The sequence below is a fragment of the Luteimonas rhizosphaerae genome, assembly GCF_002849595.1.
Taxonomy (GTDB): domain Bacteria; phylum Pseudomonadota; class Gammaproteobacteria; order Xanthomonadales; family Xanthomonadaceae; genus Luteimonas; species Luteimonas cellulosilyticus.
The window spans coordinates 54,820-110,877 of record NZ_NRQR01000020.1 but is presented as its reverse complement, the minus strand read 5'-3'; the positions used below and the strand labels follow the sequence as shown (position 1 = coordinate 110,877).

Annotated in this window: 52 protein-coding genes (1 of these 52 only partly in view); 32 read left to right on the top strand and 20 right to left on the bottom strand. The window is 70.6% G+C overall.

Annotation, left to right across the window (positions count from 1 at the left end):
• The first annotated feature begins 4 nt into the window (after positions 1-4).
• The gene (locus CJ022_RS10025) at positions 5-1,132 is read left to right on the top strand and encodes a Gfo/Idh/MocA family protein (RefSeq protein WP_101926509.1); all 1,128 of its coding nucleotides are present in this window, start codon (positions 5-7) and stop codon (positions 1,130-1,132) included.
• A gap of 105 nt (positions 1,133-1,237) precedes the next feature.
• Here the strand turns inward: CJ022_RS10025 and CJ022_RS10020 are convergent, their stop codons facing one another.
• Positions 1,238-1,858, bottom strand: a complete 621-nt coding sequence (locus tag CJ022_RS10020; protein WP_101926508.1) for a TetR/AcrR family transcriptional regulator — start codon at positions 1,856-1,858, stop codon at positions 1,238-1,240.
• A 109-nt stretch (positions 1,859-1,967) separates the two neighbouring features.
• On the opposite strand from CJ022_RS10020, the gene CJ022_RS10015 reads away from it, so the two are divergent.
• The 3 genes from CJ022_RS10015 (at position 1,968) to CJ022_RS10005 (ending at position 4,718) form a co-directional block, all read left to right on the top strand.
• Positions 1,968-3,002 carry an aldo/keto reductase gene (locus CJ022_RS10015; protein WP_101926507.1) on the top strand — a complete coding sequence of 345 codons (1,035 nt, stop codon included), beginning with the start codon at positions 1,968-1,970 and terminating at the stop codon, positions 3,000-3,002.
• Between the two features lie 113 nt (positions 3,003-3,115).
• Positions 3,116-3,724 carry a LysE family translocator gene (locus CJ022_RS10010; RefSeq protein ID WP_101926506.1) on the top strand — a complete coding sequence of 203 codons (609 nt, stop codon included), beginning with the start codon at positions 3,116-3,118 and terminating at the stop codon, positions 3,722-3,724.
• Positions 3,725-3,899: 175 nt separating this feature from the next.
• Entirely contained in the window at positions 3,900-4,718 is an 819-nt protein-coding gene (locus CJ022_RS10005; protein WP_101926505.1) for a DUF5694 domain-containing protein, read from the top strand.
• A 100-nt stretch (positions 4,719-4,818) separates the two neighbouring features.
• Here the strand turns inward: CJ022_RS10005 and CJ022_RS17530 are convergent, their stop codons facing one another.
• Positions 4,819-5,562: a nuclear transport factor 2 family protein gene (locus CJ022_RS17530; protein WP_233198689.1), complete on the bottom strand. Its 744-nt coding sequence runs from the start codon at positions 5,560-5,562 to the stop codon at positions 4,819-4,821.
• A gap of 216 nt (positions 5,563-5,778) precedes the next feature.
• On the bottom strand, positions 5,779-6,432 hold the full coding sequence (locus CJ022_RS09995) for a hydrolase (RefSeq protein ID WP_101926504.1): 654 nt from the start codon (positions 6,430-6,432) through the stop codon (positions 5,779-5,781).
• A 201-nt stretch (positions 6,433-6,633) separates the two neighbouring features.
• On the opposite strand from CJ022_RS09995, the gene CJ022_RS09990 reads away from it, so the two are divergent.
• Positions 6,634-7,518, top strand: coding sequence for a LysR family transcriptional regulator (locus CJ022_RS09990; RefSeq protein ID WP_101926503.1), 885 nt, complete (start codon positions 6,634-6,636; stop codon positions 7,516-7,518).
• A 120-nt stretch (positions 7,519-7,638) separates the two neighbouring features.
• Here CJ022_RS09990 and CJ022_RS09985 read toward each other — a convergent pair whose 3' ends face one another.
• Positions 7,639-8,610, bottom strand: coding sequence for a formate/nitrite transporter family protein (locus tag CJ022_RS09985; protein WP_233198688.1), 972 nt, complete (start codon positions 8,608-8,610; stop codon positions 7,639-7,641).
• Between the two features lie 521 nt (positions 8,611-9,131).
• Here CJ022_RS09985 and CJ022_RS09980 point away from each other — a divergent pair.
• The 6 genes from CJ022_RS09980 to CJ022_RS09955 all read left to right on the top strand — a co-directional run bounded on the left by CJ022_RS09980 (position 9,132) and on the right by CJ022_RS09955 (position 20,578).
• Entirely contained in the window at positions 9,132-12,278 is a 3,147-nt protein-coding gene (locus CJ022_RS09980) for a TonB-dependent receptor (RefSeq protein ID WP_101926502.1), read from the top strand.
• Between the two features lie 163 nt (positions 12,279-12,441).
• Positions 12,442-13,197 carry a SapC family protein gene (locus tag CJ022_RS09975; protein WP_101926501.1) on the top strand — a complete coding sequence of 252 codons (756 nt, stop codon included), beginning with the start codon at positions 12,442-12,444 and terminating at the stop codon, positions 13,195-13,197.
• Positions 13,198-13,219: 22 nt separating this feature from the next.
• Positions 13,220-14,221, top strand: a complete 1,002-nt coding sequence (locus CJ022_RS09970) for a cupin-like domain-containing protein (RefSeq protein WP_101926683.1) — start codon at positions 13,220-13,222, stop codon at positions 14,219-14,221.
• Between the two features lie 21 nt (positions 14,222-14,242).
• Positions 14,243-15,778 (top strand): tryptophan halogenase family protein, encoded by a 1,536-nt coding sequence (locus tag CJ022_RS09965; RefSeq protein WP_101926500.1) that lies wholly within the window; start codon positions 14,243-14,245, stop codon positions 15,776-15,778.
• 16 nt (positions 15,779-15,794) lie between these two features.
• A complete protein-coding gene (locus CJ022_RS09960; RefSeq protein ID WP_101926499.1) occupies positions 15,795-16,493 on the top strand; it encodes a DUF6445 family protein in 699 nt (232 codons plus the stop codon).
• 356 nt (positions 16,494-16,849) lie between these two features.
• Positions 16,850-20,578 carry an amino acid adenylation domain-containing protein gene (locus CJ022_RS09955; protein ID WP_101926498.1) on the top strand — a complete coding sequence of 1,243 codons (3,729 nt, stop codon included), beginning with the start codon at positions 16,850-16,852 and terminating at the stop codon, positions 20,576-20,578.
• Between the two features lie 25 nt (positions 20,579-20,603).
• Here the strand turns inward: CJ022_RS09955 and CJ022_RS09950 are convergent, their stop codons facing one another.
• Positions 20,604-21,530, bottom strand: coding sequence for a LysR family transcriptional regulator (locus tag CJ022_RS09950; protein ID WP_101926497.1), 927 nt, complete (start codon positions 21,528-21,530; stop codon positions 20,604-20,606).
• 96 nt (positions 21,531-21,626) lie between these two features.
• Here CJ022_RS09950 and CJ022_RS09945 point away from each other — a divergent pair, with 96 nt between their 5' ends.
• The 8 genes from CJ022_RS09945 (at position 21,627) to CJ022_RS09910 (ending at position 30,216) form a co-directional block, all read left to right on the top strand.
• A complete protein-coding gene (locus CJ022_RS09945; RefSeq protein ID WP_101926496.1) occupies positions 21,627-22,451 on the top strand; it encodes an SDR family oxidoreductase in 825 nt (274 codons plus the stop codon).
• On the top strand, positions 22,448-22,981 hold the full coding sequence (locus CJ022_RS09940; protein WP_101926495.1) for a lipocalin-like domain-containing protein: 534 nt from the start codon (positions 22,448-22,450) through the stop codon (positions 22,979-22,981). The genes CJ022_RS09945 and CJ022_RS09940 overlap by 4 nt, the downstream gene beginning before the upstream one ends.
• Before the next feature lie 140 nt (positions 22,982-23,121).
• Positions 23,122-23,751: a glutathione S-transferase family protein gene (locus CJ022_RS09935; protein ID WP_101926494.1), complete on the top strand. Its 630-nt coding sequence runs from the start codon at positions 23,122-23,124 to the stop codon at positions 23,749-23,751.
• Positions 23,752-24,115: 364 nt separating this feature from the next.
• Entirely contained in the window at positions 24,116-25,021 is a 906-nt protein-coding gene (locus CJ022_RS09930; protein WP_101926493.1) for a helix-turn-helix domain-containing protein, read from the top strand.
• Positions 25,022-25,186: 165 nt separating this feature from the next.
• The gene (locus CJ022_RS09925) at positions 25,187-25,804 is read left to right on the top strand and encodes a (2Fe-2S)-binding protein (protein WP_425490794.1); all 618 of its coding nucleotides are present in this window, start codon (positions 25,187-25,189) and stop codon (positions 25,802-25,804) included.
• Positions 25,804-26,793 carry an FAD binding domain-containing protein gene (locus CJ022_RS09920; RefSeq protein WP_101926491.1) on the top strand — a complete coding sequence of 330 codons (990 nt, stop codon included), beginning with the start codon at positions 25,804-25,806 and terminating at the stop codon, positions 26,791-26,793. Before CJ022_RS09925 ends, CJ022_RS09920 begins: the two co-directional genes overlap by 1 nt.
• 289 nt (positions 26,794-27,082) lie before the next feature.
• Positions 27,083-28,813: a xanthine dehydrogenase family protein molybdopterin-binding subunit gene (locus CJ022_RS09915; protein WP_255407567.1), complete on the top strand. Its 1,731-nt coding sequence runs from the start codon at positions 27,083-27,085 to the stop codon at positions 28,811-28,813.
• 98 nt (positions 28,814-28,911) lie between these two features.
• Positions 28,912-30,216, top strand: coding sequence for a PQQ-dependent sugar dehydrogenase (locus CJ022_RS09910; protein ID WP_101926490.1), 1,305 nt, complete (start codon positions 28,912-28,914; stop codon positions 30,214-30,216).
• Positions 30,217-30,268: 52 nt separating this feature from the next.
• Here CJ022_RS09910 and CJ022_RS09905 read toward each other — a convergent pair whose 3' ends face one another.
• Entirely contained in the window at positions 30,269-31,162 is an 894-nt protein-coding gene (locus CJ022_RS09905; protein ID WP_158238393.1) for a CHAD domain-containing protein, read from the bottom strand.
• Positions 31,163-31,489: 327 nt separating this feature from the next.
• Between CJ022_RS09905 and CJ022_RS09900 the strand changes: the two genes are divergently transcribed.
• Entirely contained in the window at positions 31,490-33,415 is a 1,926-nt protein-coding gene (locus tag CJ022_RS09900) for a putative bifunctional diguanylate cyclase/phosphodiesterase (protein ID WP_158238392.1), read from the top strand.
• Between the two features lie 109 nt (positions 33,416-33,524).
• Here CJ022_RS09900 and CJ022_RS09895 read toward each other — a convergent pair whose 3' ends face one another.
• Positions 33,525-34,385, bottom strand: coding sequence for a sensor domain-containing diguanylate cyclase (locus tag CJ022_RS09895; RefSeq protein ID WP_101926488.1), 861 nt, complete (start codon positions 34,383-34,385; stop codon positions 33,525-33,527).
• A 144-nt stretch (positions 34,386-34,529) separates the two neighbouring features.
• Complete coding sequence (locus CJ022_RS09890) at positions 34,530-36,326, bottom strand: glycerophosphodiester phosphodiesterase (RefSeq protein ID WP_101926487.1); 1,797 nt, start codon at positions 36,324-36,326, stop codon at positions 34,530-34,532.
• Positions 36,327-36,661: 335 nt separating this feature from the next.
• Here CJ022_RS09890 and CJ022_RS09885 point away from each other — a divergent pair, with 335 nt between their 5' ends.
• Positions 36,662-37,474, top strand: coding sequence for a DUF1206 domain-containing protein (locus CJ022_RS09885; RefSeq protein WP_101926486.1), 813 nt, complete (start codon positions 36,662-36,664; stop codon positions 37,472-37,474).
• Between the two features lie 48 nt (positions 37,475-37,522).
• Here CJ022_RS09885 and CJ022_RS09880 read toward each other — a convergent pair whose 3' ends face one another.
• Positions 37,523-38,353, bottom strand: a complete 831-nt coding sequence (locus CJ022_RS09880; RefSeq protein WP_101926485.1) for a CPBP family intramembrane glutamic endopeptidase — start codon at positions 38,351-38,353, stop codon at positions 37,523-37,525.
• 155 nt (positions 38,354-38,508) lie between these two features.
• On the opposite strand from CJ022_RS09880, the gene CJ022_RS09875 reads away from it, so the two are divergent.
• Positions 38,509-39,000 carry a hypothetical protein gene (locus tag CJ022_RS09875; protein ID WP_143703933.1) on the top strand — a complete coding sequence of 164 codons (492 nt, stop codon included), beginning with the start codon at positions 38,509-38,511 and terminating at the stop codon, positions 38,998-39,000.
• A 298-nt stretch (positions 39,001-39,298) separates the two neighbouring features.
• The gene (locus CJ022_RS09870; RefSeq protein WP_101926681.1) at positions 39,299-39,787 is read left to right on the top strand and encodes a lipocalin-like domain-containing protein; all 489 of its coding nucleotides are present in this window, start codon (positions 39,299-39,301) and stop codon (positions 39,785-39,787) included.
• Between the two features lie 23 nt (positions 39,788-39,810).
• Here the strand turns inward: CJ022_RS09870 and CJ022_RS09865 are convergent, their stop codons facing one another.
• The 3 genes from CJ022_RS09865 to CJ022_RS09855 form a co-directional block, all read right to left on the bottom strand.
• Positions 39,811-40,347 carry a DUF421 domain-containing protein gene (locus CJ022_RS09865; protein ID WP_101926483.1) on the bottom strand — a complete coding sequence of 179 codons (537 nt, stop codon included), beginning with the start codon at positions 40,345-40,347 and terminating at the stop codon, positions 39,811-39,813.
• Positions 40,348-40,531: 184 nt separating this feature from the next.
• The gene (locus CJ022_RS09860; protein ID WP_101926482.1) at positions 40,532-40,954 is read right to left on the bottom strand and encodes a hypothetical protein; all 423 of its coding nucleotides are present in this window, start codon (positions 40,952-40,954) and stop codon (positions 40,532-40,534) included.
• A 199-nt stretch (positions 40,955-41,153) separates the two neighbouring features.
• Positions 41,154-41,855, bottom strand: a complete 702-nt coding sequence (locus tag CJ022_RS09855) for a hypothetical protein (protein WP_101926481.1) — start codon at positions 41,853-41,855, stop codon at positions 41,154-41,156.
• A gap of 130 nt (positions 41,856-41,985) precedes the next feature.
• Between CJ022_RS09855 and CJ022_RS09850 the strand changes: the two genes are divergently transcribed.
• On the top strand, positions 41,986-42,456 hold the full coding sequence (locus CJ022_RS09850; RefSeq protein WP_101926480.1) for a YehS family protein: 471 nt from the start codon (positions 41,986-41,988) through the stop codon (positions 42,454-42,456).
• Positions 42,457-42,559: 103 nt separating this feature from the next.
• On the opposite strand, the gene CJ022_RS09845 is transcribed toward CJ022_RS09850, so the two are convergent.
• Positions 42,560-43,105, bottom strand: coding sequence for a tRNA (pseudouridine(54)-N(1))-methyltransferase TrmY (locus CJ022_RS09845; RefSeq protein ID WP_101926479.1), 546 nt, complete (start codon positions 43,103-43,105; stop codon positions 42,560-42,562).
• Positions 43,106-43,392: 287 nt separating this feature from the next.
• Here CJ022_RS09845 and CJ022_RS09840 point away from each other — a divergent pair, with 287 nt between their 5' ends.
• Positions 43,393-43,593 carry a hypothetical protein gene (locus tag CJ022_RS09840; protein WP_143703932.1) on the top strand — a complete coding sequence of 67 codons (201 nt, stop codon included), beginning with the start codon at positions 43,393-43,395 and terminating at the stop codon, positions 43,591-43,593.
• Between the two features lie 91 nt (positions 43,594-43,684).
• Here the strand turns inward: CJ022_RS09840 and CJ022_RS09835 are convergent, their stop codons facing one another.
• Together CJ022_RS09835 and CJ022_RS09830 are read right to left on the bottom strand one after the other, a co-directional pair.
• Positions 43,685-44,044, bottom strand: coding sequence for a nuclear transport factor 2 family protein (locus tag CJ022_RS09835; protein WP_101926477.1), 360 nt, complete (start codon positions 44,042-44,044; stop codon positions 43,685-43,687).
• Positions 44,045-44,254: 210 nt separating this feature from the next.
• On the bottom strand, positions 44,255-44,734 hold the full coding sequence (locus CJ022_RS09830; protein WP_101926476.1) for a VOC family protein: 480 nt from the start codon (positions 44,732-44,734) through the stop codon (positions 44,255-44,257).
• 378 nt (positions 44,735-45,112) lie between these two features.
• Between CJ022_RS09830 and CJ022_RS09825 the strand changes: the two genes are divergently transcribed.
• Together CJ022_RS09825 and CJ022_RS09820 are read left to right on the top strand one after the other, a co-directional pair.
• Positions 45,113-46,054 (top strand): ABC transporter ATP-binding protein, encoded by a 942-nt coding sequence (locus tag CJ022_RS09825; protein WP_199171488.1) that lies wholly within the window; start codon positions 45,113-45,115, stop codon positions 46,052-46,054.
• Complete coding sequence (locus tag CJ022_RS09820) at positions 46,051-46,812, top strand: ABC transporter permease (RefSeq protein WP_101926474.1); 762 nt, start codon at positions 46,051-46,053, stop codon at positions 46,810-46,812. The genes CJ022_RS09825 and CJ022_RS09820 overlap by 4 nt, the downstream gene beginning before the upstream one ends.
• Positions 46,813-46,871: 59 nt before the next feature.
• On the opposite strand, the gene CJ022_RS09815 is transcribed toward CJ022_RS09820, so the two are convergent.
• Positions 46,872-47,624 carry a hypothetical protein gene (locus tag CJ022_RS09815; RefSeq protein ID WP_101926473.1) on the bottom strand — a complete coding sequence of 251 codons (753 nt, stop codon included), beginning with the start codon at positions 47,622-47,624 and terminating at the stop codon, positions 46,872-46,874.
• A 187-nt stretch (positions 47,625-47,811) separates the two neighbouring features.
• On the opposite strand from CJ022_RS09815, the gene CJ022_RS16770 reads away from it, so the two are divergent.
• The 3 genes from CJ022_RS16770 to CJ022_RS09800 all read left to right on the top strand — a co-directional run bounded on the left by CJ022_RS16770 (position 47,812) and on the right by CJ022_RS09800 (position 50,682).
• Entirely contained in the window at positions 47,812-48,354 is a 543-nt protein-coding gene (locus tag CJ022_RS16770) for a hypothetical protein (RefSeq protein ID WP_143703931.1), read from the top strand.
• Between the two features lie 360 nt (positions 48,355-48,714).
• Positions 48,715-49,809: a hypothetical protein gene (locus CJ022_RS09805; protein WP_101926471.1), complete on the top strand. Its 1,095-nt coding sequence runs from the start codon at positions 48,715-48,717 to the stop codon at positions 49,807-49,809.
• Positions 49,810-49,932: 123 nt separating this feature from the next.
• Positions 49,933-50,682, top strand: coding sequence for a CPBP family intramembrane glutamic endopeptidase (locus tag CJ022_RS09800; protein WP_101926470.1), 750 nt, complete (start codon positions 49,933-49,935; stop codon positions 50,680-50,682).
• 60 nt (positions 50,683-50,742) lie between these two features.
• Here CJ022_RS09800 and CJ022_RS09795 read toward each other — a convergent pair whose 3' ends face one another.
• The 3 genes from CJ022_RS09795 to CJ022_RS09785 form a co-directional block, all read right to left on the bottom strand.
• Positions 50,743-51,567, bottom strand: coding sequence for a plasmid replication/partition related protein (locus CJ022_RS09795; protein ID WP_101926469.1), 825 nt, complete (start codon positions 51,565-51,567; stop codon positions 50,743-50,745).
• Positions 51,568-51,712: 145 nt separating this feature from the next.
• Complete coding sequence (locus CJ022_RS09790; RefSeq protein ID WP_101926468.1) at positions 51,713-51,871, bottom strand: DUF2256 domain-containing protein; 159 nt, start codon at positions 51,869-51,871, stop codon at positions 51,713-51,715.
• A gap of 28 nt (positions 51,872-51,899) precedes the next feature.
• On the bottom strand, positions 51,900-52,622 hold the full coding sequence (locus tag CJ022_RS09785) for an SDR family NAD(P)-dependent oxidoreductase (RefSeq protein ID WP_101926467.1): 723 nt from the start codon (positions 52,620-52,622) through the stop codon (positions 51,900-51,902).
• Positions 52,623-52,892: 270 nt separating this feature from the next.
• Between CJ022_RS09785 and CJ022_RS09780 the strand changes: the two genes are divergently transcribed.
• On the top strand, positions 52,893-54,185 hold the full coding sequence (locus tag CJ022_RS09780) for an acyltransferase family protein (RefSeq protein ID WP_158238391.1): 1,293 nt from the start codon (positions 52,893-52,895) through the stop codon (positions 54,183-54,185).
• A 129-nt stretch (positions 54,186-54,314) separates the two neighbouring features.
• On the top strand, positions 54,315-55,106 hold the full coding sequence (locus CJ022_RS09775; RefSeq protein WP_101926465.1) for an EAL domain-containing protein: 792 nt from the start codon (positions 54,315-54,317) through the stop codon (positions 55,104-55,106).
• Positions 55,107-55,109: 3 nt separating this feature from the next.
• Here CJ022_RS09775 and rlmF read toward each other — a convergent pair whose 3' ends face one another.
• Positions 55,110-56,058, bottom strand: the 3' portion of a protein-coding gene (gene rlmF / locus CJ022_RS09770) for a 23S rRNA (adenine(1618)-N(6))-methyltransferase RlmF (RefSeq protein WP_101926464.1). 59 nt of this gene lie beyond the right edge of the window; the window shows 949 of its 1,008 coding nt (coding positions 60-1,008); its start codon lies off the right edge, out of view; it ends in the stop codon at positions 55,110-55,112.

Below are 56,058 nucleotides of genomic sequence, written 5' to 3'. Positions count from 1 at the left end.
CGACATGGACCCGAACCGCTGGTCGAATGGCATTTCCCGCCGCCGCGTGCTGCAGTCCCTGGCGCTCGCCGGCGCGGCGGCGGTGCTGCCGCGAAGTTTCGCGGCCACGCCGCCCGCGCGTCGCCTCGGCGTCGCCCTCGTCGGTCTGGGCGGCTACAGCCGTGATCTGCTCGCACCCGCGCTGCAGCTGACCCGGCACTGCCGCCTCGCCGGTCTGGTCACCGGTTCGCCGCAGAAGGTGCCGGCGTGGCAGGAGACGTACGGCATCCCCGACGCCAACGTCTACAGCTACGACGACTTCCACCGTATCGCCGACAACCCCGACATCGACGTCGTCTACGTCGTCACGCCGAACCATCTGCACAAGCCGCTGACGCTGATCGCGGCCGATGCCGGCAAGCACGTCTGGTGCGAGAAGCCGATGGCGATGGACGCAGGCGAAGGCGAGGCGATGATCCAGGCCTGCCGTGACAACCGGGTGCAGCTCGCCATTGGCTACCGCATGCAGCACGAGCCGAACACGCGGCGCTTCATGGCGATGGCGCAGGCGCGTCCGTTCGGACGCATCGTGCAGGTGCGCGCCGATGCGGGCTGGTTCGGCTGGCGGCAGGGCGCCGACGAGGCGTGGCGGCTCGATCCTGCGCGCGGAGGCGGTGCGATGTACGACATGGGCGTCTACAGCGTGAACGCCGCGCGTTACAGCACCGGGCTCGAACCGGTCGCCGTGCGCGCCTGGGACGAGACCGCGCGTCGCGAGATCTTCCGTGGCGTCGACGAGACCACGCGCTTCACGCTCGAGTTTCCGGACGACATCGTCGCCGAATGCGTCACCAGTTTCGGCCGCAACCTCAATACCCTGCAGGTCGACTGCGAACGCGGTTGGTACCGGCTGTCGCCCTTCCAGTCCTACGACGGCAATGTCGGCCGCGCCAGCGACGGCACGCGGTTTCCGGCGCAGCTCGGCGAACGCCCGCGCATGCAGGCCGAGCAGATGGACCAGGATGCGCTCGCCATTCTCGAAGGCCGGCCGCCGCGCGCACCGGGCGAGGAAGGCCTGCGCGACATGCGCGTGCTCGATGCGGTGTTCGCCTCGGTGCGCAACGGGAACGAGCGGGTGCGCATCGCGGGGTAGCGACCGACGCTGCGGATCGCACCACCGGTCGCGAGCGGTGTCGCGCCCGACGGGAATCGTGGCGCCGGATTGCACGTTTCGGCGTCGACGCCGCCGCGCTGCAAGTCAGCCCGCGTGCGCCCGTCCCGTCGCGCCGACCCGCAGGCCATCGAACAGCAGCGCCACCATCCGGCGTGCCTCCGCGACATCGCCGTTGCTGGCCGGCGACGCGAGGCGCAGGGTGGCCAGCACCAGTTCGCGCGCGTCCATGCCGGCGCGGATCTCGCCGGCGGCGGCGGCGGCATCCAGCAGGCCCTGCAGCGCGGGCGCGAGCTGGCCGAGCACGTAGTGCGGCAGCGACTGGTAGGCCGGGTCGCCCGAGTGCAGGGCCGGACCCAGTCCGCGCTTGGTCGCGGCGAGATCGACGAGACGCTGCACCCAGGCGGCGAGCGCGTCGCCGGGCGCTTGCGCCTTGTCGGCACGCGTCGCTGCGGCCACGCAGCTGTCGACCTCGCGGTTGATCAGCGCGCGGATCAGATCGGAGCGCTGCGGAAAGTGTCGATAGAGCGTGCCGACGCCGACGCCGGCTTCGGCCGCGATCATCCGCATCGGCGCGTCCACGCCTTGGTTCGCGAACACGGTCAACGCCGCCTGGAAGAGCGCGTCCACGTTGCGACGTGCGTCGGCCCGCAGCGGTCGCTGCAGGGCGTCCGCGGGGTCGGGCGGATTGCCGCGTTGTTTCACCATGCCACCTTCCAAGTTGATAAGCGGAACGTTGTTCCGTATAAATGGACGAACGTTCCGGTTGTGCAGTGTGCACGGTCCGGGGCGCCTTCGCCCATTTCAGGAGCTCCGCATGAAATATCGACCGCTCGGTGGCACCGGCCTCCAGGTCAGCCCGTATTGCCTGGGCACGATGATGTTCGGCCGGCTGGCCAATGCCGATCAGGACGACTGCGTGCGCATCGTGCACAAGGCCCTCGATGCCGGCATCAACTTCGTCGACACGGCCGACGCCTACAGCCAGGGCGACTCGGAAGTGATCGTCGGCAAGGCGCTGCAGGGCAGGCGCGACGGCGTCGTGCTCGCGACCAAGGCGGCGCTGCCGATGGGGGAGGACCCGAACATGCGCGGCCATTCGCGGCGCTGGATCACGCGCGCTGTGGAGGATTCGCTGCGACGACTGCAGACCGACCGGATCGACGTCTACCAGATCCATCGTCTGGCGCCGGACACCGACGTGGAGGAGGCGCTGTCCGTGCTGACCGACCTGATGCGGGCGGGCAAGATCCTCGCGTTCGGCGCCTCGACCGTGCCCGCGTCGGACATCGTCGCGGCGCAATGGACCGCCGAGCGTCGCGGGCTGGCGCGCTTCCGCACCGAGCAGCCGCCGTATTCGATCCTCAACCGCTCGATCGAACGCGAGGTGCTGCCGGCCTGCCAGCGCTACGGCATGGGCGTGATGACCTGGAGCCCGCTGGCGAAAGGCATGCTGACGGGCAGGTACCGCAAGGGCGCGCCGACCCCGGAGTCGCTGCGTGCGACGTTCTTTCCGAAGGCGATGTCGGACGCGGCCAGCCTGGACGCGGTGGAGGCCCTGATCCCGTTGGCGGACAGCGCCGGCCTGACGCTGACGCAGCTGGCGCTCGGTTTCGTGCTGGCGCATCCCGCGGTGACGGCCGCGATCATCGGTCCGCGCACCATGGCGCAGCTCGACGACCTGCTCGCCGGCACCGGGACCGTGCTGGACGACGCGGTGCTCGACCGTATCGACACGATCGTGCCGCCGGGTGTCGACGTCGCCCCGCTGGAAGGCGCGGCGCACACGCCGCCATGGATCAGCCGGGCAGCGCTGCGCCGGCGTCCCGTCACGGAACGCATGGCGGCCTGAGTCGCGCACGCGGGCGAGGGACGCGAGGTCGTCCTCCCGTCTACCCGGAGTCGCAAACCCGGAACCGGTAGTCTCGACCCGGATGCATCCGCCATGCGTCCGGGGGACGCGCGATGGACGGATGGAGCTTTGCGCTTGCCGTGTTGCTGGTCGAGCTCACGCCCGGGCCGAACATGGCGTGGCTGGTCTCGCTGACGCTGGCCGAAGGCCGGCGCGCCGGGCTGGCGGCAACGGCCGGCGTGGCGATCGGTCTCGCCCTCAATGCGGCGCTGTCGGGTCTGGGTCTCAGCACGCTGCTGGTGACGGTGCCCGGCGTCGGCACCTGGATCGGCGTGGCTGCGGGGATGATGATGCTGTGGCTCGCGTGGCGCGGCTGGCACGATGCGGGCGACGCAAGGTCGTCCACCGGCGCCGGCCGTACGCTGTACCAGGTGCTGGTCGCGGGCCTCGTCATCAACCTGCTCAACGCCAAGGCGGCGGTCTTCTTCCTCACCGTCGTGCCCCGGTTCCTGTCCGGGCCGGAGGCGCCGCTGCGCGAGATCCTGATGCTCGGCACGATCAGCGTGGGCGTGGCGACGCTGGTGCACCTCACGCTGGTGTTCGGCGCCGGGCGTCTGCGGCGGGTAGTGACCCGACCGGACCGCGTGCGGCCGGTGCGTCGCGTGCTGGCGCTGGGCATGGCGGCCGTGGGCGGCTGGTTCTTCTATTCGGCGTTGTGGTGAGCGCCGGGGATCCCATGGCCGTCGCGGGCCCGGCGTCGGAACCGAAGCGGTGCACCGGCGTCCGGACGCCGGCCTGTCACTTCCGGCACGTGCGGCCGTCCCGCCCGCCTCTTAGCGTGGCAGCCGATGCCGTCGCGCGTGCCGCGCGGCGCACGTGTCTCAAGGGGAGACTCCCATGGCCCGAAGACTGCCGGTCGCCGCCTTCCTGCTGGGCCTGAGCGCCTTCGCCGCGCACGTGGACGCCAGCGAACCTGCGCCGGATCCGGCCAAGGTGATGCTCCTGGGCGTTTTCTACTTCGCGAATCCCGGCCGGGACGTGGTCAAGTCGGAGGTCATCGACGTCACGACCGACCAGAACCAGGCGTATCTGGCGGGACTCGCGACGCGACTCGCCGCGTTCCGTCCGACGGATGTCCTGGTGGAATGCGAACCGTCGGCGCAGGCCCGCCAGGACGCGGCCTTCGCCGCCTACCGCGTCGATGCCGCGTCGTTGACGGTCAACGAGACGCAACAGATCGGATTCCGCGTGGCAAAGGCGGCCGGCCTCGCGCGCGTGACCTGCTTCGACGAGGGCGACGTGCACTGGAACAGCGGTCCGATGTTCGACTACATCGCCGCGTACGCACCCGGGCGCAAGGTGGCGATGGACGCGATGTTCGCAGCGCTGTCGGCGCGCGGGTCGCGAGAACAGTCGACGCTGCCGCTGCCCGAGCTGCTGCGGCTGGCCAACGATCCGGAGCGCGACCGCGAGAACAAGGATCTCTATCTCGTCACCAATGCCGTCGGTGCAGGCGACGGTTTCGCCGGCGCCGATGCCGCGGCCAGCTGGTGGCATCGCAATTTCCGCATGTACGCCAACGTGCAGCGGGCCGCGATGCCGGGTCGCCGCGTGCTGGTCGTCGCCGGGGCGGGGCATACGGCGATCCTCAAGGATCTTCTCGCCATCGACGGACACCGCGAGGCGGAGGACGTCGCCGGCTATCTGCTGCCGTGACGTGCACGCGCGGGATGCCCGGCCTGATCCGGCGTTGCGTCGACGCGCACCGGAACGACCGCGCACGAGCATGTCGCGTACGGCCGGCATCGGTCGTCGCTCACCGGCTCGGCATGCGGTTGCGCTCAAGCAGCGCGCGTTCGTCGGGATCGAACATCGACAGGCCGCCGCGCGTCGCATCGGACGCCACCTCTGCCTGCAGCACGTCCCAGTGCTCGGCCAGTCGGCCGCCTTCGATGCGGAACAGATCGACCACCACCTGCGGGGTCTCCGCCCAGCCGCGGATACGGCCATGGATGGCCACGAGATCGCCCTCGGCGATGACCAGGCCGGGTTCGTAGTACACGGCGTCCGGCAACGCCGCGACGAGAGCCCGCAGGGCATCCCGTCCCTGGGGAATGTCGGGGTTGTGCTGGCGATAGTCGGGTGCGTAGAAACGCTCGACTGCGGACGCATCGCGACGCTGGAACAGCGCCGTCATCGCCTCGAGCACGAGCGCCTTGTTGCGTGTGGGACGGTCGTCGTCGGCGCGGTCCGGCGCCCGCGTGACCTCGAAGGTGCCGGTCATCCGCAGGAAGCGGCCATCGGGCAGGGTCGCGAACGAGTGGATTACCCCGCGGTCGAAGTCCTGGAGATTGACGACGGTCGCGCCGTCGCGCTCCTGCCAGCTCACGACGAGGAGGCCGTTGCCGAGTGGCTCGACACGGATGTCGACGGTTTCGGTGCGTGCGTAGGGACCCTCCTGGATCTGGAACCGCAGCGTCGATGCCGACTGCAGCGTGAGGCTGACCCGGAACTCCGGATAGGTGACGTCCAGTTCCATGCCGATCGGAAATGCGCGCATCGACAACTGCCTCCTTCGCGAGTGGTGCAGGGCATCGCCTTTGGTGTGTCGACCGCAGGCGATGCGTGTTGTGGGCGTGACCGCGCGCGGGGCGCGCTGCTCGTTCCCGGAGACGGCCGCCGGCCTCCGGGCCGTCGGCGTGAAACGGGATGCCGGAACCCGACCGGCGCAGCGCGTACCCGCGGGGCGCGATCGACTGCCGGCATCCCCGATGGATCAGCCCGCCGCGTCCGGCACGGGTGTGTTGAGCAGTTGCTGTTCCCACAGATAGGCGACGCCGCTGCCGGCGCAATGCTGCTTGAGCACGTCGGTCAGCTCCGCGACGTGTTCGGGGCGGGCCCAGTCGCGCTGCCATTCGGCGGCGACGGCCAGCCAGGTCATCATGTTGGCGCCGGCCGCGATCATGCGCTGGATGGCGACCTCGTGCGCCTCCACCGACGTGCCACCGGACGCATCGGTCACCACGGTCACGTCCCAGCCTTCGCCGAGCGCCTGGATGACCGGCATCGCCACGCAGACCTCGGTCCACAGGCCGGCGATGATCAGCTGCTTGCGGCCCGTCGCCTTCACCGCGTCGACCACCTTCCTGTCTTCCCAGGTGTTGATGAAGGTCCGGTCGATCACCTCCTGGCCGGGGAACACGTCGGTGACATGCGGAAAGAGCGCGCCACCGCGTTCGGCCACGACGCTGGTGAGGATGGTCGGCACGCCGAAGGCCTTGGCGGATTTCGCCAGCGCCGTCGTGTTGTTGACCACCATGTGCGGGTCGTGGCTGTTGAGGTTGGCGAGCTGGTAGGGCTGGTGGTCGATCAGGACCAGCACCGAATCTTCGGGGCGGAGCAGGGAATCGAGGCCGTTACGGAAGGGCATGGCGACATCCTTGGTGGAGTGCTGCGGTGAGTGGGCGTTCCGCGCGGCGTGGCTCGCATCGAGCGCCGCGCCGGAGGGGAAACCTTGTCAGCCGCACGCGGTGGCCGGTAGCGCCGTCCGCTGCCCAGCTGTGTCGCAGAATGCGCAACGCCGCGCTGGAAACGGCGGTGCCAGACTGTGTCGGGTTATCGGGAGGGAACGATGGACATCGAGGATCTGCGGACATTCGTCGAGGTCGCCGATGCCGGCGGCGTGTCGCCCGCCGCTCGCCGGCTCGGCCTGTCGAAGTCGATCGTCAGCCGGCGCCTAGCCCGCCTCGAGGCCGCGCTGGGGATCCAGTTGCTCGCGCGCACCACACGCGGCGCGGCGCTGACCGAGGCCGGCCGCCTGTTCCGCGACTACGCGGCCCGGGCCTGCCAGGAGATCGACCAGGCCCGGGACACGATCCTGCCGGGCGACGACCTGCGCGGCCGGCTGCGGATCGCCGCGCCGCTGTCGTTCGGTCCGACCCATTTCGCGCCCGTGTTCGCGCAGATGGCGGTGCGCTACCCGCATCTGCACGTCCATACCTGCTACAGCGATCGTTTCGCCGATCTGGTCGCCGACGGTTTCGACTGCGCGGTGCGGGTGGGGTATCTCGAGGATTCCAACCTGATCGCGCGGCGCGTCGGCCCGCTGTACGGAAAGCTGGTGGCGAGCCCGGCCTACGTGCGCACGCATGGCGCTCCCGAAACGCCGGACGAACTCACCGCGCACGAGGCGCTGATGCAGGGCACCGAAGCCTGGCGCTTCCTGGACGGCGACCGAACCGTCACCGTGCATCCGCGTGGCCGCTTCAAGGCCGACAACGCCACCGCGCTCGTGGCTGCGGCCGTCGCCGGACTCGGCATCGCGTGGCTGCCCGACGGCATGACCGCCGACGACCTCGCAGCCGGCCGGCTGGTGGAGGTGATGCCGCTGTATCCGCCGCCGCCGGCGGGCATCTACGTCGTGCGACCGCCGAGCCCGCACCCCGCGCGGAAGGTGCGGGCGCTCACGGAACTGCTGATCGCCTGCTTCGACGGGGCGTCGCCTTCGCCGGAATGAGTGCGCAGTCGTGCGCACCTCGAAGCCCAGCGACGCATGCCGCGTCGATTCGAAGCTGCTGCGGCCGATCCCGCTGGACGCTGGCGGACGAGGCGTCGACCGGGTCGATTCGCGCGGCGCTCAGCGCTTCGCGTCCGGCGCTGCCGGTCTGCTGGCGTCGCTGCGCACCTGGGCGTGGCTGATGAGGGCGAAGATCAGGCTGCCGCCGACCACGTTGCCGGCCAGCGTCGGCAGGCCGAATCCCAGCACGGCATCGGCGAACCTAATCTCGCCGACGAACACGAGATACATCGCTTCGGTCGAGCCGACGATGATGTGGGTGAAGCCGCAGATCGCGATCAGGTAGGTGCAGATGACGATGATCGCCAGCCGCGACTGGTCGGTCGCGGCCATCATCCAGACCATCATCGCGATGATCCAGCCGGCGAGGATGCCCTTGCTGAACATCTCGAACGGCGTGTTGTGCATCAGCTCGCGGGCGATGTTCCGGAAGGACTCGTGCGTGGCGGGATCGAACTGGTGCAGGGTCAGCAATCCGACGGCGAACAGCGTCGCACCGGCGAGATTGCCGGCCAGCACGACACCCCACAGCCGCAGCAGGCGTCCGAATTGCCGCCAGCTGGGTGACGTCATGACCGGCAGCACGCCGGTCAGCGTGTTCTCGGTGAACAGCTGCTGGCGCGCGATGATCACCGCGAGGAAGCCGAAGGTGTAACCGAAGCCGTCGAGCAGCGGGCCTGCGGGCACGCCCTGCAGATGCCGGTGCAGCACCGCGCGCGCCAGGAACGAGAAGCCCATCGTCAGGCCCGCCGCCAGCGACGACCACACCAGCGCCGCCATGCCGCGCCGGAGTTCTTCCTGCCCGTTGCGCCGGATGATCTCGTGCAGCAGCGCGGCGCGCGGCGGGCTTTTCTCCTCGACCGCCACGTGCTCGTCACCCGACAGCGAGAAGCCGCTGTCGGAGGTGTCTTTGAGATTCTCCTGGACGTCGGCGTCTTCCGGATCGGCCGGTGGCATGGCGGCCGTTGTGCGCGCCTCGTTCTGCGTGTCGCGGGTCATCGTGCGGGTCTCGCAGCGTCGGGGTGGCGCCATGCGCGCAGCTTGCGCGCCGCACGTCACGCTCGCGGTGAAGCCGGGACGCGCAGGGCCGCGTGCGATCCGCGCGCGACCGTGGAGGACGCGGCGCGTGCACTGCCGGAAACACCGCATTCGCCCGGGTCTGGTTTGCTGCACTGCACGGTGACAAACCCGTGGGACCGCTATACATCTGCACCCGTGGAGTGTTAGCGCTATCACAGGGGCGGCGGTACACAGGGGCGATCGGCGGGTGCGAAGTGCGGTGCGTGGCGTCCATCGGGCGCCTCGCACCGGACCAGGATCCGTCGAACGGTACGGCCGACGGCAGTGCGCAGGGTCCGGACGAAGGCGCATCGACGCATCGTTCCCGAACGCGGGAACGACGATCCAGTGAGGTTCAAGAACACTCGAGGGACGGCGTCCCGCGTGGACCGCGTTGCATCGCGGTCGGCTGCGAGGGGGCGCTGGAGAGTGAAATGGGTGCCGGGGGCAGCGTGCTCGCGGTCGTTCGAATCTCGGTGCTGAGGACGGGCCAAATGAAGCAGAAGTTCAAGCGTTTGAAGTCGACGGCAATGTTCACCTTCGTGGGCGGCGTGCTGATCATCAACCCTGCCTTCGCGCAGGAGCCGCAACAGCCGCCGGTCGGCCAGAGCGCGCCCGCCGCGCAGACGTCCAGCACGGACGAGGCGACGGAACTCGACGCGGTGGTCGTCACCGGCCTGCGCAGCAGCCTCAACCAGGCGATGGAGACCAAGCGCGAAGCGCAGGGTGTCGTCGACGCGATCAGCGCAGAGGACATCGGCAAATTCCCCGATACCAACCTCGCCGAATCCCTGCAGCGCATTACCGGCATCTCGATCGAGCGCCGCGACGGCGAGGGCGCGCAGGTCACGGCCCGCGGCTTCGGTCCGCAGTTCAACATGGTGACGCTCAACGGCCGCCAGATCCCGGGCGCGGACGCGTTCGGCGCGGCGGGGCAGGTCGCGATAGGCGGCGTCGACGGCGGCACGCGCGCATTCAACTTCGCGCAGCTGGCGGCGGAAGCGATCAACGGCATCGAGGTCTACAAGACCAGCCAGGCGCACGTCCCCAGCGGCGGCATCGGCGCGACGATCAACATCCTCACCGACCGGCCCTTCAACCACTCGGGCATCGTCGCCAGCGCCGGCGCCAAGGTCGTCTCCGACCGCAGCCAGGTCTTCGAGAACGACCTGACGCCGGAGCTGTCGGGCATCTTCAGCTACACCAACCCCGACAAGACCTTCGGCGTGGGCCTGAGCACGAGCTACCAGAAGCGCAAGGGCGGCTCGGTGCAGGCGACCGAGAACTACTGGAACATCCAGCCGTGGACGGGGACCATGCCGGGCGATCCGGACGTGGTCAACGCACCGGGCATCGGCGAGCTCTATGCGCGCCCGAACGACCTGCGCTATGCATTCTCCGAGTTCGAGCGCGAGCGCATCAACGGCCAGGCCGTCGTCCAGTTCGCACCGACCGACAGCGTGAGCCTGACGCTCGACTACACCTACTCGACCAACGAGATCACCGAGAACCGCGGCGAGCAGGCGATGTGGCTGCAGAACAGCGACTACACCGACGTCGAGTTCGACACGTCCGGCGCGGTGGCGACGCCGATCTACATCCGCGAGATCGCCGGCACCAAGGACTTCGGTCTCGAACAGCAGCGCAGCATGCAGGAATACAAGCTGGGCTCGCTGGGCTTCAACGCGGTGTGGGACGTCAACAGCGACTTCCGCCTCAGCTTCGATGCGCACAATTCCAAGACCGAGAGCAAGCCGAACGATCCGCAGACCGGCGGCGGCTCGACGTTCATGAGCATCGCCGGTACCAACAACTGCACGACCGGCCCGCATTGCGGCGGCTCGTGGGTGCAGGAACTCGTCTTCAACAACGGCCTGCCGATCGGCACGCAGACCTGGTATCCCACGACGGCCGATGCGGTCGCCGGCACCAACGGCGTCGTCAATCCGGGCTTCGTCGCGGGCGAGATCGGCTCGCAGGTGTTCCGCGTCAACGCCCAGACCCAGGTCAGCGAGATCAAGCAGGCGCGGATCGACGGCGAGTGGAGCTTCGACGAGGGCCGCTTCCAGTTCGGCATCGACAGCAACAAGGCGACGACCCATCGGCTGCAGGCCGCGGAAGCCTATTCGACGCTCGGCGACTGGGGCGTGGCGAACGTCGATGGCGACGTGGCGGGCGGATTGATGGACTTCCTGCAGCCGGTCGATCTGGTCGGGCTGTTCGACGACTACAACATCACCAGCTGGCCGGCCTGGCGCGGAGACACGGGCGCGCTGGCCGAGTGGGCGGCGGGGCAGTACGGCATCGGCCTGGGCGTGAGTCCGCAGAACGCGGCGGACAACCGCGTCGAGGAGAAGACCAATGCCGCGTACGTGCAGCTCGACCTCGAAGGCGAACTGGGCGGCATGCGCACCAATACGCGCATCGGCGTGCGCTACGAGACCACGGACGTGGTCTCGACCTCGGTCATCGCGATTCCCGAAGCGATCGAGTGGCAGTCCAACAACGATTTCCGGATCGTGCTGTCGGACGAGCAGCAGCCCTTCAGTGAGACGGCGAGCTACAGCTACATCCTGCCGAACCTGGATTTCAGCATCGATCTCACCGACCAGCTGAAGGGGCGCGCGTCGTTCGGTCGCAGTATCGCGCGTGCGCCCTACGGCAACCTCTACGCGGGCCCGGGCGCGTCCCAGCCCTTCGGCTCGGTCCTGCTGGATCCGTCCGTCCGCGCCAGCGGCAACGCCCAGAACCCGGCGCTGAAGCCGCTCGAATCCGACAACCTGGACCTGGCACTGGAGTGGTATTTCGCCGATGCGAGCTACGTGTCGGTGACCTACTGGCACAAGTCGGTCGGCAACTTCATCGGCAACACCGTGACCCAGGAACCGCTCTACGGCCTGACCGATCCGACCTCGGGTCCGGATGCACAGACGGCGCTGGACTTCCTGCAGAGCGCGGCTTGCGTGGCCCAGGTCGGCGCGGCCAACGCGGCGGCGTGCTCGGGCAACGACACCTCGCTGTTCACGGCGCTGGCGCTGTTGCGCAACGATCCGGCGGGGCTGGCCGCGTACAACGGCACCGGCGCGCAGGTGCTGGCCACTGAGGCGGCCTACGACCTCTACGGCACGGCTGCGGATCCGCTGTACCAGTTCAACGTCAACCGGCCGGTCAACCAGAACGATTCCAAGCTGCGCGGCTGGGAACTGGGCGGCCAGTACTTCTTCGGCGAAAGCGGGTTCGGCGTCTTCGCCAACTACACGATCGTCCAGGGCGATGTGGGTTACGACAACGCCGGCGATCCGAACATCGACCAGTTCTCGCTGACGGGACTCAGCGACACCGCCAACGCCATGCTGATGTACGAGAAGTACGGCTTCTCGGCGCGTCTGGCCTGGAACTGGCGCGACGAGTACCTGATCCTCGCCAACCAGGGCGCGAGCCGGAATCCCTACTACGTCGAAGCCTACGACCAGTGGGACCTCAGCGTGAACTACGCGCTCAACGACCACTGGTCGTTCGGCTTCGAGGTGATCAACCTGACCGGTGAGGACGTGCGCTGGTACGCCCGCACCGAGCAGCAGATCATGAAGCTGGCCGACCAGAGCCCGCGCTACATGCTGGGCGTGCGCTACAAGTTCTGATCGTCGCGATGCCTCCCCCTCGGGTGTCGTCCGGCAGGGTCGCTGCGGGTGCAGCGGCCTCTGCCGGCAGGGCGCCGGGCCGCCTGGACGGCCCGCGTCCGGTCCGTAGTATGTTGCCCGGCAGTCGCATGCACCTGCGTCGATGCTGCAGCCTGGAGAGGTGATGGCGCGTTACGAACTGCTCAACAACGTGGCCCATCGCGATCTGCGCGTCGCCACCGGCTTCGGTCCGGCGTTCGGCGACGACGTGGGCATGGTGCCGGCGTTTCCCAGCGAATACGCCGAGCTGCAACGCGAGTACCCGATCTTCTTCCGCAAGGGCGGGGACGGGCAGTGGGAATCGGTCGCCCTGCTGGGGTTCGAGCAGCGCGAGAACCTGTTCCTGCGCGACGGGCGGTGGAACGCCGCCTACCTTCCCGGTGCCGCGGCGAAAGGCCCGTTCCTGATCGGCTTCCAGGAGCAGCACGTCGACGGCGAACTCCGGCAGGAGCCGGTGATCCATGTCGACGTGGCGCATCCGCGCGTCAACGCCGCGGACGGCGAGCCGGTGTTCCTGCCGCAGGGCGGCAACAGTCCCTATCTGGAGCACATCGCCGGCATCCTGCGCGGCATCCGCGACGGCAGCGCGTTCGGCGCGGCGATGTTCGCCGCCTTCGACGCGCTGGGCCTGATCCAGCCGGTGACGCTGGCGGTGGAACTCGACGAACGCCATCGCGTCGACGTCAGCGGTCTGCACGGAATCGACCGCGATCGCCTGGCGGCGCTGGACGGCGCCGCGCTGGAACGGTTGAACCGTGCCGGTTATCTGGAAGGCGCGTACCTGGTGCTGGCCTCGCTGCACAACGTGCGCCGGCTGATGGCCGAAAAGCAGCGCCGCCTGCGCGAGCAGGACGCCGCGACCTCCCACGGCCGGGGCTGATCGCGTGGCCGCGGCGACGACGATGCGCACCCTCGACGTCCGCGGCGTGGCCTCGCTGCCGCTCGAGGCCCTGCTGGCCGACGGCACGCCGGCGCTGCTGAAGGGGGTCGCGACCGACTGGGACCTGGTGCGGGCGGGCCGCGAGTCGACCGACGCGGCCATGGCGTACCTGCGCGGCTTCGACGCGGGCCGGCCGGTGCCGTATTCCTACGGCGCGCCGGCGATCGGCGGACGGCCGTTCTACAACGACGACTTCACCGCCCTCAATTTCGAAGTCCGGCGCGGCGCGCTCGGCGAGGTGCTAGACGCGATCGCGCGGCATCTCGACGACGCCCGGCCGCCGACCTATTACGTCGCCTCGCTGCCGGTCGCCGGCGCCTTGCCCGGGTTCGCGGCCGGCAACGATCTGCGCCTGGCCGAGCGCGGCGTGCAGGCGCCGCCGAGCATCTGGATCGGCAATCGCGTCGTCGCGTCCTGCCATTTCGATGCGCCCGACAACCTGGCCGTCTGCGCCGTGGGGACGCGGGAATTCACCGTGTTTCCGCCCGAGCAGATCGACAACCTCTACCCGGGGCCGCTGGAGCCGACGCCGGGCGGGCAGGTCGTCAGCCTGGTCGATTTCGCCGATCCCGACGACGCGCGCTACCCGCGCTTCCGCGAGGCGCTGGCGACGGCGCAGACCGCGCGTCTGGAGCCGGGCGATGCGGTCTTCATTCCCAGCATGTGGTGGCACCACGTGCGCAGCATCGCGCCGTTCAACGTGCTGGTGAACTACTGGTGGCGGCAGTCGCCGGCATTCCTGTCGTCGCCGCTGCCCGCGCTGCACCATGCGTTGTGGACGCTGCGCGACCTGCCCGAACGCGAGAAGCGCGCCTGGGCGCACGTGTTCCAGTACTACGTGTTCGGGCCCGGCGAACGCGCCGGTGCGCACCTGCCCGCGCAGGCGCGCGACGTGCTGGGACCGATCGACGACACCCTGGCGCGTCGCATCCGCGCGATGCTGATCAATCGCTTGAACCGCTGAGCGGCGCAGGAGCGCAACAACATGCAACAGACACCGACATCGCCCGGCCAGGTCCGCAAGGTCGTGATCGCCGGCGGCGGAACCGCGGGCTGGCTCGCCGCGTGCGCGCTCGCGCACCAGTTCAGGGAGCGGCTGGACATCACCCTGGTGGAATCCGAGCAGATCGGCACCGTCGGCGTCGGCGAATCCACCGTGCCGCCGATCCGCACGTTCCACCGCTTCCTGCAGATCGACGAGCAGGAATTCCTGCGCGCCGTCGCTGGCACCTTCAAGCTGTCGATCTCGTTCGAGAACTGGCTCCGGCCCGGCGATCGCTACATCCATCCCTTCGGCATCACCGGGCAGGGCACCTGGGCCGCCGCGTTCCACCATTTCTGGCTGGACAGCCAGCGCCGCGGCATGACCTCGGAGCTCGGCGATTTCTGTCTGGAAACCGTCGCGTCGCGCGGCGACCAGTTCGGCCTCGGCACCGATCCACAGGTCAACTACGCCTACCACCTCGATGCCGGCCTCTACGCGAAGTTCCTGCGCCGCATCGCCGAGCGCCACGGCCTGACGCGCGTCGAAGGCAAGATCCGCGAGGTGGTGCGCCACGCGCACAGCGGCGACGTCGACGCGCTGGTGCTCGAGGACGGACAGCGCCTGGCTGGCGACCTGTTCGTCGACTGCACCGGCTTCCGCGGCCTGCTGATCGAGCAGACCCTGCAGACCGGTTACGAGGACTGGAGCGGCTGGCTGCCCAGCGATCGCGCCGTCGCGGTGCAGACCGAATCGGTCGGCCCCCCGGTCCCGTACACGCGCGCCATCGCGCACGAGGCGGGCTGGCGCTGGCACATCCCGCTGCAGCATCGCGTGGGCTGCGGCCTGGTGTTCTCCAGTCGCCACATGTCCGACGACGAGGCGCACGCCAAGCTGCTGCGCGATGTGGGCGCGCCGCCGCTGCGTGATCCGTGGCTGGTGCCGTTCCGCACCGGCCGCCGCCGCAAGGCATGGAACGGGAACGTGGTGTCGCTGGGCCTCGCCAGCGGCTTCATCGAACCGCTGGAGTCGACCAGCCTGCACCTGACGATCAGCGCCGTGGTGCGCCTGATCCAGCTGTTCCCGTTCGACGGCATCTCGCCCGCGCTGGTGGACCTGTTCAACGACGTGAGTCGCGCGGAGATGGAGCACGTACGCGATTTCATCGTGCTGCACTACCACGCGACCCGGCGCGACGAACCGATGTGGGTCGAATGCCGCGAGATGACGCTGCCCGATTCGCTGGACATCCGCCTGCGCGCCTGGCGCGAACGCGCGCATGCGTGGCAGGGCGCCGACGAACTCTTCCGCATCGACTCGTGGACCCACGTACTGCTGGGGCAGGGCATCGCGCCGGGGCCTGCGCACCCGCTGGCGCGGGCGCTGGGCGACGACGATCTGCGCCGGTTGCTGCGCGGCATCCGCGAGCCGATCGGGCGCGCGGCCGCGCAGTTGCCGTCGCAGCAGGCCTTCATCGACCGCTATTGCAAGGCGCCGGCCGAAGTCTGGGGCACGCGCCGCGTGCAGCAGCCGGCATGAGCGACGGCGGCGTGCCATGTTGCTGAGCCCGCACCCGGCGATCCGCGTCACCCGGCGCACGATCGGTGCGGAAGGCGCGCCGCTGCTGGTCATCGACCAGCTGGTCGCCGAGCCGGACCGGCTGGTGCGCAAGGCGGCGAGCAGCCATTTCGCCACACCCGCGTCGATGTTCCCGGGTCTGCGCGCGCCGGCACCGCTGTCGTACCGGCATTTCCTGGAAGCGACGCTCAACCCGCTGCTGCCGTCCTGCTTCGGCATCGCGCCGGGCCGTTTCGTGTTCCCGATGTGCCATTACTCGCTCGTCGCGCTACCGCCGGCGAAGCTCGCGTTCCTGCAGCGGATTCCGCACATCGATTCGGTGCAGCGCGATGGCCTCGCCACGGTGCACTACCTGTTCCGCGGCGACTGGGGCGGCACCGCGTTCTACCGGCATCGCCGCAGCGGCTTCGAGACCATCGACGAGACGCGCCACGCCGCGTATTTCGAATGCCTCGCGCAGGAAAGCCGTGACGACGAGGCGGTCGGCGCCGGCTACATCGGCGACGACACCGCGCTGTTCGAGCGCATCGCCGACGTCGACGGCGTCTTCAATCGCCTGATCGTCTACCGGCGCAATTCCCTGCATTCGGGCTGCATCGACAACGCCCGCGTGCCGCCGCCGGATCCGCTCCACGGACGCCTGTCGCTCAATACCTTCATCGATATCGCCCATTGAGGCCAGCCGCGCGCGCGGCGCGCGCATGTGTCCGCGGGATCTGCGCGCACTGCGGCGTTGCCCCTTGCCGCGACCAGGAACTGACGTTGCGCGACACGCGTCGTGCGTCCGGAATCGAGCCGCGCGCCACTCGCGTGTGATCGATCGCCCGGCGCACGTCGCGATGCCTGCCGCGAGCCGCACGACATCGCCAGACGCAGCGGGCTGGACACGCAATCGCGATCGCCGAAGCGCATCGCGGTCGACGGAAGCGGCGTGACCCACACCCCGCTTCGCGCGCGCGTCATGGCGCGTTCACCGCGTGCGGCACCGGCTACCTAGACTCCTGGGTCCGAATCCAGTTCGAGGAGTGCGCCATGCAGGAAGCCGAGCAGCCGCGTGTAGCGGAGGATGCGATGCGCGACACCGGCCTGTCGGGTCGCGATGGCGCCGTGATCGATGATGACGCGCTGCGGCGCATCCTCATCGACTGGAACCGGACGGCAGTGCCGTACGACCGGGACGCCACGATCTGGAGCCTGGTCGACGCGCAGGCGCGGGCGCATCCGCAGCGCAGCGCCATCCTCGATGGCAACACCGTCGTCGACTACGCGCGTCTGACGCGCAGGGCGCTCGCGATCGCGGGCGAGCTCGCAAGGCGCGGCGTGCCACCGGGGTCGCTGGTCGGCGTGTGCATGGGCCGCACGTGGGACGTCGCGGCGACCTTGCTGGGTGTCATGCGCGCCGGCTGCGCCTACGTGCCGCTGGATCCGGCGTATCCGCGCGAGCGCGTGCGCTACATGCTCGAGCACGCGCGCGCAGCGGCCGTCATCGTCGACGGCGCCGCGTCGGCGCAGCTCTGCGCCGACGCGGCCGTGCTGGTCCATCTCGATACGGTCGGCGACACGGCCCCGGATGCGATGGCGCCGCCGTCGGCGGGCGATCTCGCCTACGTGATCTACACCTCGGGTTCGACCGGCCAGCCCAAGGGCGTCGCCGTCGAACACCGCAGCGTCGTGGCGATGACGCGTTCGATGCGGCAACTGCTGGACGACGACGAGCTTGCCGGGGTGCTCGCGGCGGCGTCCATCTGTTTCGACACGTCGGTCATGGAAATCCTGGGCACGTTGTCGCTCGGCGGCACCGTGGTGCTGGCGGCCAATGCATTGGCCCTGCCGGCGTTGCCGGCCGCGGACCGGGTGCGCACGACGATTATGGTGCCTTCGTCGATGCAGGGCCTGCTGGCATCGGGCGGTCTGCCCGAGGGGGTCCGCTGCGTCGTCATGGGCGGCGACGTGCTGAAGCGGCCGCTGGTCGCGCAATTGCACGCGCTGCCGCAACGCCCGCGCGTGCTGAACCTGTACGGGCCGACCGAGGACACGGTCTATTCGACGGCCACCGAAGTGCCGGCCGATGTGCAGACGATCACCATCGGCAGGCCGGTCGCGAACTCGCGGTCCTACATCCTGGACGACGCCATGCAGCCGGTGCCGGTGGGCGTGGCGGGCGAGCTGCATCTCGCGGGCGAGCAGCTGGCGCGCGGCTATCTCCACGACAAGGCGCGCACGCGCGAGCGGTTCGCGACGCCGGATCCCGCCGGCCCGATTCCCGACACCCGCCTGTACCGGACCGGCGACCGATGTCGATGGACCGAAGAGGGCCAGATCGAATTCCTCGGGCGCATCGACCAGCAGGTCAAGCTCCGCGGCTTCCGGATCGAGCTGGAAGAGATCGAAGCGACACTGGAGTCGATGCCGGGCGTGGACGGCGCTGCCGTCGCGGTCGTCGATGCGGGCGACGGCCGCGGCCTGCTGGTCGCCTACGTCGTGGGCCGGCAAGCGCTGACCGACGACGCGATGCGTGCGCACGCCGCCGACCGGCTGCCGCGCTACATGGTGCCGCAGGTGGTGATGCGGCTCGCCGCGCTGCCGGAGTTGCCCAACGGCAAACTCGATCGCAAGCAGCTGCCGGTCCCGGTGGCGGGGCGCGACTACGCGGTGGCCGGCGACGCCCAGCCTTCCGATCCCGCGACCGCCGACCAGCCCGGCGGCATCCTGCAGCGCGTCGCGGGTCTGTCGGGCGACGCGCGACAGACCGCGCTCGTTGCGGTCGTGCAGGCCGAAATCGCACGCTTCCTGCGGCTGGCGGACCCCGCGCAGGTGCCGCCGCAGCAGGCCCTGGAAACGCTGGGCATCGATTCCCTGGATTCGGTCGAACTGAGCCACCGCCTGTCGACGCTGCTCGGCCGCGACCTGCCGGCCTCGCTGCTGGTGGAGCATCCGACGCCCGGCGCCGTCGCCGCGTCTCTGGCCGGGCTGCTGGACGAGGGCGACCGCACGCCTGCAGCCGACGCGCCGGCGCAAGGCACGGCGGACACGCTGGGCCCGTTCCAGGCGCAGATCCGCGCCGGCCATCCGCCGTTCCTGGCCGCCCGCGCGCCCGCGTGGTCGGCGACCGACAAGGGCACGCTGATCCGCGAGCTGAAGGCGCTGCTGACGCGTTCGGGGCGCGAGCCCTACAGCAAGCTGGTTCGCACCGGCAGCGGCCACAGGGGCACGGTGGCAGACGTGCACACGGGGGAGGAACACGAGGCCATCATCTGGAGTACCAACCTCTATCTGGGCCTCAATCGCGACCCCGACGTCATCGCGCAAGCGCAGTCCGCGCTGGAGCGTTTCGGCACCGGCATGGGCACGTCGCCGACCGCGTCGGGCATGACCGATCTGCACCTCGATTTCGAGAAGGAATTCGCCGAGCTGGTGGGCAAGCCGGCCGGTTGCCTGTTCTCGACCGGGTTCACCGCGAATCTCGGCGTCATCGCGGGCCTTCTGGGCGACAAAGACGTGGTGGTGATGGACCAGCTCTGCCACGCATCGATCGTCGACGGCGCGCGCCTGAGCGGCGCGCGGATCCGCACCTTCAAGCACAACGACGCGGCCGATCTGCAGGCCGTGCTGGAAGCGGAGGCGTCGCCGCATCGCACGACGCTGGTCGTGCTCGAAGGTGTCTACAGCATGGGCGAGGGCACCGCGCCGGTGCGCGAGATCGTGCACATGGCCAAACGTTACGGCGCGCTGGTGCTCGTGGACGAGGCGCATTCGTTCGGTTTCTACGGGCCGCGCGGTGCGGGCATCTGCGCCGAGCAGGGCGTCAGCGGCGAGGTCGACTTCATCATGACCACGCTCAGCAAGGCGCTGGGCAGCCTCGGCGGCGTGATCGCCGCCAGCGCGTCGCACGTCGCGCTGCTCAAGACGGCCGCACGCGCGTATGTGTTCCAGGCGACCACGACGCCGGCCGACATCGCCGCCGCGCTCGCCGCGTTGCGGCGGCTGCGCGCGGACGACGCGCTGCGAGCACGCCTGTGGGACACCACCCGCTACATGCGCGCGCGCTTCACCGACGCCGGCTACGACCTCGGCACCGGCGACGGCCCCATCGTCACGCCGCACATTGCCGACAGCGAGACCCTGTATGCGATCGCGCGCGGCCTGCACGCGCGCGGCGTGCATGCCACCGCGGTGACCTATCCCATCGTCGAGCGCGGCCGCGGGCGCCTGCGCCTGATCTGCTCGGCCGCGCACACGCGCGACGACGTGGACAGGACGCTCGCGACGCTGATCGACGTGCAGCGCGACGTCGAACAGGCGCGCCAGGTGGACCGTGTGCCGGAGCACGCGGTTGACGCGGAGCCGTCCATGCCGGAGCGCGAGCCGACGGCGCCGCCCGGAGCGGGCGCGATGTCGGCCGTGGCGGCCTGGGCGCAGGCCTTCGGCGACCATCTGACGCGCGTGCTGGCCGGAGTGCGGGGGCCGGTGCCGAGTCTCGCCGTGTCGATCGGACTCGCTGGCACGGACGAACGGATCGGCCTGCGCATCGCGGGACGCGCGGTCACGGTGAACGTCGACGCGTCGACGCGGGCGCCGTCCTGTTCGCTGGTGCTGCGGGATGACCGGGCGGTCTCCGCGCTGTGCCGGTCCGATGCACAGGACCTGCTGGCCGCCAGCATCGATGGCGGCTGCACGCTGAGCGGTCAGACCGAGGCGTTCGTCTGGTTGATCGGGCGGCTGGCCGAGCGGCCGGACACCCTCGTGTCGGCTTCGTACTGACGCGTGCGGTGGCGGACAGGCGTGGTCATGCCACGCCGCCGCCATCGCGAACCGGTTCCGCCGGTGTGATGCCGCGCACCACCTCGATCAAGGCGCGCAGCGGCGCCGGCACCTGGCGGTAGCTCGCGTAGTAGAGGCACAGGCCCGGCCAGCGCGGACTCCAGTCGTCGAGCAGCAGCACCAGCCGGCCGTCGTCCAGTGCCTGGCGCGCGAAGGGGTCGGGCACGAAGGCGATGCCGAGGCCGTCGATCGCGGCGTCGACCATCAGTTCGCTGTCGTCGAGGCTCAGGGTGCCGGGCACGTCGATCGCGCGGGCCACGCCGTCCTGCTCGAATTCCCAGCGGTAGCGCTTGCCGCTCGGCAGGCGCTGGCGGATGCAGCGGTGCGCCAGCAGGGCGCCCGGCGTGTCCGGCCGGCCTTCGGCGTCCACATACGCCGGCGCCGCGACCGCGATGAAACGCACGTCGGGACCGAAGGGCACGGCGATCATGTCCTTCGGCACGGCCTCGGCCAGGCGCACACCGGCGTCGAAACCTTCGGCGACGATGTCGACGAACGCGCCTTCGGTCACCAGGTCCAGCGTCACCCGCGGATGGCGCTGCTGGAAGACCGGGATGGCGTGCCGCAACAGCCAGCGGGCGCCGCCACGGTTGGCGTTGATGCGCAGCGTGCCGACCAGTTCGTCCTCGCCGTGGCGGACGGCGTCGAGCGCGTCGTCGAGTGCGCGCAGGGTCGGCGTCAGCCGCTGCAGCAGCTGCGCGCCCGCTTCGGTGACGGCGACGCTGCGCGTGGTCCGGTGCAGCAGGCGCACGCCCAGGCGGCGTTCGAGCCCTTTCACCGCGTGGCTCAGCGACGAGCGCGACACGCCCAGCGCGTCGGCGGCCTTCTGGAACCCGCGGTGCTGGGCGACGGCAGCGAAGGCGCGCAGGTCGGGGAGGGTGACGTCGGACATTGTTGAGGAATCCCCACCAGCTCGTTCGGACTGGTGCGTCTTATCACAGGTCGGAGCGCGGCCTACGGTATCGGCTTCCCCACGAGAGGCATTGCCATGAAGACCTGGTGGATCACCGGTGCATCGTCCGGCCTGGGCCTGCACATGACGCAACAACTGCTGGCCCGTGGCGACCGGGTCGTCGCCTGCGGCCGCCGCACTGCCCCGTTCGACGCGCTGCAGGCCGACGCCGGCGCGCGGCTGCGCGTGGCGCGCTTCGACATCACCGACACGGCCGCGCTGCGGCGCGAGGTCGACGCGGCGTTCGCGGCGTTCGGGCGTATCGACGTGGTCGTCAGCAGCGCCGGCTACGGGCTGTTCGGCGCCGCCGAGGAAGTCAGCGATGCGCAGATCGAGCGCCAGATCGCGACGAACCTGACGGCATCGATCCAGCTGGTCCGCGCCGTGCTGCCGCATCTGCGGGCGCAGGGTGGCGGACGCATCCTGCAGGTCGCGTCCGAGGGCGGGCAGACGAGCTATCCCAATTTCAGCCTGTACCACGCGACCAAGTGGGGCATCGAAGGCTTCCTCGACGCGGTGGCGCAGGAAGTGGCGCCGTTCGGCATCGACGTCGTCATCGCCGAGCCGGGACCGACGGCGACGGAGTTCGGCAACGGGCTGGAGCACGCGACGCCGCTGCCGGCCTACGACGACACGCCGGCCGGCGAGGTGCGCCGCGCGGTCGCCAGCGGCGCATTCGAACTCAAGGGCGATGCCGCCCGCACCACCGCGGCGATGATCCAGGTGGCCGACGCGGAACGGCCGCGGCGCCGGATCGCGCTCGGCAGCATCGCCTTCGACAACATCCAGCGGGCGCTGCACGCACGGCTGGACGATCTGCTCGCGCAGCAGGCACTGACGCTGTCGGCGGACCGGACATGACGCGCCGGCTGCCCCTGGCACTGCTGCTGACGCTGCCGCTGGCGGCGCTCGCCGCGGGCGACGGGACTCCGCCGGCCGCACCGAACCAGATGGCCGGGACCTGGCGCATGGTGTCCGCGACGCTCGAGACCGGGGGCCGGATCGAGCGGCCCTACGGCCCAACGCCGCGTGGCATGCTGGTGTTCACCGACGACCTGCATTTCGTCGAGGTGCTGACCGATGCCGGGTCGCCGCGATTCGCATCCGACGCGCGCGGCGGCGGCACCGACGAGGAGAACCGCCGCGCGATGGCGTCGAGCATCGGCTTCTTCGGCACCTATACGGTCGACGCCGCAGGACGCTTCCAGGGCAACCGGGTCGAGGGCGCCACGTTCCCGAACTGGATCGGCGCGGTGCGCACCACCGCCGATCTGGACATGCGGGTCGAAGGCGACTGCATGTTCGAAACCTTCCTCCGCCCCGACGGCGGCAGGCTGCAGGCGACCTTCGTGCGGGCCTCGGCACCGGCAGCGGCATGCAGCGATCGCTGACGGGGTCGCGGCCCCGCGTACGCGCGGCGCAGCGCTGGCCGGCGCCAGGTGCGCGTGCCGTGATCGCGGAGCATGGCCGCGCCGATGCCCCGTTGTAGGCTGCGTCCGGGACCCTCGCCCTGCATTCGACCGGACACGGCATGACCGACACCCTGACCATCTGGACCTACGACACCGTGCCCGCCGCGCCGCGCGGTTTCGTGCGCGACCTGCGCCTGCGCTGGGCCGCGGAGGAAGCCGGCCTGCCGTACGAAATCGGCACGGTGCCGTTCGAGGGGCGCGACAGCAACCATCTCGACCGGCAGCCGTTCGGGCAGGTCCCGTACCTGCGCGATGGCGAGGTCGCGCTGTTCGAAAGCGGCGCCTGCCTGCTGCATCTCGCCGACCGGAGCGAGCGGCTGTTGCCGGGCGATGCGCAGGGCCGCGCGGCCACGCTGCAGTGGGTGCTGGCCGCGCTGAATTCGATCGAGATGGTGACGGTGCCCTGGTGGGTGCTGGGCCTGTCCGGCGACGATGACAATGCGCTCGCCGGCTGGATGGACAAGCGCCTCGGCCAGCTGGAAGCGGTGCTGGCCACGACCGAATGGCTGGCCGCCGGTCGATTCACGGTGGCGGACCTGGTGATGGCCGACGTGCTGCGTATTCCCAAGGTGCGCGCGCGCGGCACGCGTCCCGCCAGCGAGGCCTACGTGGCCCGCCTCACGGCGCGCCCCGCATTCCGCAAGGCGCACGCGGACCAGCTCGCGCATTTCGCGGCATCGGATCCCTAGGACTGCAGCGCCGGTCATCGCCTCTGTCGTCGCGTCCGATGCACGAGCGGGGCCCGGCCGTTGTCGTCGTCCGGCAACGAGCGGCGGCTCGCGGCCCGTGGATCCAGGGCAGCACCGGGATCCCGCAGGCGATCCGCCCGCGGATGAGGCCGGCGACGGCAGCGACGCCGGCGTCCGGTCGCATCGCGGTGACAGGCGCGCGCCGTCGGCACGTTCGTGCAGGCGCAGCGTCGGCAGCAGGCGGCGCACGGCCGAGGCATGCCGAGGGCAGCCTCCGGAAGCGCGGCGGCTTGCCGGACGCGCCCCGCAGGCGCGTAGACTGCGATGACGCCGACTGGCGCTCCATCCCCCGCTGGAGACCCGCATGCGGATCGCGGCACCACATCGCGACGACGACGCGCCCGGGCTGGCGCACGGACCCCGCCTCGCGGGCACCCTCGAACTCGACAGCACGAGGCTGGGCTGGCCGAACGTGCAGGTGCTGCGCGTGCGCGATCCCTGCATCTGCGAGGGCCTGGATGTCTTCGCCCACGACTACCAGAGCATCGTCCTGATCAAGCAGGCCGGCGAGCCCATCGGCACCGCCAACATCGAGCGGCGCCGGGCAGGCCGCTGGCTCGGCGCGCGCTACCGCGACGGCGACCTGGGGTTCACCGCGCCCGGGGAAGGCGCGACGCTGCGTTGGCGCAACCGGACCGAGCACACCAGCGTGCAGGTACGGCTCCGCTCGCGTCTGATCGAGGAAGCGGCGGACGGCATCGGCCATGGCATTCCCGTCGCGCGTCTGAATCGCCTGTCACATCACGACGCCACGATCGGGACGCTGGTGCTGGCCCTCGAACAGGCGGCGGAACGCGGCGCATCGGGGTTCTATGCCGATGCGGCGGCGCATTTCCTCGCCGCCCACCTGGTGGGCGAACCCGAGCCGGCGCGACCGCCTGGCGCGTCCGATCGTGCGCAGGGCGTGCTCGACCGGATGGACGCGTTCCTGCGGCATCGCCTGGCCGACGACTTCACCCTCGCCGAGCTCGCCGCGGACGTCGGCATGAGCGCCTTCCAGCTGATCCGGCTGTGCAATGCCCGCTATGGCGAAACGCCGTTCCGGCGGCTGCAGCGCTTCCGCATCGCACATGCGCGCGGCCTGCTGCAGGCGCGCGGCATGAGCATCACCGACATCGCCTTCGAATGCGGCTACGCGAGTCCGAGCGCGTTCGGCAGCGCGTTCCTGCGCGCCACGGGCCTGTCGCCGAGCGCCTACCGGGCACTCTGACCCGGCGCGACGTCGTCGGGGCCGTCGGCGACCGGCGCAATCGCGCGAGCGTGCGCCGCAACGGCGCGAGAGAAACGCCGGCCGGCGGCAGGTACAACTCCGGCATCCCGATGCGCAGAGGTGCCCCCCATGACCGAGTCCGGCGACGAACACGACGACGACCTGCTGCCCGCGTTCCAGGTGAACCGGCGCGAGGTGCTGGCCGGTGGTCTGGCGACGGTCGCGCTGGCGTGGCTGCCGACCGGTCTGGCGGGTGGGCCGTCTGCGGCTGCAATGCCGGTGGCGCCCGGCGGTCCGCCCACCGGTGCGCTGTCCAGCCGGCTGGCGACGGTCATCAACGGGGGCCCGGTCCAGGTGGATGTCGACAACCGGACGTCGCTGCTCGATCTGCTGCGCGAAGGGCAGGGATTGTTCGGCAGCAAGAAGGGCTGCGACCACGGCCAGTGCGGCGCGTGCACCGTGCACGTCGACGGACGTCGCGTGGTGGCCTGCCTGACGCCGGCGGTGCAGGCCGAAGGGCGTGCGGTCACCACGATCGAAGGCATTGCCGGCGACGGCGAACTGCATCCCATGCAGGCCGCCTTCATCGAACACGACGCGCTGCAGTGCGGCTACTGCACGCCGGGCCAGATCATGGCCGCCATCGCCTGCGTCCGGGAAGGGCATGCGGGATCCGCCGACGAGGTCCGCGAGTACATGAGCGGCAATCTCTGCCGCTGCGGCGCCTACGCCGGCATCGTCGCGGCGGTGCTCGCGGCGGCGCCGAAAATGGCGCGCGCCTGATGCGCCCGTTCGCGCACGTGCGGGCCACGTCGCTGGCGCAGGCGGTCGAAGCGACAGCCGGCGGCGACGGCGCCCGCTTCCTGGCCGGCGGCACGACCCTGTTCGACCTGATGAAGCTGGAGGTCGAAACGCCGTCGACGCTGGTCGACATCACCGCGCTGCCGGATCTCCACGAGATCAAGGTCGGCCGGCGCGGTCTGGTCGTCGGTGCGCTCGCGCGGATGGCGGACGTCGCGGATCACGACGAGGTCAGGTCGCGCTATCCGGCGCTGTCGGAATCGCTGTCGAAGGCCGCGTCGCAGCAGCTGCGCAACATGGCCACGGTGGGCGGCAACCTGCTGCAGCGCACCCGGTGCGGCTATTTCCGCGGGGGCGCGCCCTACGCCTGCAACAAGCGCCAGCCCGGCAGCGGCTGTTCCGCGATCGGTGGCGTGGACCGCGGGCTGGCGCTCTTCGGCACCAGCGACGCCTGCATCGCCAACTACCCGGGCGACTGGGCGGTCGCGCTGGTGGCCTTCGACGCCGAGATCGAGGTGCTGGGCCCGCGCGGACTGCGGCGGCTGCCGGCGGAGGCGCTGCATCGCGAACCGGGCACCACGCCGCACATCGAGACGGTGCTCGACCCCGGCGACCTGATCACCCGCATCCACGTGCCCGCGTCGCCCGCGCTGCGCGCGTCGACGTACCACAAGATCCGCGACCGGGCCTCCTACGCGTTCGCGCTGACGTCGGCGGCAGTCGGCGTCGACGTCGACCGCGGCCGGATCCGCGAGGTGCGCATCGCCCTGGGCGGCGTCGGCGCCAGACCGATGCGCGTGCGCGACGCCGAAGCGGTGCTGCGGGATCGCCCCTACACGCGTGCGCTCGCGCTGGAGGCCGGCGACATCGCGCTGCGTGGCGCGCGCACCAGTCCGCACAACGCATTCCGCGTTCCACTCGGCGTCCAGACGGTGGCCGACGCCATCGGCATCGCGATGGAGAGGGCCTGAGCCATGCAGACACGCTATCCCCCGACGCGCCGCGTCGACGCCGAGGACAAGGTGCGCGGACGTCCGCTGTACGCGGCCGACCGCCGGCCCGACGGCCTGCTGCACGCGGTGACCGTGGGCGCCACCATCGGGCGCGGCCGGCTCGTCGCGCTCGACATCGGCGCGGCCGCGGCGATGCCGGGGGTCCGGCACGTGCTGACCCACTCCGACATGGCCGGCGTGCAGCCGCCCGGCTTCGTCATGGGCGGGGGCTACGGCGTCCAGAGCATCCAGCCGATGCTCGGCACCGATATCGCCTACCGGGGCCAGCCGATCTGCGGACGCGGCGTATGCGGCAGCGGCCGTGCGGGTCGATGGCCGCTACACCGCGCCGACCCAGCACCAGAATCCGATGGAACTGATCGCCACCGTCGCCGAATGGCGGGACGACACCCTGATCATCCACGAGGGCACGCAGAACAGCGGCGGCATCCAGCACGGCGTGGCCCGCCAGCTCGGCATCGCGCCGGAGAACGTGCGCGTGATGTCGCCGCAGGTCGGTGGCGGCTTCGGTCAGAAGAACTCGCTGCAGGGACAGACCGTGCTGGCCGCTGTCGCCGCGCGCATCAGCGGACGCCCGGTCAAACTGGTGGTCACGCGCGCACAGACCTTCCACCAGGCGAGCTTCCGGCCCGCGTCGCGGCACCGGGTACGGCTCGGCGCCACGGCGGAAGGCAGGATCACCGCGGCGATCCACGAGGTCGACCAGCAGACCTCGCGCCACGATCTGTTTCCCGCGGTCTACGCCGACGTGACGTCGCGGTTCTACGGGATCCCCAACTTCCGCGGCCGCGAGCGGCTGATCCGGACGGACGTGCAGACGCCCGGCTACATGCGCGCGCCCTACGAGCACACCGGCAGCTTCGCCTACGAGAGCGCGGTCGACGAGCTGGCCCAGCAGCTCGGCATCGACCCGGTGCAGCTGCGGCTGGCCAACGACGCCAGCGTGGACCCGATCACCGGCAAGCCGTTCTCGTCGCGCCACGTCCGCGAGACCCTGGAAGAGGGCGCGCGCCGTTTCGACTGGCAGCGACGCGCGCCGGCCCCCGGTTCGATGCGGACCCCGGGCGGCGACCTGCTCGGCATGGGCGTCGCCATCGGCCTGTACAAGGGCGCCACGGCCGCGGCCGGCGCCGTGCTCGAAGTGCGCGCGGATGGCACGGCGAGGATCGCCGTGTCCGGCCACGAGATGGGGCAGGGCCTGCGCTCGACGGTCGCCAACTATCTCGGCGACCGGCTCGGAATCGTCCCCGGCAGCATCGCGATCTCGGTCGGCGAACCGGACCGGGTCGCCCAGCATCTGACGGCGGGGTCGTGGGGCACGGCCACGGCATTGCGCGCGGCCGGAGTGGCCGTCGACGCGCTCGGCGCGCAGGTCGGCGTCGCGCCGCGCGAGGTCGTCGCCGAACTGCGCCGGCAGGGCCGTGCCCAAGCCAGCGTCGACGTGCGCAGCCGCGCGCCGGGACAACCGGAGCAGGTGCTGCAGCGTCTCGAAACCGGACAGGTCGCGACCGCCGGACCGGTCTATCCAGAATTCGTGACGATGAGTTCGATCGCGCATTTCGTCGAAGTGCACATCGCGCCGGGCACGCGGCGGATCCGCATCCCGCGCGTCGTCAGCATCGCGGACTGCGGCGCGACCGTCAGTCCGGTCACCGCGGTGAGCCAGGTGCGCGGCGGCGTCGTCTGGGGCATCGGCGGCACGCTGCACGAGGTCAGCGAATCCGATCCGCGCTTCGGTGGTTTCCTCAATGCCAGCCTCGAGGAGTACGTCACGGCGGTCAACGCCGACATCGGCGACATCGAGGTCGGCTTCGTCGGTGCGCCCGACCCGCTGATCAATGCCGCGGGCGCGAAAGGCCTGGGCGAAGTGGTGATGGCCGGTGTCGCAGCCGCGGTGTCGAACGCGATCTTCCATGCGACCGGGCAGCGCCATCGCGATCTGCCGATCCGCCTCGACCGCATGTTCCCGGGAACCTGATCGCAACGCGATGCCGGCATCGCGGCAGGAGCGGACGTGACGCGTGGCGCGCGCAGGCGGCATCATGCGCGCGACCTTCGATTGCGAGAACCGATGCCATGCATGGCCTGCGCGTCTGCGCGCTGATCGTCCTGTGGTTGCTGCCCGTCCTGCTGTCCACTGCGCGCGAGCGCCATGCCGTGGAGGCCACCCCGTGCGGCGGCTATCCCCGTCTGGCGATCGGCACGATGCGCGGCATGTGCGCGGGTCTGGTGGCCGGGCCGACCACGCAGGACCCGACGCGCGCCCTGCGCCTGCCGCGCTCCCTGCTGCAGCTCGACGCCGGGACCTGGCTGGTCACCGACCTGGGCGCGTGGGAAGGCGCGCGCGGTGCCGTGTGGCGGCTGCGCGCCGCGCCCGGCGCTGCCGTCGCGGTGGAGCCGGTGCTCGAAGGCCTGCAGTTGCCGCATGCGATCGCGCGCGGTCCTGACGGCGGGATCTACGTCGGCGAGATGAGCCGGATCATCCGCTTCGATCCGGCCGCGGACGATCCTGCGGCGACGGTGCAGACCGTGATCGATGGACTGCCCGACAACCGGCTGCACACGCATCGTCATCCGCTGTCGAAGTTCGTGTTCCTGCCGAACGGCGACCTGCTGGTCAACGTAGGCGCGCCGAGCGACCAGTGCACCGGCGACGATGCGCGCACGGCCGATGGTCTGTGCGCGCAGAGCGAAGGCGCCGAGGACGCCGCGAGCCTGCGCCTGTATCGCTACGAGGGCGACGGCCGCTGGTCGCCGGACGGCGTGGTCCATGCGCGCGGCTTGCGCAATTCTCTGGCACTGGCGGTGCATGCATCGGGGACGGTGCTGCAGGGCGAGAACAGCTACGACTTCGACAGCCGCTGGACGCCGTTCGAGGAGCTCAACCTGATCGAGGCCGGCGGCCATTACGGCTGGCCGTACTGCGCCGACCTCGCCCGGGCCACGCCGGGGTGGCCGGACAAGGCCGGCTGGTGCCGCTCCGACGCGCACGCCGCGCCTGCACTGCTGTTGCCGCCGCACGCGGCGCCGCTGGACATGCTGTGGTACGAGGGCGCGATGTTTCCTGCGCTGCAGGGTCGCCTGCTGATGACTTGGCACGGGCATCGCTCGGTCGGCGGCCGCATCGCGAGCTTCGCGGTCGACGCGCGCGGGTTGCCGCGGCCCGATCCGCAGCCGCGGTTCCCGGTCTATGGCGCCGGCATGCGCGCCTACGGCGCGGGTCCGGCGGCGACGCCGGTCCTGCTCACTCCGGGCTGGGGTCTGTCCCGCGGCGTGCGCCCGCAGGGCTCGCCGGTCGGCCTCGCGGTCGCCGACGACGGCGCGATCTGGGCGACCGATGATCGCGCCGGTCTGGTGATCCGGTTCGCGAAGGACGATTGAGGGCGCCGGCTGCCTGCGTCCGTGTGCGCATGCGGTCTGTCGCGTTGCCCGGTCATCGATCGCGACGCCAGGCCTTGTAGCGGCGTCGCCACGTGTGCGCGAGGGCCGACGGCGATTCCGCATACAGGCGTGCGCCGATCGCATCGGCGCGTCGCGCGAGGGCGTGCTGCCGTTCGCGGATGCGCGCGAGCAGGGTGTCGACCGCGTCGCGGGGCAGCTCGCGCATCGCGCGCACGCACGATGCGAGCACCGCCAGGTCGTGGTGTTCGCCGAGCAGTTCGCCGAGCGCCTCGGCGCAGGCGCGCTGGGCGCGCATCGGCCCGGGCCACAGCGGCCGCAGCAGACGCAGATGGAAGGCGTGTGCCTTGCAGCGCTTGCGCCAGTCGTGGAAGGCCTCGTCGTCGCCGGTCCTGCGCGCCCGGCGCATCGCCTTGCGGCCACGGCGATACGTGGTCCTCAGGCCGCCTGCGAACGCGTCGAAGCCGTCATCCTCGAGGCGCCACGTCGCGATGCGCGCCAACGCCGCCTGCAGCGCCTCGCGCGCGTCGCGCAGTAGGGCGTCGGGCACCTGCGCGGCGGCGAGCGTGTCGCGTTCCAGGCGCAGCCGGTTCCGGATCGGGACGAGCGATGCGGCGTCGCGCGCATCCAGGGGTGCGACCAGGGCGTCGAAGGTGTCGACGCGCACGCCGGCATCGCGCAGGGGGCCGAGCGGCGCGGCGATGTTGCGGAACGCGGCGTTTTCCAGGCGGTAGGTCGCCAACCCCGGTCGCACCAGGCGCAGCAGGCCGCGGACCTTCTTGCAGCGCTTGCGCACGTCGTGGATGACCGGCGCGGTGTCCGCGTCGTGACGGTCGATGCCCTGCAGCGCCGCCTCGACCTGTTCGCGCGCGATGCGGCGCACGGCCGCCTGGGGATCGGAATCCCGGTGTCTGATGCGATACGGCATGCCGCTCTCCACGGGTTTGGCCCGGAGGTCTAACACCCGGCGCGTGAGCGGACGGACATGGCACGCCGGACGACGGAGGACCGCCGTCGCCCGCATGGCGACGCGAGCGCGACACAACGCGCCGGGAACGCGCGTGCCGAGCCCGCGAGGCTGGGCCGCCGCAGGTCCCGGCGACGTCGTGCAGCGCACCGCGGCAGTCGCTTCCGGCGCTGGGATGGCGAATGCGCGCCGGAAAGCAGCGGCCCGGTTTCGGTGTATCGTCGACCCGGAAGGTCGCGGCGCCGCCAAGGGGGACTGCCCGCCACGCTTCCGACGACGGGAATGCCGATGACGCTGCAGATGTTCAAGCCCGCTCCGTCCCCGGTCCACCCGCCCGACGAGGCCACTGCGAGCGAGCGTTTCACGCGCGCACTGGTCGCGCTCACCCGGACGATCTGGCATCCCGAGTGCACCTGCGAGTCGGCGATCGCGTCGATCTGCGAAACCGCGGCCGCCGCCCTGCAGGTCGAGCGCGTCAGCGTCTGGAGTTACGAGGTGTCGGAGTGCCGCCTGCGCTGCCTGCAGGCCTACGACGCCGTGTCCATGCAGCACGTGCCGTCGGACGCGCTCGAGACGCTGCCGCTCGACGAGGATGACTACATCGCCTCGCTCGAGGACGTGCGCACGCTGGAGGTGACCGACCTGGAAGCCGACGCCGCACTGGGCCGCTCGCACCTCGCGCTGCGTGATTACCTGCAGCGTCATCGCATCCATGGCCTGCTCGACGCGCCGGCATTCGTCGGCGGCGAGCTGCAGGGCGTCATCTGCCACGAAAGCATCCTGCGCGTGCGCACCTGGACGCGCGAGGAAACCACCTTCGCCGCGAGCATGGGCGACTACGTGGCGATGGCGTTCGAGATCGCGCGCCGTCGCCGTGCCGAGGCACAGGTCGAACATCTGCGGCTTCACGATGCCACGACGGGCCTGCCGAACCGCGACTATCTCAAGGAACTGATCAGGCAGCGCTTCCTTGCGACGCCGCTGCACAAAGACGAACTTCTGGCCGTGGTCCACGTGCAGCTCGACGTGAACGGCGGTGTCGCCTGGACCGACGGGGCGCCCACGTTCGAGGAGGTGCGCTGCCGGATCGCGCAATCGTTGCGTGCGTTCGGCGGCAACGATGCCGAACTCGCGCGGACCGGGTCGGACGGGTTCAGCTTCCTCGTCATCACCCGGCCGGCCAAGCGCACGGTGACCCGCCTCGCGGAGTCGATCCTGGCGGCGCTCGAATCGATGGACTGGCCGCATCCGGATGTCGATCCCAGCGCGACGATCGGCATCGCGCTTGCCGAGCATGGCGGCGGCCAGGGCGCCGCGGTCCTGCTGCAGCAGGGCGAGGAGGCGGCCGCGCGGGCCCGCGCCGCCGGCCGCTTCGGGTATGCGATCTACGACACCGAACACCATGCGGCGCTGGTCGAGGCCCTGCGCTTCGAGCGCGCGCTGCGCGACGGCTTCGCCAATCGCGAATTCGAGCTGCACTACCAGCCCGAGTACGACGCCCGCAGCGGCCGATGGGTGGCAGCGGAATCGCTGTTGCGCTGGCGGGTCGGCGACCGGTTGCGGGTCGCGGGCGAGTTCATCGGTGTGCTGGAACCATCGCGGCTGATGCTGGCCGTGGGGGCGTGGGTGCTACGCCAGGCCTGCCAGGACGCGGTGGCCTGGCCCTGCAACGCCGACGGTCAGCCCGTCACCGTGCGCGTGAACGTCTCTGCGCGGCAGTTCGACGAGTCCGGCCTGGTGGACGACGTGCGGGCAGCGCTCGCGGCCTCGGGGCTGGACCCCCGGCGGCTGAGCCTGGAGCTGACCGAGACCACGCTGATGCGCGACGTCGACCGCGCGCTCGACCTCCTGCGCCCCTTGCGCGAGATGGGCGTGCAGGTGGCGATCGACGATTTCGGCACCGGCTACGCGTCCCTGGTCTATCTCAAGCGCCTGCCCATCGATGCCCTGAAGATCGACGGCAGTTTCGTGCAGGGCATGCCGCACGACGCCGGCGACCGGGCCATCGTCCAGGCGGTCGTCGGCCTCGCCGCCGCGTTCGGCATCGAGGTCGTCGCCGAAGGCGTGGAAACGCGCGAACAGCAGGATGCGCTGGTCGCAATCGGCGTGCACCGGATGCAGGGCTGGCTCTACGGCAAGGCGGTGAGCCAGGCGGCGCTGTGCGACGTGCTGGTCTCGAGCGTGGACCCGGGCGCGCGGTCGCCGACGGCGTGATTGCCGTCTGACAGCGTGCGCGCCGGTCAGCCCAGGCGGCCTTGCCCGGGCGATCGAGGCGCCGTTGGACTGCGGGTCGAGCGCCTCGCGCCTGCGCGAAGTGCGTGCGTCAGCGCTCGCCGACCGCCTCGCGCCGCTTGACGGCGTACATGGCGCGGTCGGCGTGGGCGAGCAGCGCGGCCGCATCGTCGCCGTCGTCGGGGAAGCAGGCGATGCCGACGCTGGCATCGAGCTGGAACGGGCGGTCGGCCACGCGGTCGACCTGGCGCAGCCGGGCGCGCAGGGCGTCGGCGACGTGGCCGGCGGCGCCGGTGTCGCGGCAGCCGGGCAGCAGCACGACGAACTCGTCGCCGCCGACGCGCGCCGCCATGTCACCGTGTCGCAGGGCCTCGGTCAGGCGCGTGGCGACGTCCTGGAGCAGGCGGTCGCCGGCCTCGTGGCCGCCGAGATCGTTGGCCGTCTTGAATCCGTCCAGATCGATGTAGAGCAGCGCGAGGCCGTCGCCGGTCGTGCGCGCGTGGGCCAGCGCCTGTGACAGCGCGTGCTGCAGGCGGTGCCGGTTCGGCAATCCGGTCAGCGGGTCGTGGCTGGCGAGGCGTTCGAGCTCCTCCTCGACCCGCCGCAGCTCGGTGACTTCGCGGCCGACGCCGATGCGCACGCGGTGCTCGGGGTGCCAACGGGCCGACCACTGCATGTCGACGAGATGCCCGTCGCGATGGATGTAGCGGTTGCGGAAGTGACGCTGGATCGCCCCGGCGGTGACATCCGCGGCCTGGCGGATGGTGTCGTCGCGGTCCTCGGGGTGGACGAGGTCGAAGGCCCTGCGACCGAGGACCTCGTCGGCGCGGTAGCCGAGGATGCGCTCGAAGCCTGCGCTGACGAACAGATAGTGACCCTGTTCGTCGACGACGCAGACCGCATCGGGCAACAGATCGAGGACATCGGCAAGCGGCGGGAGGGTCGGCGTCATCGTGAGGCAGGCGGCTCTGTCGGCGATGGGGATGTGCGAAGCATGTCAGGTTCCGGGCGTGATGCGGTGCACGTTGTCGCGCTGCGTTGCGCCCTCAACGCCGGAACCAGCTGTGCAGCCGTGCGAGCAGGCGTTCGACGTCGGTCAGCGCGGCGCGTTCGGCGCGTACCCGGAACCGAGATCCATGTAGCGCGCCATGCGCGCCGGATCGTTGACCGTCCACGCCTGCAGCGCGTAGCCGCGGCGCCGCGCTGCCGCGACGGCGGCCGCATCGATCTGCAGATGGTGGAGGCCCAGCATGTCGAAGTCGGTGCGCCGCGCGGTGCCCGGCAACGCGGCGTTCGCGAACAGCGCCAGTTGCGCCTGCGGCGCGGCGTCGCGCGCGGCGCGCACGAGATCGGGCGACAGCGAGGCGAGCACGACGGCATCGGCCTGGCCGCTGCGGGCGATGTCGGCGAGCACCGCGTCGAGCAGCGCTTCGGCGTTGTCCGCATCCGGTTTCAGTTCCACCAGCGCGACGGCGCGGCGGTCGATGAAGCGCAGCGCTTCGGCGAGCGTTGCGATGCGCTGGTCGGCGTACGCCGGGTCGAACCAGCTGCCGATGTCGAGCTCGCGCATCGCTGCCAGCGGCGTGTCGACGACGGCGCGCGGGTCGCCGGCGATGCGCCGGAAGTCGCTGTCGTGGAAGACGACGACCACGCCGTCGGCGCTGAGGCGGACGTCGAACTCGATGGCATCGGCGCCCGCGTCGATGGCCGCCTGGAAGGCCGCCAGCGTGTTCTCCGGCGCGACCGTCGACGCGCCGCGGTGCGCGGTGATCGTGACGTCGTGGCGCAGGTTCATGCCGACCACGGCCAGCGTGGCCTGCACCAGGGCCAGCGCGAGGAAGGCCGCTTCCGCGCCCCAGACGAAGCGGCCGGGACGGGCCGGCGCGGCGTCCGCCTGGCAGCGGCGGCGTGTTCCGCCGAGGCGCTGGAACAGGGCGCGCACCAGCAGGGCGTTCAGCGTGGTGCCGAGAAACAGCACGCCCAGCACCGTCGCCGCATAGAGGGTCAGATAGCCGACCATGCCGCCGCTGACCAGCAGGCGATGCGCCGGCAGCCAGTCCAGCAGCGGCGTCGCCGCGCGGTCGTAGAGTTCGGTCACCAGCAGGGGCATCGCCGCCACCGTCACCGCGACGCCGACGACCAGCACCGCGATGCGCAGATGCCGTCCGCGCGTCAGCGCGCGGCTGCGGACCAGCGCCGCGATCGGCGCGCGATCCTCCAGCACCAGCGCGGGCGTCGCCAGCAGCCAGCGGAAATACAGCGTCGCGTGCAGGAACAGGCCGATCGCGAGCACCGGCAGGAAGCCGCCGAGAAACCACCACAGCGCGTCCGGTCGCGCCGTCACGACGTAGTAGGGATCGAATTTGCCCAGCAGCCTGGCGTAGAGCAGGGCGCCGATCGCGAGCCACGCCAGCGCGAGCACCGCATGCGCGGCGACCTGCAGCACGGCCAGGGTCGCCAGCGGCGCGGCCCGTCGCAGCATGCCGAGCAACGCCGTGGCCGCGGTGCGGTAGCGGCAACCGCGACTGGCCGAGACCAGCAGCATGCCGGCCTGCTGCAGCATGACGACGAACCAGGTGAACGCCGCCGCCAGCATCAGCCACGCGAAGGCCAGCAGGGCGCCGACGACACCGTCGAACTCGCCGGCCAGCGGGCGTTCGATCCAGTGCAGCAGCGCGGCCAGCGACCAGGTGGTCAGCGGCGCCGCAGCTACCGTCGCGAACGCGGTGAACAGCAGATACCAGGCCAGCATCGGGCGCAGATGGCGGCGCACGTCGCGGCGCATGTCGTGCATGAGCACGCCGCGCAGCAGCCTGCGGTCGTCGGTGATCGTGGCCGGTGTCGCACCCGCACCGGTGTCCTGCGGGGATTGCAGGTCTGTCGCGTTTCCCATCGCGCGAGTGTAGGGGCGGGCCCCGCGGCGCGGCGTCATGCCGGCGCGTGGTCGGTGCCGGTCGCGGTCCTCGGCGAAAGGGAATCCGATGCTCCACCGTCGAGGTGTTCGCGTGGTCGATCGCGTGCAGGCGCCGGCCGCGCCTGGCCGGCGCACATGCGCAACAGCGTGTGACAGCGGCCGACGGTCAAGCCGGGTGCGCGGCGCCGGACCCGACGACATCGCGTCCGCCGCGCGCCGCTCCATCGCCAGCGTGCGGCGCCCGGCGGCGATTCACGCCGGTCGCACGGGCGCCGCGTCGAAAATGCGGCGCTGTCCGAAACGGGGAACGTGTCATGAACTTGAATGCTGCCGGCGGACGCGCCGCACGTGAAGTGGCGGGCTGGGTGCCGCCGTTGGCCCGGCTGGGGTATGCGGCCAAGGGCGTCGTCTATCTGATGATCGGCTGGATCGCCCTGCGCGCGGCGATGGACGCGAGCACGCCCGAGGGCGCGACCGGCGCGCTGGCCTCGATGACCGGCGAACGCGGCGGCCAAGTCATGCTGGTGCTGATGGCGGCGGGCCTGCTGTGCCACGTGATGTGGCGCCTGGTGCAGGCGTTGCTGGATCCCGAGCACCGCGGCGAGGCCGGGGCCAAGCGCATCGCGATGCGCGGGTTCTATGCACTGAGCGGCGTCATCTACGGCTCGCTCGCGTTGACGGCGTGGAGTCTCAGCCGCGGCCGGGACGCGGGCTCCGGCGAGGGCCGCACGGTCTGGGTCCAGGCCGTGCTGGAGCAGCCCTTCGGCACCTGGCTGGTGATGCTCGCGGGCGTCGGCGTGATGGGCTACGGCCTGCACCAGCTCTACAAGGCCGCGACGGGCGACATCGATCGGCGCATGGGCGGGCGCGGCGCGCACGTGTCGCGCGGCGTGCGTGTGATCGGACGTGTCGGCACCGCCGCGCGTGGCGTCGTGTTGCTGCCGATCGGCTGGTTCGTGTTCACCGCCGGCCGCGAATACCGGGCCGATGCGGCGGCCGGCACCGAAGAGGTGCTGCGGATGCTCGGCCACGGCTGGCTGCTGGTCGCGGTCGCGATCGGGTTGATCGCCTATGGCGCGCACCAGCTGGCGAAAGCGAAATACCGCCGCATCGAAGGGCCCGGTTGAGTCCACACGCCATGCCGCCGGGACGCTGCCGATACGCGGCGTCCCGGCCTAGGCGCGTGACGCCGCCGGGGTCCGGTGTCTGAAGAACAGCGCCACCAGGATCAGCGACGCGAGATGGGTGACCATCAGCAGGCCGACGGCGCCGGCGGGACTGGGCGCGCCGCCTGCGGCCGGTACGAAGGTCGAGAAATCCCAGGCGGCGTGCACGAGGATCGGGACGAACAGGTGGCCCGTCAGCCGACGGATCAGATACAGACAGGTGCCTGCGCAGAACGCGAAGAGCACCTGCACCAGCGCCATCCAGCCCACGCCGAGCAGGCCGTTCATCGCATGCATCGCGCCGAACACAAGGCTGGACCAGAACCACACCAGCACTTCCGATCGGCACGAGCCGCGCAGTCCCACCAGCAGGACCCCGCGGGTCAGCACCTCCTCGCAGAAACCGACCAGCAGCATCGCCAGCGCCAGCATCCCCAGGTATCGCGGATCGATCGCCGCCACCCGGACCGCGCCGATATTGAGTGCGACGCAGCCCGCCATCAGCGCCAGCAGAAGGACGAGAAAGAGCGGCCGATGCACCCGTCGTGCCTCGAAGAACACCGGTTTCGTCCAGCCGCTCCAGCCCAGGAATCCGATCAGCGCCAACGCGGCGATCGTCAGCGGCATGATCAGGCCGGGCAGCAGATGCAACGGCGCGCCGATCTCCGCGTAGTCGATGCCCTGATACAGCGCCGTGCCCAGGACCCAGGCACCGTAGAGCGGCACCGGCAAAACACCGATCCACCAGCGAGGCGTGATGCGCATGCGGCGTCTCCCCGTGCGTCCCTGCCGGCGGAGCCTAGGCGCTCCACGACGCCATCGCAATCGCAGATCCGGCATGTCCGCATTGCACGCGGAGCTGCGTTTTACCGGCGGTTTGACGCTTTATCGGCCCGCACATACGGGACGTCGGAACGCCCGGTCGTTCGCGTTCGATTTGCTATCGTCCGCTCGCGGTCGATGTCTCCTATTTGCAAGCCCACCGAGGAACGATCATGACGATCAACGCATTACGCAGTGCGGGACTCGCGGTTGTGGTGAGTGCAGCGAGCCTGGTTTCGCCCCAGCCGGCGCAGGCGCAAACCGGCGGCGCGGATTTCGATCTGGTCTGCTACGGCACCGGCGACAAGCTGGAGAGCCGGACCGATTACGACTGGGACGACAAGCATCACGAATACCGGGACCACACGTCGCTGGGCCGGGCGCAGGTCGGCGGCACGGCGCAGGTCGAGGTCCATGACGGCCAGGGCCGGGTGCGGCTGCCCGCCAGCCTGTTGCCGCCGCTCAATTCCGGCGGCTCGGCCCACTGGTTTCCGATCCACGATCTGTCGATCACTGCCGAGCGGATCCAGGGCACGCTGCGGCTCAACGGGCTCAACAAGCCCGGCCTGACGATCGACCGACGCAGCGGCCGCATGGTGCTCGACGGCATGGAATCGTTCGACGGCACCTGCAGTCCGTTCAATCCGGGGTCGACCCGGTTCTGAAAGGCCACGCAGGCAACGATCGGAGGGGCGGCGCGTGCTGCCCCTTTCCGTATGCGGATGGCCTCTCGCGGCCGCGCGTCGCACGCGCCGGTTCCGGTGTCGTGCCACCGCAGTCGCGCGCGCCCGCACCGCCCGGATCACGCCCTGCACCCGAGCACATTGCGGGGAAGCGGCCACCGCGTGTTCACCGGTCGCAATGCGACAATCGCGCGCTCACGACGCTGCGATGCAGGCGGTGTCGTGCTGTCCGCACTGGAGTGACCGCTATGTCCGCAACGCGCTGGGCGCGCCGCCTGTGATGGCGAATCCACTGCCGCCCGGGTCCGAGACCCGATCTGTTCCGCAGGACCGTTCCGTTTCGTCGCGCGCCATCGAGGGCACCTGGCGCCTGGTGTCCTACGACGTGGAAGTCCGCACGACCGGTGAACGGTTCCCGCCGATGGGCGACCGGCCGACGGGCTATACGATCTTCACCCCCGAGGGCCGCGTCTGGTTCATGTTGACCGGCGATGGCCGCGAACCGGGCGAGACGGATGTCGAACTCGCCCGCCTGCTGGAAACCGTGATCGCCTACACCGGTCGTTACCGGATCGAAGGCGACGACTGGATCACGGCCGTCGACGTGGCCTGGAACCCGGCGTGGGTCGGCACGGAGCAGCGTCGGCAGTTCCGCCTCGAAGACGATCTGCTGCAGGTGCTGACGCCGTGGCGGGTGATGCCGAACTGGGCGGACAAGGGCGAGACGCGCAGCATCATCACCTTCGAACGGGCGATCGAAACGCCCTGACCGGAGCCGGCGTCCGGTGGGTGTCAGGGCATCGCGCCGGTCGCGCGCTCGACGCCCTCGAGGGCCGTGGCGGCGCTGTCGTCCGGTGCGCGTTCGACGACGCTCATCGTGCCGTCCGTCTCCAGCACCACCGCCTGCACGCGCGCCAGCGCCGGGATGCCGGCCTGGCGGATGGCGGCCCGGATTTCGTCCGCGGTCACGCGCGCCTTGCGCATCGCCTCCGGCAGCATCCGCCCGTCGTGCAGCAGCAGGGCGGGTTCTCCGGTCACCACGCGACGGACCCAGCCGAAGCGGACGCTGCTCCAGGTCACCACGAATTGCAGTGCGATCAGGAGCGCCAGCGCCGTCATGCCTTGGGCCAGCGCGACGTCCTGGCTGAGCAGGATCGTCGCCAGTGTCGAGCCCAGCGCCACGGTGACGATCAGGTCGAAGGCATTCATCTTCGACAGTGTGCGTTTGCCCGACGCACGCGACAGCAGGACGAGACCGATGTAGGCGAGCGTGCCGACCAGCAAGGTGCGGGCAATGTCGGCAAGCTGGTCGATGAAGACGTGGTCCATGGCGGATTCCCGGGCGGGCAGGTCGGTCGGACGCAGTGAAGCGCAGTCCGGGTGAGATGCGTGGGAATGCGGCGTCGGATCTGCACGCAGGGCCCTCTCGGCCACGACGGCAGCGCCGGCGTGCGGCGAATCTCTGCGCTCGACGCAGCAGCGCGAAGCGCTACGATCCGGTCGCGCGGCTTCGCTATTGCCGCGTCCGGCGGTATTCGGCGATCGTCTGCAGCGGGGATGGATCGGACATCGCCATGCCGTTGACGAACACGGCGGGGGCGCCGCGCTGGAACACCGCAACAGCACGATCGATTCCGGCGCGTTGTTCGGCGGAGGGGTCGTCGACCGAGAACGAGAAGCCGCTGCCGCGACGCACCGGGATGCCGGCGCGTCCGAGTTCGGCGATCAGGGTCTCGGCGCGCTGCGCCTGGTCGGACGGGCAGTTCGGCGGGGCCAGCACCAGGACGACATCGCCCGGCACGCCGCTCGGCATTTCCACCGGCACGAAGCCGTTCGGGCTCGCAGTCGCCAGCGCGTCGTCGGCGCGCCGCTCCTGCCACCACTGGAAACCGCCGTAGCAGGCAGCGGCCAGCAGCACCAGCGTCAGAATCCGCATGCGTGGGTCCCCGGCGTTCCCCTGAAGCAGCCTCGAGTATCGCTGCGCCTGCGCCCACCGGACAAGCCGTCGCATCGTGACCTTGCGCGCAACCGGTCGGTCACGCCGATGGACGGCGTCGGGATGTGGCGCGCGCAGCGCGCGGGATCGGGCGCCACGCGCGCGAAGACGCCGGCCGCGCGCGTGGTGCGACCGCAGCTCAGTCGCCCGTGACGAAGGCGTCGGGAATCGCATAGCGCTCGCTGCCGAGCGTGGCAATCGTGGTATTGCCGTCGCGCTGCGCGCTGCTTTCCATCGCCGCCGTGCCATCGGCCTGCGCGCTGCCGAAGGACAGGAAGCTGCCGTCGGGGTTGAAATACAGCATGCGCATGGCGCCGTCGGGCAGGGTCACTTCGATCGACGCGCCGGTCTCCGCGTTGCGCACCACGCCCGCCGGGCACAGACCCTCGGCCGCGCCCCGGTAGCCCGAGCACCGGATCTGCGCGGTCGCATGGAACGGCGTGCCCGGCACGGTCGCATCGCCCTGGCCGTCGCCGTCTCCCGGCACCGCGTCGCGGCCGGGGACGGAGACCAGGGTCACGCCATCGATCGTCGCGACGGTGCGGCCGCCGAGCGGCGCCACGTCGGCGGCAGACGGGCAGCCCACGAGGACGGCGCTGTCGTCGAGATAGTCGATCGTCGCGGCGCTTTCGCCGACACGGCGGCAGGGATCGCCGGCGTCGGGGTAGCCGTCACCGAAGGCGGGCAGGCTCGCCGGCCAGGTGTCCCGGGTGACGGCGGTGTCCCGTGGCGCGGCGTCGGCGGATCCCGCGGGCGCTTCGGTATCCGGTGCCTGCGCGCAGGCGCTGAGCGCCAGGACGACGGCGAGGGAGAGGAGGGCGGGATGACGCGTGGTGCGCATGGCGGGTCTCCGAGCGGGGCCGCGGGGGCGGCTGCCGGCTCATGGTGCGCGCGTCGGGCGCGCGGCTCCAGAGGCGGACGCCTGGGGCGTACCGCTAGACTGCAGGCCCCCGAGACCGCCTCACGGATCCATGATCAACAACGACGTCCTGCGCAGCATCCGGTACATGCTCGACCTGAGCGACCAGAAAGTGGTCGATCTCGCCCATCTGGCCGATCCTGCATTCGGCCTTGAGCGCGACGATGTGCGCCCCCTGCTGCTGAAGGAGGACGAGCCCGGGTACGTGGCCTGCAGCGATGCCGTGCTGGCCCACGTGCTCGACGGGCTCATCGTGCACCGTCGCGGCCGCGACGAGCGCCAGCCCGCGCGCGCGGTCGAAGCGCGCATCAGCAACAACGTCGTGCTGAAGAAACTGCGGGTGGCGTTCGAACTGACCGACGTCGACATGCACCAGATCTTCATCGACGCCGGGTTTCCGATCTCGAAGCCGGAAATGTCGGCGCTGTTCCGGCAGGCCGGGCACCGCAATTTCCGTTCCTGTGGCGACCAGTTGCTGCGCAACTTCCTCAAGGGCCTGACGCTGCGCGTGCGCGGCGCCTAGGGCTCGCCGGCGACCGGTCGCGCCGGACCGGGCGCCGGGTCGCGTCGTGTGCGCGGCGCGGACCGGTGACGGATCGGGGCCGCCGCGTGGCGCGCCGACCGGATCAGCGCTGGTCGAGCTCGTGGTGGAGCAGCACGACGCATTGCGAGGCGAACAGCATCGTCGCGCCCAGCGCGATCTTCTTCGCGCCCAGCCGCTCGAGGCCCGGCACGGTTTTCTTCGGCATCGGAATGTGGTCGGTCAGCAGGAAGCAGGGGTTGTCGCCGAAGGTCTGTGTGCGGATCGGTGTGCCCTTGCGGTCCATCAGGAACAGCTGGTGATCGACGGCCAGCGTCTGCACCAGACGCTCGAAGCTGGTCGTGCGCACATCGACGCCGGACTCGACCGCGCGCGTCTCGTCCTTGGCCATGCCGCGCGAGACGTCCAGCGCCCGGGCCACCTTGCCCAGCAGGGCCTGCTCGTCGAAACCGCCGATGTCCTGCATGACGTCGGCTTCGAACCGGATCGTGCGGGAGAAATCCTGGGTGCTTTCCAGCACCAGATAGACGACGACGTCCGGCCGGTCGGTGTGCGCGTCCTGGCCGACCGATGCGAGCAGCGCCTTGCTGTCGGTGGGGGCGGCGCGCGCTCGGAGTACGAAGGTTCGCATGGCGGTCCTGTGCGGAGGCGGAGCCGCGCGGCACGGGCGCGGCGGGGCATTGTCCCCGCAAGCGGCAGCGAGGTCGACGGCTGGCCTGTCGTGACACGTCCGCCCGCGGATGCGCGAGTCGCGTCGCTGCAGGATGACGGCCGGATGGGGTGGCGGCACGGCGTCGCGCTGCGCCTGCATTCGCGATGCCCATGCAGCATCGAAACGGCAGCGCGACCCGTGATGTCCCGTACCCTGTGCGCCGCGCTGCCGGACTCGACCCGGCGCGCCCAACTAGGATGCAGACGATGGCACGAATGAAACGCGACCCCACGCGGGAGCGGAACCTGACCCACGACTACGCCAGGTGGCTGCTGGAGGAACGCCGCGAGCGCACGCCCGCCAACGGCAAGCTGTTCGCGCGGCTGCACACGACGCGCGGCCGCCGTTTCCACGGGTACAACGAGGAAGAGATCTGCACGATCATCGGCGTCGACTTCTACGGATGAGGACGCGATCGGGCCGAATCGCTTGCATGGCGGCGTCGCGTCGCGGTGCGGGACTGTGGGAACAACGCGTGTCGTCGGCCCGTCGATTAGTTCAGCGTTTCTCCGGCAGCGCCACCACGAAGGCCTGCAGCGCCGCCATCCTGCCGTCGCGGAACTGCCAGACGTCGCTGTAGGCGTTGCGGGTTTCGACGCCGCGTTCGTCCCGGCTCGTGATCTCGCCGATCGCCACGACCATGTCGTCTTCGGCGATCAGACGGTGCACGGTGAATTCCGGTGGCGTCCGGTAGGTCTCTGCCATCCAGGCCCTGACGGCCGCCTTGCCCTCGATCGTGGGCGCGCCGACCGCGGTCCACGCCACATCCTCGGTGCAATACGCGAGAAATCCCTCGATGTCGCCCTGTTCGATCGCGGCATTGGCCTGCTGCAGGACTGTCTTGTGCGGGTCTGACATGCGGTGCTCCCGTGGAAGGACACGCCGGACGATAGGCGCGGGATCGCAAGCGCCGGGTGATGTCGTCGTTGGCGATGCGCCTGCAGGCAGCGGCCGCGGACGCGCCCGTCGAGGGCAGCGCGGCGAGGGTGCTGCCCGGATCGACCCGCCGATTTCGCCGGATGACGCGGGCGCGCGCGATCCGGGTCGGCGCCTGAACCTGCAGCCCTGTCAGCCGCGACGTGCGGCTTCGATCGCCGCGATGTCGATCTTGACCATCTGCATCATCGCCTCGAAGACGCGCTTCGCGGCAGCGCGGTCGGCGCCCGCCAGCGCGTCCGACAGCGCCCGCGGCGTGATCTGCCAGGACAGGCCCCAGCGGTCCCGGCACCAGCCGCAGGCGCTCGCCTGGCCGCCGTTATCGACGATGGCGTTCCAGTAGCGGTCCGTCTCGGCCTGGTCGTCGGTGGCGATCTGGAACGAGAACGCCTCGCTGTGCTTGAACGCGTCGCCGCCGTTGAGGCCGAGGCAGGGGATGCCGAGGACGGTGAATTCGACCGTCAGGATGTCGCCCGCTTTCCCGGACGGATAATCGCCGGGCGCGTGGTGGACCGCGGTCACGGCGCTGTCGGGGAAGGTCTCGGCGTAGAAGGTCGCCGCTTCGAGCGCGGCGCCGTCGTACCAGAGGCAGATCAGGGGCTTCGGCGTCATCGTGGCGTCTCCAGGGGGTCGGGGGCTGGGCGACGGCGTCGTCGCCGCGCCGAGGATACGCCCGGCACGCCGCCGTCTCGCGACCGGTCGTCGTCACTGTATGGCGGCGTTTCCATGCTCGAACGGCGACCTGGCGGCAGGCGCCGGGCGCCGGCACCGGCCGCGATCCCGATGCGGTCTTCATTGCGCGCCTCTTCGAGATTCGGGCCCGCCGCCCGCGGAGGCGACGGCGCATGCCGCGCGTCCACCCTCGGAAAATCCTGCCCGGCTCCGTAGTCCAGCGGAACGCGCAGGGATGGAATGTCCCGCACCCGGGACACCGCGCCGGGCATCGCTCGGCTACGATCCGCGCTTCTTCCGGTGGACGACCCTCGCCCCGTGACTTCGATCATTTCCATCCAGAACCTCGGCAAGACCTACGCGTCGGGCCACCAGGCGCTCGCCGGGGTCGATCTCGAGATCCGGCGCGGCGAGATCCTCGCGCTGCTCGGGCCGAACGGCGCCGGCAAGACCACGCTGATCAGCATCGTCTGCGGCATCGTCAATCCGAGCGAGGGGACGGTGACGGCCGACGGCCACGACATCGTCCGCGACTACCGCGCCGCGCGCGCCAAGATCGGGCTGGTGCCCCAGGAGCTGTCGACCGATGCGTTCGAAACGGTGTGGGCGACGGTGAGGTTCAGCCGCGGCCTGTTCGGCAAGGCGCCCGATGATGCGTATCTCGAACGCGTGCTGCGCGACCTGTCGCTGTGGGACAAGCGCGGCAGCAAGATCATGACGCTGTCGGGCGGCATGAAGCGCCGCGTGCTGATCGCCAAGGCGCTGTCGCACGAGCCCACCATCCTGTTCCTCGACGAGCCCACCGCCGGCGTCGACGTCGAGCTGCGCCGCGACATGTGGACGATGGTGCGCAAGCTGCGCGAGAGCGGGGTGACCATCATCCTGACCACGCATTACATCGAGGAAGCCCAGGAAATGGCCGACCGCATCGGCGTCATCGACAAGGGGCGTCTGATGCTGGTCGAGGACAAGCACGTGCTGATGCAGAAACTCGGCAAGAAGCAGTTGTCCATCGTGCTGCAGTCGCCGCTCGACGCCATTCCGGACGCGCTGGCGGCGCTGCCGCTGACGCTCGCCGACGAGGGCCGCGCGCTGGTCTACACCTTCGACACCCAGACCGAGGAGACCGGCATCGCCGCCCTGCTCAAGGCGCTGGGCGAGCAGGGCATCGACGTGCGCGACCTGCATTCGAGCGAGAGCTCGCTCGAGGAGATCTTCGTCGGCCTGGTGCATGCCGGGCGGCAGGAGGGGCGGGCATGAACTGGCACGCGATCCGCGCGATCTACCGCTTCGAGATGGCGCGGACGTTCCGCACCATCACCCAGTCCATCGCCTCGCCGGTGCTGACAACGTCGCTGTACTTCGTCGTCTTCGGCGCGGCGATCGGCTCGCGCATGGGCGACATCGACGGCGTGTCCTACGGGGCGTTCATCATCCCCGGCCTGATCATGCTGTCGCTGCTCAACGAGAGCATCTCCAACGCCTCGTTCGGCATCTACATGCCGAAGTGGGCCGGTACGATCTACGAGCTGCTGTCGGCGCCGGTGTCCTTCGTCGAGGTGCTGCTCGGCTACGTCGGTGCGGCGGCCACCAAGTCGCTGATGCTGGGCCTGCTGATCCTCGTGACCGCGCGGATCTTCGTCGACTACGAGATCGCGCATCCGCTGGTGATGATCGGGTTCCTGGTGCTGACCGCGCTGACCTTCAGCCTGTTCGGTTTCATCATCGGCCTGTGGGCCGACGACTTCCAGAAGCTGCAGGTGATCCCGCTGATGGTCGTCACCCCGCTGACCTTCCTCGGCGGCGCGTTCTATTCCATCGACATGCTGCCGCCGGCCTGGCGCACCATCGCGCTGTTCAATCCGGTGGTCTATCTGATCAGCGGGTTCCGCTGGAGTTTCTTCGGCACGTCGGACGTCGACGTCTGGATCAGTTTCGTCGCCATCCTCGGTTTCCTCGCGCTGTGCCTGACGACCGTCTGGTGGATCTTCCGTTCGGGCTGGAAGCTGCGTTCCTGAGGCCCGATCGACAGGCGACGCGGATCGCGTCGCCTGCCGCATCATGCGAACGCCGGCCGTCAGAAGCGACGGCTGCCCTCGGCCCAGTTGCCGATGTCGCACTGGCCCGAAAAATCGGTCTGGGCATCGATCGAGAGACGCCCGGAGCGGCGGTCGACGGTGAGCCGGGGCCGGTTCATGCCATTGAGGCGGTAGGACGCGGTGATGCGATCGGGCGTCACCGACAGGTCCGACAGGTCCCACCACCCGTTGGAACCCCCGGAGTGGATCGGCGGCACCAGGTCGCGGCCGAGGTGGATGCGGCCGTGATCGCCGTAGAGCTCCAGCTGCACGTCGCTGTTGAACCCCTCGCGCCCGCTGCTGATGCGGTTCTCTTCGTGCCATTTGTGCGTGCTGTCGTCCCAGCTGTAGCTGGGTTCCGACTTCACGGTCGGGCGATTGCCGGCGCCGTAGCAGACCAGCACCAGCGACCGTGCGTCGTTGCCGGCCGGCACGGGCGTACGCGAGGGCAGGGTGGTCGCGGTGTCGCGCGAGCCGCTGCAATTGCTCGCGGGCACCGGCTGGATCGACGCGTAGCGGCCTTCCATCGTGGACACGGAAATGCACTGGCCGTTGCGCGCATTCCACCAGAACGTATAGCGCTGGTCGCGCACGTCGTTGGACTGCTTCAACTCGTAGCCGCGCGCTTGCAGCTGGGTTTCGCCGCCGGCGGCGCGGGCGCCGACGATATCTTCGACGTCGGACGGCGTCTGCGCGATGGCGGCGCAGGACAGGGCGAGGGTGGACGCGAGCAGGATCGTGGCGTGACGCATCGGGAATTTCTCCTGTGAGGGGAACATCGGCAGCGCCCCGACGGAGCGGGGCGGCGTGTGTCGTAGGTCCGGGCGCGCGTGGGGCGGCGTCCGGCCGAGAGTGGTTCGGGATCGAAGAGCATTCGGCGAATCCGGAACGTCTGCAGCGGTGAGACGTCGCGCCACCGGCGCGGGGGTGGATTGCGGTGTGCGACACGTCATCCACGATCGCGCGTATTGCGATGCGCGGATTCCGGAGACGTCGCATCGCGTCACGACGATTCTTTCCGGCGAGCCCTTACCGCGCGACCACGCGCGCATGCTCGCCGGCACCCTCGATGAGGACGGGTTGGCCCACGTGCAGTTCCGAGCCGCCGGACTGGGTGATCGCCACGAGCACGCCATTGGTCAGGCGCACGACGATCTGTTCGCCCTGCACGGGCTGGTCGGACTGCCTGGCTTCGTGCACAGCGGCGGTGGAGCCGGCGAGTTCACCCGCCACGCGCGCCAGATCGCGCCCGTGACCGCCGCCGATGAGACTGCCGACGCCGTAGCCCACGCCGGCGCCGATGATGGCCGCGACGCCGTGGTGGTGGCGCTTTCCGATCTCGACGGACGAGACCTGTTCGACGACGCCCTCGCGGACGTTGGTTTCCTGTGCGGAGACGGGTGCGAGGAGCGCGAGCGCGACGAGGGACACGAGCAAGAACCTGACCACAAACGCATGTTTCATGGCTATTCCTTCCTGTGATTCGGGATGGCGGGCCACGCTCATGATCCCCCCGGATGCGCGTTCCCGGTCGAATCCTCTGGCCGCTCCGCGCGGCTGTCAATCGATGACGTGTGAAACTCCGACGCATATCCCATGACGGTCCTGGACGATATTCCGGAGTTAATCCGGGGCCATGCCGCCTGGCAGCCTATTCACGCGAATGGCGTTTCCGCAGTTAACCGGGGCACTCGTCGATGATGTGATCGCACCCACGTGGCGCCTGACGTGCGGTGGTAATGTCGCCAGCGCCCGGCGGGCGGCTGCAGGAACGGGTTTTCATGTCGGGCTGGCGTCGACGGGCGCTCGCGCTGCGACGGCGTTGACGACAAGGAGCGTGGCATGGCGTTGTCCCCGGAATCCGCGATCCGTCTGCAGACCTTGGGCTGGGCCTGTCTCGTCGTGCTGTTCCTGATCGGCGCGCCGTTGCTGCTCGGCATTTCGCCGTGGATCCTGCTGCTGATCGTCGCACTCGGCGCGGTGCTCGCCGCTGGGGGGCGCTGGATCGTCCAGCGCCTGCGGCATCGACCGCTCGCGCGACGCGGGGTGCTGTCCGCTGCGCTGGTAGGGGGCCTGCTGCTGACCGGGCTCGTGGCGCTGCCGCTGTACTGGCTGGTCCTGCAACCCGCGCTCAAGCCGATGGTCGTGCCTCGGGTGACGATGACCGACGGTCGCCGCGAGCTGGTGTTCCAGGGCGTGACGCACATCGGGTCGGCGCTGTTCTACCGGTCGATGGCATTCGACCTGCTGCGCGCGCGCGAAGCCGGCTCCGTGCTGTATTTCGAAGGCGTCGGCGATGGCACGCCGGAGGCGAAGGCGTGGTTCGATGCGGCGATCGGCGCCGGCGGCGGCCTCAACGCCGACTACGAGAAGATCGCGGGATTCTGCGGCCTGCATTTCCAGAACGAGTTCATCGAGTTCCTGGTGCGCGACCATGCGCTGCATCCCGGGCGCACGGTCGACGCCGACGTGTCGGAGACCGACATGTACGAGGAATGGCGGCGCCTCGTGGCGCGGCAGCCCGAGCTCGCGCAGGCGTTGGCGACGAAGCACGACGACGACGGGCCGTCCGGACTCGATCACGTGGTCGAGGTGCTGTCGAAGGTCGGCAACCGGCAGCAGCCTTTCGTCGGCGCGGCGTGCCGGGGCATCTTCAACATCGGGCTCGGGAGGCCCGACAGTCCCGACCCGATGAACCGCGTGGTGCTGGATTTCCGCAACCGCAAGCTGGCCGAACGCGTCCTGGCCGATCCGGCCGCGGACCTGTATCTCGTCTACGGCAGCGGTCATCTGCCGGGATTCGTCCGCGAGCTGCGGCGTCGCGAAGCGGCCTGGAAAGTCTTCGGCGTCACCTGGTCGACGCCGATCCAGGCCCCGGAAGATGCGGTGGGCCGGCTCGACATCGACGCGGCGGCGCTCGCGACGGAGCCGCTGTGATGGCAGCGCGTCCCGGTCCGGCCTGCGGCATGCCACGCAGGAAGGCGACGGCCGCAACGCACGCGCACCGGCTGTCGGCCGGTCGCGCCACCCGTTCGATCCGATGAGAAGCAGAGACCCAGCATGGACCGCAGTGCGCCAAGACCCCGGCCTCCCTTTCCCTACGTCGACGGAACGCCGGCGCCGCTCGGTTGGCAGCGCGGCCTGGTCGTCCTGGCCGCCTGCGGTCTCGCGTTCGCCGCGTTGGCCTGGCTGCCCCGGTGGATGCCGGGCGTGCCTGGCAGCTGGGCGGGCGCGCTCGCGTTCGTCGGTCTGCAACTGGCGGGCCTGGGACTCGCGGTCGGGCCGTCGTGGCGGACCCTGTTCCGGCGGCCGCGGTGGCGCGACCTGCTGATCGCACTGGCCTGCGTGCCGCTGGCGTTCGCGCTGCCGGCGCTCGTGGCGTGGGGCGTGGTGGGCAGCGCGAACCTGTCCGCGAACGCGGTCATCCAGAACGCGGGCGACCTGGCGCCGTTGCAGGTCGTGAACCTGTTCGCGGTCTCCGGCGTGCAGTTGCTGGGCGAGGAACTGATCACGATCCTGCCCCTGCTGGTGCTGATGGCCGCGCTGCACCGGGCGCGACTGCATCCATGGCTCGTCGTCGGCATCGCCTGGGTGGCGACGGCGCTGATGTTCGGCGCGCTGCACCTGTCGACCTATCACTGGCACGTGGGGCAGGCGCTGCTCGTCATCGGCGCCGCGCGGCTGGTACTGACCGGTGTCTACCTGCTGACGCGCAACCTCTGGGCCAGCGTGCTGGCCCATGTCGTCAACGACTGGTGGTTCCTGGCGTTCGTGATCGTCACGGCGCGCATGGCGCCCGACGTCGGCTGATCCGGTCGTCGCGCGGCGAGGGGCGGGCATCGTATCGCCGGGCGCGATGGCAGGGCCGCCTCAGCCGCGCATGCGCACCAGCTGTTCCTGCAGGGTGGCGACCTGGCCGCGCAGGCGCTCGTTCTCGCGCTCCAGTTCGGTGACGCGGCGCTGCAGCGCCTTGGGGTCCGGCGCCGCATCGCCTGCCTCGCCCTGATCCCCATCGCCATCGGCGCGGGGACGCTTCTTCGCATCGCGTGCGCGTTTCGCGGCCTGCTTCAGTTCGGCCTTGCCGGCCTGCGCGGCGCTGCGCTGTTCGTCGGCGGGCAGGCTGGCGACCGCCGCGGCGGCGCTGATCGAAATGTCGCCGGCCTTCAGCGCCTCGACGAGCTCGGGCGCGGCCTGCGCATGGATGCGTTCGATCAGGCCCACCTGGTTGGCGCTGAGCCTGGCTTCGCGCGCGAGTTCGGCACGGCTGACCGGCACGGGCGCCTCGTCCCACGGCGGGCGATCGTCCGACCCGGCAGATGCCGTCGCGTCCTCGCTCGCCGCATCGGGCGTCGCATCGCGTGCGGCCTGCTGGCGCGCCCCGAGGATCGCGCGCTTGCGCAGTGCCAGCACGCCGCGCTGGTAGTCGGAGACGCTGCGGCGTCCCAGGTGCTGCTCGATCATCCACAGGTGCACGTCGTCCATCGACTGGAACCGCGTGTTCTGGATCGTGGTGAACGGCAGTCCGTGCTTCCGGCAGATGCCGTAGCGGTTGTGACCGTCGACGAGCACGTCGCCCCACAGCACCAGCGCATCGCGGCAGCCTTCGGCCAGCAGGCTGCGTTCCAGCGCCTCGTACTCGTCCGCCGTCAGCGGATCGATATAGGCCTTGAGATCTTCGAGGACGACGATGTCCATGCGGCTCCACTTGGAAAACGGGGCGCGCATTGTAGGGCGGCGCAGACGCAGGACGTGCGACCGGCCGAGGCTCGACGGGCGTGCGCCGATGATGGACGCGCGGCGCGCGGTGCGCAGCGTTCCGTGACGTGCGAGCCGTCGCGATTCAGCGCGATGCCGCGCGCCCCGATGGCGGTCTGGTGCGCCGGCAGCGCTCGGAGCAGTACTTCACCGCGTCCCAGTCGCGTTCCCATTTCTTGCGCCAGGCGAACGGGCGACCGCAGGCGGCGCAGGGCTTGCTCGGCAGGTCGGCCTTGCGCGTCATCCTCGCCACGGGCACCGCCTCTCGCGGCTCACCAGGGCACCGGTTCGCCGCGCCAGTCGAAGAAGCCGCCGGTGCGCGACGCGTCCAGCGCGTCGATGACGTCGAGCAGATGCCGGGCGGCGTCCGACGGCGCGTGCACGGTCAGGCCGGTCCTGGCGAACGGCGACGACAGCGGTGTCTCAACGGTGCCGGGATGCAGGGCGACACAGACGGCCTCGGGTGCGCGCCGCGCGAGTTCGATGGCGGCGGTGCGCACCAGCTGGTTCAGTGCCGCCTTCGAGGCGCGGTAGGCGTGCCAGCCGCCGAGGCGGTTGTCGCCGATCGAGCCGACCCGCGCCGACAGCGTCGCGAACACGGCCTTGCCGGCCCGTGGCAGGCGCGGCAGCACCTGTCGCATCAGCAGCGCGGGGCCGATCGCATTGATCGCGAAGGCATGCTTGAGGTGGGCGGCATCGAGATCGCGCAGGGACTTTTCCGGCGTGTGCTGCGCGTCGTGCAGGAAGCCGGTCGCATCGACGACCAGCCGCAGTTCGCCATGGCCCGCGGCGTCGGCCACGGCGGCGGCGATGCTGGCGACATCCGTCAGGTCCAGCCGGAGCGGCCCGCCCCGACGTGTGCCGAGCACGGCCGCAAACCGGCCACTCCGCTCCAGCGCCGCGACCAGGGCCTGGCCGATGCCGCCGCCGGCGCCGACGACGAGCGCGACGCCGTCGGGCGGGAAGGAGGCCAGGGCAGGGACGGAGTCGGACATGGTGGAAGTCGCAGCGACGCGGCGGTGGGTCCGTGACGATACTGCACGAGATCTGCGGTCGATTCCGCGTTTCGGCAGCCGGCGGACATCGCGCGACGCACGGCCGCAGCGTTGCCGGTCGCTGGCCCCGACCGCCTGCAGTGTCCTGGACGCCGCATGCGCCAACCTTCACCGCGCCTGTCTGTCGTCGACGCGATGCGACGCCCCGCGCCGCCACGTCGCCGGACGCCGCCCGTATCCTGTCGTCTCCGCCCGCGCAACCGGTTCCGCATGACGCCACCGCCTCGTGATCCGTATCCCGACGCCCTGCGCGCGATCGCATTGCTGGTCGTCGTGCTGGGCCACTGGGTCGCGACGTTGCCGCGGCTCGCCGACGGCGTGCTGGTCGAGACCGACCATCTGCTTGCAGTGTGGGCGGCGGCCGGTCCGCTGACGTGGCTGGTGCAGGTCGTGCCGCTGTTCGTCTTCGTGTCGGCGGCGGTCAGCGCCGACGGGGTCGCGCGTCGCCTCGAGGAACACGCGCAGGCGCACTGGTGGGCGTCGCGTGCGCTCGGACTCGCGCGGCCCACCGTCACCTATCTCGCGGTGCTGGGCGTCGTGGCCCTGGGCGCCTGGCTCACCGGCGGTCATCTGCTAGGCGTGTTCAACCAGTCGCTGACGATCCACCTGTGGTTCCTGTTGATGCTGCTGTCGGTGCAGGCGCTGCTGCCGTGGTGCCTGCGGCTCGATGCGCGCTTCGGTCTCGGCGCGGTGGCCGGCTTCGTCGTCGCGGCGGCGGCGCTGGACCTGGTCCGTGCCGACGTGACCTCGTTCGCCGGACTGCGCCACCTGGGGCGCGAGGTGACCGCGCAGCCGGCCGGCATCGCCTGGCTCAACATGTTGCTGGTGTGGCTGATCCCGCAGCAGCTCGGCATCGCGTGGAAGCGTGGCCGTTTCCGAGGGATCGGAGCCGGCGCAGGTCTGCTGGTGCTGGGCATCGCCTGGCTGGCCCTGGCGTTGGCCAGCGGCTACCCGGTCGCGATGGTCGGCGTCACGCTGGCCGGCAACAACATGCTGCCGCCGACGCTCGCGTTGATCGGGGTGATGTGGCTGCAGGTCGCGGCGGTGCTGCTGTGCGAGCCGCTGGCGCGGCGGCTGCTGGCCGGGCGCGCGCCGGCGCGCGCGATCGCGGTGCTGGGCGCGCTCGGCATGCCGCTGTATCTGTGGCACAAGCTCGCGGAACTGCCGGCGGCGTGGATCGGCGAACGCCTCGGCCTGCCGATCGATGCCGGTCTCCCCGGCGAACCCGGCTTCTGGCTGGGGCGCGCGTGCTGGATCGGCCTGTGCATCGCGATGGTGGCGCCGGTGATCGCCGCGGTCGTGCGGTTCGAACTGCAACGCACACGCGATGTGCCGGCCGCGCACGGGACGGGGCGGATCGTCGCCGGCGGTATCGCGCTGTATGTCGCGCTCGGCGCCGCGCTGGTGTGGGGCGTGTGGCCCGGCGCCGTCATCGGACTGGCCGCCGTCGTGCCCGCGTCGTGGCTGCTGCGTCGCGGCGTGCACTCGCAGGTCTCGTCCTGACGCCTGCCACGTGGCCCGTGTCGTGAGCACGGAAAAAACTGCAGTCCGTGCAGCGGGTCCTGTCGCTGCACTCACGCATGCGTCGTATCCTGCCGGAGCCACGGCAGGTCGCCACACGGAGTCGCACGCATGTTTCTGCACCAGTTCTTCGGAGATACCCCGTCGCCGAATCCCTGCGCCGAGTGCCAGGGCGACCAGCGGCTCGACTTCGAGATCCGCATGGCGTTCCAGCCGATCGTCGATGCGCGCGACCGCAGCATCTACGGCTACGAGGCGCTGGCGCGGACGGCGGAAGGCGGAAGCGCCGCCGAGGTCATCGCGCGCGTGCGCCCGGAACAGCTCTACCGGTTCGACCAGACCTGCCGGGTCAAGGCGATCGTCACTGCGGCCGCGCTCGGTCTGCAGCAACGGCTGTTCATCAATTTCTTCCCGAACGCGGTGTACCAGCCGGCGACCTGCATCCGGCTGACGCTGGCGGCAGCGCAGTCGACGGGGTTTCCGACGGAACGGCTGGTGTTCGAAGGCGCCGAGTCCGAAGCCGTCCAGGACACGGCGCACGTGCTGCGGATCTTCCGCGACTACCGCAGTCGCGGTTTCCAGACGGCGATCGACGATTTCGGTGCGGGTTTCGCCGGCCTGTCCGTGCTGACCGAATTCCAGCCCGACCTGATCAAGCTCGACATGGGCCTGCTGCGCGGCATCGATACCGATCCGGTGCGGCAGGCGATCGTCGCCGGCATCGCGCGGATCGCCGAGGGCATCGAGTCGACCCTGCTGGCCGAGGGCGTCGAGACCGTCGCCGAATACCGCACCCTGCGCGGCCTGGGCATCGCCCTGTTCCAGGGCTACCTGTTCGGACGGCCCGCGCTGGAAACCCTGGACACCGTGCCCGACGCGACCTGGGCGGCGCTCGAAGGCTGACGACTAGACGCGTGCGACCGGTTGCGACTTGCGCAGCGCACGCCAGGCCGCGCGGCGCCCGGGATCGAGGAATGTCCAGGCCACGAAGCGGCTCTGCTTGTGGCCTTGCGCCATCGCCGTTTCCCGGAACTCGACCGCGCCGGCCGCGCGCAATTGCGCGCGCACGTCGGGCAGGTGCGCGGATTTCGCGACGAGACTGCTGAACCACAGGACCTGATCGCCGACCTCGCGGCTTTCGCGGATCATGCGGCGCAGGAAGCCGGCCTCGCCACCCGCGCACCACAGTTCGTGCGCATGGCCGCCGAAGTTCAGTGCGGGCGCCGCGTCGAGCCGCCGGGACCCCGCGTCGCCCAGATTGCGCTGCTTGCGTGCGCTGCCGCTGGCCGCGTCGCCCGCGGACGCGTGGAACGGCGGATTGCACAGACTCAGGTCGAACCGGTCGTCCGGCCCCACGACGCCCTTGAACACGTGCGTGTGTTTCGGCTGCGGACGCAGCGCGATCGACTTCTCGAGCCGGTTGGACGCGACGATCGCGGCCGCGACCTGCAGCGAGGTCGGCGCGATGTCGCTGCCGACGAAGCGCCAGCCGTACTCGGCGTGGCCGAGCAGGGGATAGATGGCGCTCGCACCGACGCCGATGTCGAGTACGCGGATCGCCGCGCCGCGTGGGATCGCGCCGTCCTCGTCGGCCGCCAGCAGGTCCGCGAGTCCGTGCAGATAGTCGGCGCGGCCGGGAATTGGCGGGCACAGGGCGCCGTCGGGAAGATCCCAGTGCGCGATGCCGTAGTCCGCGCGCAGGATCGCGCGGTTGAGTTCGCGCACCGCGCGTGGATCGCTGAAATCCACGCTGGTGTCACCAGTCGGCGTGCGCAGCAGATACGCCGCGAGCGCGGGGCTGGCCTGCGTCAGGCGCGCGAACGCATAGCGGCCCTGATGGCGGTTGCGCGGATGC

Bases quoted from the DNA above. Each gene is read 5' to 3' on its own strand.
- CJ022_RS10025 (WP_101926509.1), top strand. From the start codon at position 5: ATGGACCCGAACCGCTGGTCGAATGGCATTTCCCGCCGCCGCGTGCTG.
- CJ022_RS10020 (WP_101926508.1), bottom strand. From the start codon at position 1,858: ATGGTGAAACAACGCGGCAATCCGCCCGACCCCGCGGACGCCCTGCAG.
- CJ022_RS10015 (WP_101926507.1), top strand. From the start codon at position 1,968: ATGAAATATCGACCGCTCGGTGGCACCGGCCTCCAGGTCAGCCCGTAT.
- CJ022_RS10010 (WP_101926506.1), top strand. From the start codon at position 3,116: ATGGACGGATGGAGCTTTGCGCTTGCCGTGTTGCTGGTCGAGCTCACG.
- CJ022_RS10005 (WP_101926505.1), top strand. From the start codon at position 3,900: ATGGCCCGAAGACTGCCGGTCGCCGCCTTCCTGCTGGGCCTGAGCGCC.
- CJ022_RS17530 (WP_233198689.1), bottom strand. From the start codon at position 5,562: ATGCGCGCATTTCCGATCGGCATGGAACTGGACGTCACCTATCCGGAG.
- CJ022_RS09995 (WP_101926504.1), bottom strand. From the start codon at position 6,432: ATGCCCTTCCGTAACGGCCTCGATTCCCTGCTCCGCCCCGAAGATTCG.
- CJ022_RS09990 (WP_101926503.1), top strand. From the start codon at position 6,634: ATGGACATCGAGGATCTGCGGACATTCGTCGAGGTCGCCGATGCCGGC.
- CJ022_RS09985 (WP_233198688.1), bottom strand. From the start codon at position 8,610: ATGGCGCCACCCCGACGCTGCGAGACCCGCACGATGACCCGCGACACG.
- CJ022_RS09980 (WP_101926502.1), top strand. From the start codon at position 9,132: ATGAAGCAGAAGTTCAAGCGTTTGAAGTCGACGGCAATGTTCACCTTC.
- CJ022_RS09975 (WP_101926501.1), top strand. From the start codon at position 12,442: ATGGCGCGTTACGAACTGCTCAACAACGTGGCCCATCGCGATCTGCGC.
- CJ022_RS09970 (WP_101926683.1), top strand. From the start codon at position 13,220: ATGCGCACCCTCGACGTCCGCGGCGTGGCCTCGCTGCCGCTCGAGGCC.
- CJ022_RS09965 (WP_101926500.1), top strand. From the start codon at position 14,243: ATGCAACAGACACCGACATCGCCCGGCCAGGTCCGCAAGGTCGTGATC.
- CJ022_RS09960 (WP_101926499.1), top strand. From the start codon at position 15,795: ATGTTGCTGAGCCCGCACCCGGCGATCCGCGTCACCCGGCGCACGATC.
- CJ022_RS09955 (WP_101926498.1), top strand. From the start codon at position 16,850: ATGCAGGAAGCCGAGCAGCCGCGTGTAGCGGAGGATGCGATGCGCGAC.
- CJ022_RS09950 (WP_101926497.1), bottom strand. From the start codon at position 21,530: ATGTCCGACGTCACCCTCCCCGACCTGCGCGCCTTCGCTGCCGTCGCC.
- CJ022_RS09945 (WP_101926496.1), top strand. From the start codon at position 21,627: ATGAAGACCTGGTGGATCACCGGTGCATCGTCCGGCCTGGGCCTGCAC.
- CJ022_RS09940 (WP_101926495.1), top strand. From the start codon at position 22,448: ATGACGCGCCGGCTGCCCCTGGCACTGCTGCTGACGCTGCCGCTGGCG.
- CJ022_RS09935 (WP_101926494.1), top strand. From the start codon at position 23,122: ATGACCGACACCCTGACCATCTGGACCTACGACACCGTGCCCGCCGCG.
- CJ022_RS09930 (WP_101926493.1), top strand. From the start codon at position 24,116: ATGCGGATCGCGGCACCACATCGCGACGACGACGCGCCCGGGCTGGCG.
- CJ022_RS09920 (WP_101926491.1), top strand. From the start codon at position 25,804: ATGCGCCCGTTCGCGCACGTGCGGGCCACGTCGCTGGCGCAGGCGGTC.
- CJ022_RS09910 (WP_101926490.1), top strand. From the start codon at position 28,912: ATGCATGGCCTGCGCGTCTGCGCGCTGATCGTCCTGTGGTTGCTGCCC.
- CJ022_RS09905 (WP_158238393.1), bottom strand. From the start codon at position 31,162: ATGCCGTATCGCATCAGACACCGGGATTCCGATCCCCAGGCGGCCGTG.
- CJ022_RS09900 (WP_158238392.1), top strand. From the start codon at position 31,490: ATGACGCTGCAGATGTTCAAGCCCGCTCCGTCCCCGGTCCACCCGCCC.
- CJ022_RS09895 (WP_101926488.1), bottom strand. From the start codon at position 34,385: ATGACGCCGACCCTCCCGCCGCTTGCCGATGTCCTCGATCTGTTGCCC.
- CJ022_RS09890 (WP_101926487.1), bottom strand. From the start codon at position 36,326: ATGGGAAACGCGACAGACCTGCAATCCCCGCAGGACACCGGTGCGGGT.
- CJ022_RS09885 (WP_101926486.1), top strand. From the start codon at position 36,662: ATGAACTTGAATGCTGCCGGCGGACGCGCCGCACGTGAAGTGGCGGGC.
- CJ022_RS09880 (WP_101926485.1), bottom strand. From the start codon at position 38,353: ATGCCGGATCTGCGATTGCGATGGCGTCGTGGAGCGCCTAGGCTCCGC.
- CJ022_RS09875 (WP_143703933.1), top strand. From the start codon at position 38,509: ATGACGATCAACGCATTACGCAGTGCGGGACTCGCGGTTGTGGTGAGT.
- CJ022_RS09870 (WP_101926681.1), top strand. From the start codon at position 39,299: ATGGCGAATCCACTGCCGCCCGGGTCCGAGACCCGATCTGTTCCGCAG.
- CJ022_RS09865 (WP_101926483.1), bottom strand. From the start codon at position 40,347: ATGGACCACGTCTTCATCGACCAGCTTGCCGACATTGCCCGCACCTTG.
- CJ022_RS09860 (WP_101926482.1), bottom strand. From the start codon at position 40,954: ATGCGGATTCTGACGCTGGTGCTGCTGGCCGCTGCCTGCTACGGCGGT.
- CJ022_RS09855 (WP_101926481.1), bottom strand. From the start codon at position 41,855: ATGCGCACCACGCGTCATCCCGCCCTCCTCTCCCTCGCCGTCGTCCTG.
- CJ022_RS09850 (WP_101926480.1), top strand. From the start codon at position 41,986: ATGATCAACAACGACGTCCTGCGCAGCATCCGGTACATGCTCGACCTG.
- CJ022_RS09845 (WP_101926479.1), bottom strand. From the start codon at position 43,105: ATGCGAACCTTCGTACTCCGAGCGCGCGCCGCCCCCACCGACAGCAAG.
- CJ022_RS09840 (WP_143703932.1), top strand. From the start codon at position 43,393: ATGGCACGAATGAAACGCGACCCCACGCGGGAGCGGAACCTGACCCAC.
- CJ022_RS09835 (WP_101926477.1), bottom strand. From the start codon at position 44,044: ATGTCAGACCCGCACAAGACAGTCCTGCAGCAGGCCAATGCCGCGATC.
- CJ022_RS09830 (WP_101926476.1), bottom strand. From the start codon at position 44,734: ATGACGCCGAAGCCCCTGATCTGCCTCTGGTACGACGGCGCCGCGCTC.
- CJ022_RS09820 (WP_101926474.1), top strand. From the start codon at position 46,051: ATGAACTGGCACGCGATCCGCGCGATCTACCGCTTCGAGATGGCGCGG.
- CJ022_RS09815 (WP_101926473.1), bottom strand. From the start codon at position 47,624: ATGCGTCACGCCACGATCCTGCTCGCGTCCACCCTCGCCCTGTCCTGC.
- CJ022_RS09805 (WP_101926471.1), top strand. From the start codon at position 48,715: ATGGCGTTGTCCCCGGAATCCGCGATCCGTCTGCAGACCTTGGGCTGG.
- CJ022_RS09800 (WP_101926470.1), top strand. From the start codon at position 49,933: ATGGACCGCAGTGCGCCAAGACCCCGGCCTCCCTTTCCCTACGTCGAC.
- CJ022_RS09795 (WP_101926469.1), bottom strand. From the start codon at position 51,567: ATGGACATCGTCGTCCTCGAAGATCTCAAGGCCTATATCGATCCGCTG.
- CJ022_RS09790 (WP_101926468.1), bottom strand. From the start codon at position 51,871: ATGACGCGCAAGGCCGACCTGCCGAGCAAGCCCTGCGCCGCCTGCGGT.
- CJ022_RS09785 (WP_101926467.1), bottom strand. From the start codon at position 52,622: ATGTCCGACTCCGTCCCTGCCCTGGCCTCCTTCCCGCCCGACGGCGTC.
- CJ022_RS09780 (WP_158238391.1), top strand. From the start codon at position 52,893: ATGACGCCACCGCCTCGTGATCCGTATCCCGACGCCCTGCGCGCGATC.
- CJ022_RS09775 (WP_101926465.1), top strand. From the start codon at position 54,315: ATGTTTCTGCACCAGTTCTTCGGAGATACCCCGTCGCCGAATCCCTGC.